The sequence below is a fragment of the Ferdinandcohnia sp. GQ5 genome, assembly GCF_059759275.1.
In genome coordinates this window covers 1-57,671 of record NZ_JCAXEW010000023.1, presented here as the reverse complement: position 1 = coordinate 57,671, position 57,671 = coordinate 1, and the positions used below count along the sequence as shown (strand labels likewise).

Genomic DNA, 57,671 nt, shown 5'->3' with positions numbered 1-57,671 from the left:
GAATCTGTGCAGGGGTGTCCGAAGTTTGTCAATCTTCAGACAACGGTTGGCATATTCACCGCGAGGGTGTCCGAAGTTTGATGATCTTCAGACAAGGGAAGGCGGAATCAGGGCGGGGGTGTCCGAAGGTCTAGTAACTTCAGACAATCGGTGGCATATTCAACGCGAGTGTGTCCGAAGTTTGGGGATCTTCAGACAGTGAAAGGCGGAATCAGTGCAGGGGTGTCCGAAGGTGAAGTAGCTTCGGACATAAGTCGGCAAAATCTGCACAAGTGTGTCTCTGAAACCAAATAATTCCTCTAATATTAGGCGTTAATTTATCGAAAAAAATTAAAGCGTGAATTCATAGGTGAATTCACGCTAAAAAATATATTGTGTTTTATGTTCTGCTCCCTGAATTGGAACCTATTAAAGTATTCCCTGTCTTCGTTAATCATCAAGTTGTTGTACTTGGAAAAGGTTGAAATAATGTCCTTTTTGGCTCATTAATTCGGCATGCGTTCCGACTTCTACGATTTCACCATGCTCAATTAAGACAATTTTATCGGCATGTGTAATCGTGGATAACCGATGAGCAACGATAAAAGTAGTACGATTTTTTGCTAATTCTTCTAGTGATTCCTGAATGAGGTGTTCACTTTCCAGATCCAATGCTGAAGTTGCTTCATCCCAGATTAGTAATGGCGGATTTTTTAAGAATACGCGAGCAATTGCAATTCGTTGTTTTTGTCCACCAGACAGCTTTACGCCTCGTTCCCCTACTTTTGTATCATACCCTTGAGGGAGATTTTCGATAAATTCATGGGCATTAGCTGCTTTAGCTGCTTCAATAACTTCTTTGTCAGTTGCTCCTGGTTTACCAAGCAGAATATTATGCTTGACGGATTCACTAAATAAAAAGGTGTCCTGATGGACCATCCCAATTTTATCACGAAGACTTCTTACCTTAAAAGAACGAATATCCGTCCCATCTAATAAGATTCTTCCTCCAGTTACATCGTAGAATCTTGGTACTAAGCTGACCAGTGTCGACTTTCCTCCACCACTCATTCCGACTAGAGCAACTGTTTCTCCACTTTGAATGTTAAGATTAATATCCTTTAGAACGACTTGATCGTCGTCATCATCGCCATAAGAAAATGTTACATTTTCAAAACTCATGTTTCCGGCTACATTTTTACATTCAATCGCATTCGGCAAGTCGACGATATCATACTTTTCATCTATAAATTCAAATACACGATCCATCGAAGCAAGGGCTTGTGTTAATGTTGTTGATGAGTTTACAAGTCGTCTTAACGGGTTGTAGAGTCGATCAATATAAGCGACAAACGCAACCAAAGTTCCGACTGTTAAATCACCTTGAATCACTTGAAAGCCTGCATACCCGATGACAAGCAATGGAGCGATATCTGTTATCGTATTAACGACAGCAAAGGTTTTTGCATTCCAGCTTGTATGGTCTAATGCCTTTTGTAGAAAATTGCTGTTTTGTTTATCAAATAGCCTTTGTTCATGATCTTCAATTGCAAAACTTCGGATAACAGGAATCCCTTGCACACGTTCATGAAGATACCCTTGTACCTCAGCCAATGCCTGTGATCTTGATCTTGTAAGATGGCGAAGTCTGCCATAAAAATACTTAATCGAAAAGCCATAAAGTGGAAACAAAATAATAGAAACGATTGTTAATGGAATATCGAGTGTTAGCATAATCGCAATTGCAATAAAAATTGTAAACAGATCAAGCCATAAGTTCATTAATCCAGTAATGACAAATGTTTTCGTTTGCTCCACATCATGAATAACCCTAGATATTACTTCACCCGCTCGTGTATTGGCATAATACCTTAGACTTAGCTTTTGTATATGATCAAAAAGCTGGTCACGGATATCATAGAGGATTTTACTACCGACCCACTGTGCATAATATTGACGATAATATTCAACGGGTGGCCGCAGTACAAGAAAAATAAATAACATGATTCCCATCGCTAAGAAAAGTTTCGATAGTTTTTCATCTTGTGTAAGATCTGCAGCGATGACATCATCCAATACATATTTCAGTAATAGTGGAGTGAGCATTGGAATCGAGAATTTTATGATACCAATGATAATTGTGATAAAGATTTGAAACCGGTACGGCTTCACAAATTTCATATAACGTCTAGTACTCCCCAATCCCCTGACCTTCCTTCTAGTTGTTGTACAATCAATTACCCGAAAAACAATCGGGTTAAAATTTGAAAACCTGTTGTTATTTTCAACAGGTTTTAGAGGTTATTCAATTGCGCCTTTACATATTTGCGCGCAGATTTTTAGGCCCACACGATGTCGGTCACAAAGATGTTGCCACAGGAAGTGGCGGTTTTAGTCTTTGATTTATTGCTCGAAAAAAATTCATAAAAATCTGTGGCATCAGCCGGAGGCTTAACATTATTCAATAGAAGTTGGGACTTCTACTGAATAATGTTAACTTCGATAGGTTAGATAGCGCTCGTACCAGATATCAATAAAATCCGGTGCAAATGGACCTTTACGCCCACGAATCCATTGGATAAGCTTGTCCACATTATTTTTTAATATCTTATCGATGACATCAGGATAATTCATTTCACGACGATGCTTTTCATACTCATCCTCGTCTAATAAGATAAATGTCATATCTGGAAAAACCTTTATATCCAAATCATAATCGATATATTTCAATGCTTCATCATCGGAAATAAACGGGGAACTGATATTACAATAATAATAAACCCCATCCTCACGTATCATTCCGATAATATTAAACCAATGGCGCGCATGAAAATAACATATAGCCGGTTCACGTGTAATCCAAGTCCGGCCGTCGGACTCTGTCACAGTTGTGCGGTCATTCCCGCCTATGACTATGCTTTGTGTACCCTTAAGCACTCTAGTTTCTTCCCAAACACGGTGAATATGGCCATTATGTTTATAACTATGGATTTGTATTTTATCTCCTTCCATGGGAATACCCATTCTCTCTCCCTACTTTCACTTTGGGCAGCTTTGTCTTATACATTTCTAAATCTTCCAAAATTTGATATAGATTTTGTATATTATTCGATAGGTTTAATGCCGAACTCCCATATCGAACGTATTAAAACAAAGAAAAACCTTTTTCTATTATTATAACGGTTAGTCACATTTTTTAAAACAAAAGAGCCATCGTTATTTTTCGATGACTCTTTTACGCAACATATTTAGACAGTTTGATGGATTTTGCCTTGATAGGATCGAATAACTTCTTCCGTTTGTTGCTGGAATAAGTCATGGATCTGCGTTAGCTCATCTTGCATACGTTTTATCTCTTCTTGGATCGGCTGGAGTTCAGTTTCTTTTTGAAGTTCTAAAATTTGCTTCTCTAGTTCTTGGCATCTTTCAATTTCAGATTGAATGAAAAGTAGCTTATCCATTGTTTTTAACTGTTCACCAACAAGGGCATTAAAATCGCTCATCATGTGATCCTCCTAATTGTCTATGAACTATTATTATTGTTATAACCTATTATTTCTGGAAATAGACTCAATTTCCTTTGTCTATGTATGTAGTTATATAGGAGGTTTTGTCAAACTATCAAGGAAGGGCGTTGGCTAGCGGGTCATTATTTGAATTTTAGGATATCATCGATTTTATGAAAGACTCTACGATGGCGACTTTCCTCCATTCGGGACTTCATCCTCCTTATGAAAGACTTTACGATGGTGACTTCCCCCCGTTCGGGAATTCATCAGCCTCCTCATCCAACTCAAAAAAGAAAAAGGAAAACACTTCCCGACGAATACGGGAAGTGTTTTAGGTAAAGCAGTAAGTATTTTGATTATATTAGCCTTGGCCTTTGTTAGACTGAGACTGTTGGTTTTGACGTCTTACTTCTTGAGCGTTTGTTTCGCTAGCAAACTCAGTACCGAATTGACCACCAGCACCTTGAGATTGAGCGTTTTGTTGTCTAACTTGTTGTACGTTAGTTCCAGCTGAAGTTTTGTTTGGTTGTTTAGCCATTGTAATCACCTCCACGACAATTAATTTGTCCTAGAAAGGAATTTAATATCCATAAAAAATATTATTTAAAAATAGGATATTTTTACATACTTTGGATAATCTTATTAATTGAACATAGTGAAACTAATATGATGTTCAAAAAGGAGGGTAATTGAAGATGTATGCTGGTCGAGACATGACTCATTTATCAATGATCCCAAAAAATGAATGGAAGGAAAGCGAGCTTGCTTTTTTCCACCATTCCTTTCAACAAATTGTCCCTTATTTAAATGCTGAGGGCCAATCCCTGCACCGTGAAATCGTCCAGGAAATTGAAGCTAGGGGCGGTTTCCACCGTAACAATGAATATACAAGTGATATTAAATTGTCGTATGATTGATTTTAGGTAGAGATAAAGTGGGTCAAGGGACCTGTCCCCTTGACCCATTTATTTAGTGAGGTAGCTTTTTAATATTTTTTGATGGGAAACTGGGAAGGTGTATTGTTCCATTTCCTTTAGGCTAACCAGCTTCAAGTTGTCGGTTTCCTTTATAGTACCCTCTATTTTCCCTTCAAACACAGTTATGTTCCAAATCAAATGAGAAAACACATGCTGAATTGTCGTGAATGCTTGGCCAATTTTTGCATTTACTTGATACTCGTTAGTCAAGAAATCACCGAGCTGTTCTTTTGGTGCCTGGACATCTAGAATGGTTTCATTGTTTGGAAATTCCCACAGATTTGCTAAAAGTCCTTTTTCAGGTCGTTTATGGATTAAAAGTTTGCCATCCTCGTTTTGAAGGACAACTGCCGCCATAGATACAGCCGTTGGTGCCTTTTTCTTACTCTTTACTGGTAGTTCTTTTTGAACACCCTCTGCAAAAGCTCTACAATGTTCTTGAACGGGACATAATAGGCATGCAGGATTTCCTGGAACGCAAATCAGTGCACCTAATTCCATTAAAGCTTGATTAAAAGCAGATGGATTATCTTTTGAGATAATTTCTCTGACAATATCTTCAAACAATTTGCGCGTTTTGGGCTTAGCAATGTCATCCCATACTGATAAAATTCTTGAAAGTACTCGCATCACATTTCCATCCACTGCAGGCTCAGGTATTCCATAAGCAATACTAAGGATTGCCCCAGTAGTATATGGGCCTACACCTTTTAGACTCGAAATTTCTTCAACTGTATTTGGAACCTTACCATCATATTCTTGCGCAACTTCCTTAACAGCAGCATGAAGGTTTCGAACACGTGAATAATACCCTAGGCCTTCCCATGCTTTAAGTACTTTCTCTTCATCTGCCTCAGCAAGATCTTCGATTGTCGGAAACTTAGAAACGAAATTCTCAAAATACGGAATCACTGTATCGACTCTTGTTTGTTGGAGCATAATTTCCGAAACCCATACTTTATAAGGATCTTGATCCTGCCTCCAAGGAAGGTCTCTTTGTTCTTTTTCAAACCAATCAATTAAATCATTTTGAAATTCATTTATCGAAAAACTTTTTAAAAGTTTCATTTGTCCATACCATTCCCTCTCCCAAGGTGATAAAATTAAAATAATTTACCTACATGAAGAAAAAGCTTGTCCTTCTTCATGAAATCCTATCTTAAAACCCCAAAAAATTAGTGTTCCATTCAATTTTTTTCAAACATCTTTTTAAATTGAGATTGTTGGTTACATTAAACTTAGGAACAACTAAAAGCACAAGCGCCTTGTTCAGCTCTGACAAGCACAAGACGATTCGGCTAGAAGGTTGCTTTTTAACCTTCTTGCCGAATCGAATTGTGACCTCGAGGGGCTAGGCGATGCAGCTAGACAAGTTCGAAAAAGGAGGTCCCATTTTGGATACAGGAACACATATCGTTATGGGTTTTGCTTTAGGTGGCATTGCCACACTTGACCCACATGTTACGGTTAACCCCGCTACTACTCATGCCGTGATCCTAGGAACGTTAATTGGTTCGCAAGCACCAGACCTTGATACGATACTTAAATTACGAAACAATGCTCATTATATAAAAAATCACAGAGGAATTACACATTCCATACCGGCGGTTTTACTTTGGCCGATATTGATTACTGGAGCCCTTTTATTCTTTTACCCAGAAGCGAATCTATTATCTTTATGGATGTGGACCTTTATTGGTGTCATTCTCCATGTATTTGTCGATATTTTTAATGCATATGGAACGCAAGCGTTACGGCCTTTTTCTCACAAGTGGGTAGCATTAGGTGTTATTAATACATTTGACCCCTTTATCTTCCTCATGCATTTAGTAGGTATTATCGTGTGGAAGTTTGGGCTGCACCCAGGAGTAACATTCTTTTCCGTATATGCAATCCTTCTGGTTTATTATATCATTCGATTTCGAATGCGAAATAAGGTTGAAGCAGCCGTTCGTGCCAAAATCGATGAAAAAATCACAGAGGTTATTATTTCTCCAACCTATCGTTTCAGTCAATGGCATATTGCCGTCATAACAGAGAAATATTTTTATGTTGCTCGCTCTGTAAACAACGAACTTATTTTACATGATCAATTTGTTAAACGCCCAATTCCTGATACACCTGTTATAAATGCTGCAATAAAGGACAAGAACCTTGCTGCATTCCTCCACTTCTCACCCGTTTATCGATGGGAAGTTGATGAGTATGATGATTATTATGAAGTTCGCTTTATTGACTTAAGATATCGAAGCAAGGGACATTATCCATTTGTTGCGGTTGTACAGCTGGATCTTGATTTAAATATTATAACATCCTATACTGGCTGGATTTTCAGCGAAGAAAAACTCCGTAAAAAACTAGAGCTCATCCCGAGTTAAACCATTCCCCCCATAACAATGTTGTTATGGGGCTTATTTACTTCCAATTACTTGATAAGGATTACCATTAATTCACGTTCTCCATTTTACATCATAAGAGGTCAAGAACTCCATACTAGTAATACGTGTTTAAAGGAGAGAACTCCCTTTTTGCACGATATCCAATTTTGCTTCTATAGGAGGTATTCGCATGCGGAACAAAAAACGAGGATTCCCAAACCAGAATCGTAATAAGTTTCAGGGTGAGCCTAGAGCAAAGGCAGAATACGCTTCAACAAGAGCAGATGGTTCCATTAACACACATCCACAAGAACGAATGAAGGCTTCAAGTGAGCGACACGATTTTTAACTTAGGGATCAGACCAAAGACTAAGAACGCCACATCATGTTGGCCTAAATCGATTCGAGTATAACTTGGAGGTGCGTATAATGGGTAAAAAAGGCTATAAACGAAATGAATACAACAATCCTTTCCAACAAGCATGGGCAAATCCAAAACATGCATGGGCACAGGTAAATGGTGAAACAAGACGGACACAAAATCTCATTATATTGGAGCATCAAACAAGAAAACAATCATAATTAGAAAAGTGAAGCGGCTTGTCAGCCCCGACAAGCACAAGACGGGCCGGCTTGTTCTTTAACCTTCTTGATGGAATGGCTTGTGACCTCGAGGGGCTAGGCGATGCAGCTAGACAATAATAAAAACCAGAGAGATCGTTTCTCTCTGGTTTTTATTATTCTTTAATAAGCAATGAAATCGGTAATGCTTCTTCCTTGCCCTCTTGGCTCATTCGATGTCCCCAAGCAAACACACCGTTGATGTAGTCGATTTTAAAATAACTGCCAGGGTCGCCATCTATTTCATATGTTTCTCCAGGTTTGTAATCCGCTGGATTAAGGAGATATGCTTTTGCCATAGAAGCTTTTCGTTCGAGCACAGCAAGTTCATTTACAATGCCAAGCTGTTCTGCTTTTCGGGCTTGTTCCTTTAAGCCAGCAATTTCCTGCCTTAATTCAAATTCTGTCATTTTGCTGTATCGTTTTTCTTGCATGTTAGTTCTCTCCATCCTTTATGTGAGTGATGAATTTTTCAATCATATCTAAGTCAAAGCCTTTGCGAAAAAGGGCTTGTTTCATTTTTTGTTCGTATTCCCATCCATCTAATTTATCAAATTTTCTATGAGCCTTCATTCCATGATGCTCGAGGGCTCCCCACTCTTCATCTGTGTCCTTCTCAATCGACGCTTCTTCCATGGCGATTTGAATGACGTCCCACGAATAACCTTTTCTTTGAAGGGTTTGCTCGATTTTTTGTTTTGTTTGACGCTCTGAAGCTTTATTGTTTTTTGGGATCGTTTTTGAAATTAACTTTATGGCTTTTTCGACTTGCTCGTCCATCGTAAAAAGGGCAAGACTTTTCAATAAAATGTCCTGTTCAATTCCTTTTTCAAATAGTTCTTGTTTAATTACCTCAGGGCCCTTTGTGGTTGTATTAATTTGTGTTTGGACATACGCTCTCGCAAATTCCTCATCATTAATGTATTTATATTCAGCAAGTTTATGAATCACGTCTGGAATAATTGGTTCATCGACTTCTTTTTTCTTAAGGTAATCAATGACTTCCTTCGTCGAACGCATTCTATAGGATAAAAAATTCAATGCCAAATTAAAGGCTTTTTTCACTTCATCCTCAAACTGTATTTCCGAAATGTCTAACTCATCAAGCTCCATCCCTTTTTTTAGCTGAAAAGAAATAAGAATATCCTGATCAACACTAAAAGCATATTCTTCGCCCTTCCCGTGATCAAGAAAAATATTAAATCGCTCTGTATTTTTCTTTTGAGTTGTGATTTTCGCTATAATGGCCATATCAATTACACCTCCCCTTTATAGTAGCACAGAAATTTAGAGGATAAATGGAAAACTTATTGAATTATGTAGGAAAAGGCATGGAAAGGAAGAAACTAATGAAGATTGCGATTGCTGGTGGAACTGGCTTTGTCGGAAAAAAGCTTACCGATTTTCTTTTGGATCAAAATCATGAAGTATATATTTTAACGAGAAATACTACCTATACAAGTCACCACCCTAACCTTCATTATGTTGAATGGCTAACAGCAACAAGTTCCCCAGAAAACCAACTACAAGGTCTAGATGCTATGATTAATCTCGCTGGTGAATCGTTGAATAGTGGTAGATGGACAGAGATTCGTAAAAAAAGAATAACAGAAAGTCGGATAACGGCAACAAAGGAAGTTCTTCGTATACTCTCTTCCTTGCCTAAAAAGCCGGAAGTCTTGTTGAATGCAAGTGCAATTGGAATTTATGGGACTTCAGAGACCGACACTTTTACAGAAGATTCTACGCAAGATGGCAGTGATTTTCTAGCAAAGACTGTTATTGCTTGGGAAGACGAAGCAAAGAAAGCAACTGACCTAGGTGTCCGAACTTGTTTCTTACGGTTTGGCGTTGTTCTTGGTGAGGACGGTGGTGCTCTTACACGAATGGTTTTACCTTATCATTTATTCATCGGAGGCACGATCGGCTCTGGAAAACAGTGGTTATCATGGATTCATATTGATGATGTTGTAAAAGGAATTGATTTTCTTTTACACAATACATCCGTCCACGGATCAGTTAATTTCACTGCACCACAACCCATGCAAATGAAACACTTTGGTCAAACCATCGGAGCTGTTATACATCGACCACATTGGCTTCCAGTACCCGGGTTTGTCTTAGAGGTTTTACTCGGTGAGATGAGCATCTTGGTATTAAAGGGACAAAAAGTGTTACCAAAAAAACTTGAAGAGCATGGGTTCTCTTTTACTTTTAAAACAGTAGAACAGGCATTGAGTCAAATTTTAAAAGGTTGATTCGACATGATTCAGCAAGGTCTTTACAAAACCGTCGAAATTACCAAAAATTTGATACAAAATTTTCACAAAAAACCTATTTATTTTTACAAAAGTTTCGAGTATGATACCTAGAGTGAAGTAAAAAAAGTATTACACAACAATAAAATACAAACTTAAAATTGGCTAATTCAAGTTGGCTAACTTTAGGGAAGGCAAATGGTGCGCCACCAGTTTCACTGGTTCTAGTGGGTTCGATTCCCACCCCGAAATTTTTTATCAATACAAAAAATTTCGAGGGTGGATCCTGCCACAGGTCTGGTCTGTCCTCATCTGGAGGGGAAACTGATGCTAAAAAAACGTGAACTTCAGGATTGTCTCGCGCTTTATGAATTACTGGTGCACCCAGATGTCTTCCCATTTGTGCGTCAAAAGGCTTATTCCTATGAAGAGTTTTTATTTGTAACAAAGCAAACGATTGAAGCAGAAGAGCGTGGTGAATTGATTTCACGTACTATTTTAGACGAGTGGGGCTCTCCGATCGGAACGATTAATTTATATGACATTGAAGACAATGCAGGTTTCCTTGGTACTTGGCTTGGCAAACCATTCCATGGAAAAGGCTACAATCAAGCAGCAAAGGATGCATTTTTTGCAGAACTCTTTTTTGAGCTTGGTATTGAAACAATCTTTATGAGAGTTAAGAAAGTAAACCATCGCTCAACAAAAGCTGTTCAAAAGCTACCTTTTGTGTCATTCGCCAATGAAACGAGAAAGTCATTACTTGACCAGATCAATGCTGATGGTGATATTTTTAACCTTTTTGAGGTTTCCAAAGATTTATATACATTGCATACCTTACGTGTAGGACAGAGTACTGAAGAAGAACATTTAAGAGAAGCTTAAACCCGTTATTTTCAACGGGTTTTTTGTTTGGATTTTTTTGGAATGGATAAACTAATACTATATTACTTAGAAAGCGAGGAATCTTTGATGGCAAAAGAAAAAAAGCGGGACAATAAGTCAAAAAGCACTTTAAGCAGCATGCAAGAGGTTTCATATTCTAGGGATTTTAAAATGGCTGACCAAGCCGGTGGGTATACCAAAAAGCAGGCTAGACATTAACATAATCAAATACGCCTTGGCGTATCTGATCACAGATTTTTTTCAAACTTGCTCGAAAATCTTCCATCGAAAAATCTGTGGCATCCGCCGGAGGCGAACATTATTCAGGCAGGCTAATTTTATCTAGTTCTTTTAGCCTTCATATATACAGACATTGTTTTTATACGGAAACCTTAAGTTGAATAATGTTCAGTATCTTCCACTTATGAAGTAAGTTTTCAAGGTCATCCTATAATTGAGCAGGTTGCGTTTGTAACCTCTCCACTATTATCTAGGATGGTGTTGAGAATGGGCAGATCAAGAGGACAAAAATCACGAGATAAAAACAAAGGGAACTTACCACAAGTTCCACAAAACATGAAATCAGATGGTCGTGATGTCGAGTTCTCACGTGAACTTGCTGACCAAGACGATTTAGAAGCGCAAGCACGCTCAAATGCAGCAGATGCGAGAGCGAAAAAACGAAAAAAGAAATAGGTAATGTGTCCATAACCGAAGGAAAACGTCCTTCGGTTTTTTTTTTTGCTAAATACAGTCCCCCTTTTCCCTCTTATACATATTTTTAGCACAGTACAAACTCGTAGCGCATAAAATAAATCGATTGCCAATACTCACAATTCATGGAGGTGAATGAAATGGAGTATTCAATTACAAGAGATTATATTCGTTTGGGAAATTCACGATCCGGGCAAAAGATTTCAAAGGTGCGATTTATCGTTAGTCATGACACAGGGAATCCTGGGTCTACTGCTTATGGAAATCGAAATTATTTTGACCGTTCACAGCCAAGTGCTTCTGCCCACACTTTCATTGATGATAAATACGTTTTAGAAATAATCCCCCTCAACGAAAAAGCATGGCATGTTCGTTACAATATTACGGCTGACAATCAGCGTTTTGGTGATAATGCAAATGACGCAGCAATTGGTGTAGAGCTTTGCCATGGAGGGAAAATTAATTTCCAAGAGGCATATAATCGATATGTGTGGTACCATGCTTATTTGTGTGACAAATTTAATTTAGATCCGAAAAAACATATTGTGGCACATAGCACATTAGACCCTTCTAGAAGATCAGATCCACAAAATGCATTGCGCCCACATGGCGTTTCTTGGGAAGAATTTATCCATGATGTACAAGAGTCATTTAATCGTGATTTTAAGGGTGTACCTACTAGCAATCCGAAGCCTGTCGTTGCAGGAGTATCAACGCGGTTGCCAATTCGAAGAGGAAATACAGGTCCATTCGTAAAGGAAATTCAAGAAGACTTAATTAAAGCTGGTTATTCAATGTCTCCATATGGTGCTGATGGAAGCTTCGGCCCTGCAACCGAAAATGCAGTCATGCGCTTCCAAAAACGATATGGGCTAGCTGTGGATGGGCTAGTTGGGCCAGCCACATTAAGAAAGCTTGAAGAAGTCATTAAACAGAACAATTCTACCGACGACGAGTTTCCACTCCCTAATGGAGTTTGGAAACGTGGTGACAAAGGTGAAGAAGTTCGTATGATCCAACGTGCTTTAAAGCATATTAACTTTGATCCTAAAATGATTGATGGCAGTTATGGTCCATTAACGGAAGATGCAGTTAGAAGATTTCAATCGATGTATGCTGCTTTAAAAGACGATGGGATATATGGACCAAATACTAAGAAATATATTCAGATGGAATTAAATGATATGTAACCCACTGGCTTCAGTGGGTTTTTATTTGTTGGATATCGTTATTTTTTCGTAAATTGAGCTATTAGCCATAAGCGATAGGCTAACGGCCAAAAAAACAAATTAACAGCCATAAAATCTAATTAACAGCCATAAAACAGTTTGCCATCAGCCATAAACCAAGAGATTTTACCGTTGATTGATCTCTTTCCAAACCTCTTCATATACTTTTTTCAATGGAATGCCATTTTCTTCTGCAATCCGGCGGCAATCTTCATATTCTGGAGACTTTTGAACGGATTCCCCTTCGAAAACCCCTTCTTTCACGGTAATTTTGCCCCATTTTGTGATAACTTCCGTAAAAGTTCGTTCAAGTCGATGAACGGATAGTGGGTAATACCGTAATCCAAGCGTCGTTGTTTCCGAAAACAAAATAGCTTTCATTTTGTCTAATTTGCCTTTGGCGCAAAGAAGCTGTAGAAGGACAGCTGGTCTGTTTTTCTTCATATAAATAGGAGTATAATAAACGTCATTTGCTCCAGCATCAAATAATAAATCCATGACATAGCCTAACCATTCACCAGACATATTATCGAGGTTTACCTCGAGCTTGATCATCTCGCTGTCGATATGCTCATGATTTGGAGGAAGTTTTTTTTCCATAATTCCCTACCCTTTCCTGCAAAAATAGACTATCGCTAGTATAACATTAGGCGATAAAAATAGCCCGCCAATTGGCGAGCTATCCATTCGTGTTTTTTAAAACTCAAAGTAGTCTTTTGCGTTTTGGTAGCAGATTCCTTTTACGACATCTCCTAGTAAATCCATGTCGTTTGGAACTTCTCCGTCTTCAACCCATTCTCCAATTAAGTTACACACTAAACGACGGAAATACTCGTGTCTAGTGTAAGATAGGAAGCTTCTAGAGTCAGTAAGCATACCGATGAAACGGCTGAATAAGCCAAGGTTCGCTAATGCTTTCATTTGCTCGAGCATTCCTTCTTTTTGATCATTGAACCACCAAGCAGTTCCGAATTGCATTTTACCTGGTTTTCCTCCGCCTTGGAAGTTACCAATTGTTGTACCAAGGATGTAGTTATCGTTTGGATTTAAAGAGTAAAGAATGGTTTTTGGTAGAGCATCTTCTGTATCTAGTGCATCTAGTAATTGGTTTAATGGACGTGCTAGTTCACCATCATTGATGCTATCATAACCAGTGTCTGCTCCTAATTTTCCAAACATTCTTGTGTTGTTGTTACGTAACGCATGAATATGTAATTGCATCGCCCAGTCGCGTTTTGCATATTCTTTCCCTAAGAAAACGAGTGTGTAGGATTTATACTTAATTTCATCCTCAATTGAAACTTTTTCACCTTTGATTGCTTTTTCAAATGACGCTGCAGCTTCTTCTTTTGTTGTATGCTCATACATCATTGTGTTAATAGCATGGTCAGATACTCGGCCACCAAGTGAATGGAAGAATTCAATTCTGTTCTCTAGCGCAGTTAAGAAATCATCATAATTTGAAATCCCAACACCAGATACTTCACTTAGTTTTTTCACCCAACTAACAAAAGTGTCTTGGTTGATTTCTAAACCTTTGTCTGGTCGGAAGCTTGGTAATACTTTTACATCAAAGCTTGAATCTTCAGCAATAAGCTTGTGATATTCTAATGAGTCTGTTGGATCGTCAGTCGTACAAACGACTTCTACATTTGATTTTTTAATAAGGTCTCTTGCACCGAATCCTTCTCCGGTTAACTTGCTATTTACATTTTCCCAAATAGCAGGAGCAGATTTTTCGTTTAAGATTTCATGTACATCAAAGAAACGTTGAAGTTCTAAATGAGTCCAGTTGAACAATGGGTTTCCAATTGTCATTGGAACTGTTTTTGCCCAAGCAACAAATTTATCATAATCAGAAGCATTTCCTGTTACGTACTCTTCTTCAATACCATTTGCTCTCATTGCTCTCCACTTATAGTGGTCGCCATATAGCCATGCTTCAGTAATATTTTTGAAAGTTTTGTTTTCATAAATTTCTTGTGGGCTTAAGTGGCAGTGATAATCAATGATTGGCATGTCCTTTGCAAAGTTATTGTACAAAGCTACCGCAGTGTCATTTGACAACAAGAATGTTTCATCCATAAATTTTTTCATTTTTGTCCACCTGCTTTTTTAAATTTTACTTACTTATAGTAACCCAATAGTGGGGAGATAATCAATTAATGCCTTTGCGTTTTTACCTTAATATTAAAGTTCCAACGGCAAAGGGGTATCTAAAAAGACACCCCATTTTTTTATTCTATTAGTAGATCTGGTAAGAATAGTGAAAACTGTGGAACGAATGTAACTAAAAGTAAGGTTACAATCATCGCTAAATAGAATGGTGCCATTCCCTTGAGTGTTTTCTCTATTGGTATTTGTCCAATTGCACAACCTACAAAGAGACAGGTTCCTACTGGTGGTGTAATTAAGCCAATTGCTAGGTTTAAAATGAGCACTACACCAAACTGTACTGGATCCATGCCAGCTGCAGTAGCAACAGGTAATAAAATAGGAGTCGCAATTAAGATAAGTGGAGCCATGTCCATAAACATACCAAGAACTAGTAAAATTAAGTTGATAAGCAATAATGTTACAATGTCATTAGGCGAGAACGCAAGAAGTCCCTCTGTAACCATTGCTGGAACTTTTAATAATGCTAAAAGCCATCCAAACGCTGATGATGAAGCGATTAAGAATAGTACCATTGCTAAAGTTTTAGATGTTCTTACTAAGATAATACGCATTCTTGAAAGCGGAATATCACGATAAACGAAGAATGTAATAATAAATGCATATACTACACCAATCGCAGCTGACTCAGTAGCTGTGAAGATACCACTTACAATACCACCGATGATGATAACAGCCGTTAAAAGACCTAATAAACCTTCACGAATAATTTTTGGAATCTCTTCTCTTTTAACAGGTTCACCTTTTGGATAGTTACGTTTTACCGCAATAATATATGTTACAACCATTAGAATTAATCCTAATAAGATACCTGGTACAATTCCACCCATAAATAAAGCGCCTACAGAAACTCCACCTGCAGCAGTAGAATAAATAATCATGTTATGACTTGGTGGGATCATAACCCCTTGTGCTGCACTGGAAATTGTTACGTTTACAGCATAATCTGAATCATATTTTGCCTTTTTCATCATTGGAATTAAAACAGATCCGATTGAAGATACGTCTGCAACTGCAGACCCTGAAATTCCGCCGAAGAATGTACTTGCCAATACGTTAACCATGGCTAGTCCACCACGAACCTTACCAATCATAACGTTAGCTAAGTTAATTAAGCGTCTAGAAATACCGCCTTCATTCATTATTTCTCCTGCTAAAATAAAGAAAGGAATCGCAAGGAGTGAGAATGAATTAAGTCCGCCTACCATACGTTGTACTAATGCTGCTAAATCTATATCCATATAAATTCCTGTTAAAAATGATGACACTATTAAACTTAGTGCAACAGGAACGCGTATAAGTAGTAGAAGAACAAAGCTTCCTAATAATACTAATACTTCCATTTATAACTCACTCCTCTATCTGTTCATCCCATTCTTGGTGCATACCCTTTTTAAACAATAGCTCGATGCCGTAAATTAGCATTAAAATTCCTGAAACAGGGATTGCTGCGTATAAAACACTTTGCGGTAACCCAGTTCCTGCCATTGTGGATTCGCCCATCAATGTTGTAAACCTAATTCCGTAAACAATAAATATAATGGCAACAATAATTACTAAAATTTTTGCGATAATATCACATAATGTTTGGACCTTTTTTGGAAATAACGCAACTAATGCACCTACACCAATATGGAGTTTATCTCTGAAACCAACAGCGATTCCGATGAAACTTACCCACACTAGTAGTAGCATTGACACCTCCGAGGACCAACGGGGAGTATAGCTGAAAAAATATCTTGTAAAAACTGTTGCAGCAACAATAACGGTCATTAATGCTATGAAAATAACATTTATATTGTCAATCCCGTTATCAAACATACTTTTGATTTTTTTAAACCGTTCCATTTAACTAGCCTCCTTAAAGCAAACCCGATGATTGTCGAGCCTCAGATGAAAGCAAAGCAGTAGTTGCATAATACTTTCTGTATTCGTTAAAAAACTAACGAAGCTTTTCATTACCTTTTTAACTAACCCAAACACATCATTTTCCGTGTTAGAAAATTTATATTCTTTGCTTTCAACACATGAAGTCATACTAAACTATATGAGGGGCACCCCTCCCTCAAGACCATCATCTTAAGGGAGAATTTGCCACCAAAAGCTTGATAGATAATTATTCTACCGCTTCGATTTTTTCAATATTTTCTTTGTATGCGCCACCATGTTTGTCATAAACAGGTTGTACAGCTTCACGCCATGGAGTAGTATCTGTAATTTCAACTACTTCATTACCTGCAGCTTCTACTTTTTCTTTTGCTTCATTTTCTAGATCTGCCCAAGCAGTTTTTTGAGCTTCTTGTGATTCCATTGCAGCTTCTTTGATTGCTTTTTGATGTTCTTCACTTAAATCATTCCATACCTTAGAAGAAATCATTAAAATTTCAGGAACGCGTGAGTGAGCATCTAAAGTAAAGTATTTTGCAACTTCATAGTGATTTACTGAATAGTAACTTGGATAGTTGTTTTCAGCACCATCGATAACACCTGTTTGAAGACCAGAATATACCTCTTCGTACGCCATTGGAGTTGCAGATGCACCAAGTGATTCTACCATGTCTACTACTAGAGCAGATTGTTGAACACGAATCTTAAGACCCTTTAAATCTTCTGGCTTTTCAACTGGGTGTTTTGAGTTATAGAAGTTACGGCTACCAGAATCATAGAATACTAGACCTCTCATATTCGCTTCTTCCATACCAGCTAATAAATCCTCACCGATTTCACCATTTAATACACTCCACATATGGTCTGCATCTCTAAATAGGTAAGGCATTGAAAGAACACCTAAATCTTTAGAGAATTCAGCAAGTGGACTTGCATTAACACGTGCAAAGTCGATTGTACCTAATTGAACTTGCTCGATAACGCTCTTCTCGTCTCCAAGCTGACCACCCGCGTACACTTCAACTTTAACTTGTCCATCAGTTTTCTCTTCTACTAATTTCGCAAACTCTTTATCCCCTACAACTGTTGGATAATCCTCAGGTTGGTTGTCTGCTAATTTTAAAACGATAGGATCTTTTGCATCGCCATCTCCACCGCCACTAGTTTTAGTAGCTGAATCATCTCCTCCGCCACAAGCTGCTAATAAGCCTGCAAGCATAAAGGACATAGATAGAACTGCTAAGCCTTTTTTCTTCATAAAAAGCTTCCCCCTCTGGTGTGTTTTATTTTTGGTTTCAAAGTCTATAATACTTAACTTCCCATATGAAACGCTTTCATATGTTATGAAAAAAAATCGAAAGCAACTGGCAATCGCTTTCATTTGTGTTATAGACTTCAGCAAAATAACAACGTTGTTATTTCTACTACATCATAAATTAAATTATTGTAGTTTTCAAGTCTTTTTTTGTCGAATTCTAAATATACAGTTTTGTAAACGTTGACAATATAGTGGAAACCTGTGAAAATATTAGATAAATAAGCTATAAATTTATTAAAAAAATAATAACGTTGTTAAATGAATTTTACATGACACAACATATTAAAATAAAAAAATAATCTATAGGTGACTTCTATGAATATTACGATTAAGGATATTGCACGGGTAGCTGGTGTTAGTTACTCTACTGTTTCAAAAGCGTTGAACGATAGCCCACTAGTTAAACCGGATACAAAGACAAAGATTATGAAAATTGCCAAGGAGTTAGGATATAAACCTAATTTTGCTGCACAAAGCCTTGTTTCTAAACAAACAAAAGTAATTGGATTGATTTGGCCGACTCTAGAACGGATTGCTCCGTCTACATTGGTTACTAGAATCAATGAGGAAATTAAATCAAACTCCTATTCTATGATATTATCAATTGATTGTATTGAGGATTCGCTTGAGTTGTTCAAACGGTATCAAGTAGATGGGGTTCTTGTGTTTGATGAACATAACCATAGTATTTTAGATACGGTTTCAATTCCAATAGTGACTTACGGTGTTGGAAGAAACAAAAAACATACTGTGATTGATGTCAGCTATCAAAGGGCTATGAAAATGTCTGTTGAATATTTATATAATCTTGGGCATAGAAACATCGCTTATCTTGGCGATTTCTCACCTATCGATGATCGACAATTAGAAAAATACTACGGCATAAAAAAAGCAATGAATAGCCTAAATCTCCCGATTACAAATGAAAATTTAGTAAACACGGCAGGACTTAATTGGTATGATGGATATTTAGCAACTAAGCGTTTGTTGAACTCTCCTAATAGACCTACTGCAATTATTGGTTCAAGTTATGATATTAGCGCAGGAATTGTTCGCGCACTTCGTGAGGCGAACTTAATTATCCCAAAGGATATTTCCGTTATGAGTTACGATAATATCTCACAAATGGGAAATCTGGAAATTCCATTAACGAGTATCGGGGTCCCCGTGGATGAAATTGCTTGTAATATGGTTGAAACTCTAATAACTCAAATAAAAACGAAGGATACAACACCTATTCTTAAACAATTAAACCCGAAAATAAATGAACGGGTCTCGTGTGCTCAGGCTGGAATACTACTATGAGATGGCTAGGATGATTGCCTAGCCATTGTTTATTTTTACAACAAGGAGAAAATCATGATTGTTCTATATAGTCTATTGTTTTTGTTTTATTTTTTAAGTTTAATAGTTGATTCTTTATGGGTTACGACAGGAATGGGAATGCTATCCATTCTTGCGTGGCTTTTTTCTATTAAAGGATCTTCTCTATTATTCAGGGTTATTAGTATTCTTTTTGTAGGGATTGGTATTCTAGTATTTTTCCTTGAAGGTAGGGAAATTACAGAGTTACCATTGTATGCTACATCCATGGTTCCCTTATTAGCTATCTTTTATGTTCTGCCTTTTATCAACTCGATAATTATCGTGGGACGATACGATCAGCAAGTTAGTAAACTTTTAAAAGTCCGTATTCAAAATATGGGGCAGTTATTTGGTCGAACATCAATGGTTACCTTTTTATTGGGAGGTTTTCTTAACCTTGCAACCCTTCCACTCGTTAAGGCAGTTATACAGAAAAATATTTCTCATATGGCAGAAAATCTTCGAAATAAATTTATTTCACGTGCAATGCTAAGGGGATATGTTTTTAGTATTATCATTTCGCCCATGGAGTTGTTAGTTATTTTAACTGTCGAATCGACTCATCTTCCATACTTAACGGTCTTACCATGGTTATTACTTTTTACATTTATTTTAATTCTATTAAATTGGTTGATAGGCTATTTGTCCTTTAAAAAATATGAACTTACAGAAGAAGGTCAGGAGATTGAGGATGAGGCCGCAAAAAGACAAATGAAACGAAAGGTCATATCACTTGTCTTCTACCTTGCCTTGTTTATGGTTGCGATTTTGAGTGTGAATCGCATTTTGGATATGGGGTTTCTACAAACGATTGCAATTGTAATTGTCCCCTTCTCATTTTTTTGGGCCATTTCGATTAAACGCTTGAAGTCATATATAACATTTGCTATTCCGTTATGGAAAAGGCGCACGATTAGTTTAAAAGATAATTTGGTCCTCTTTTTAGGGGTTGGTTTTTTCACAGGAAATTTAGGTGATTCGGGCTTTATCGATTATTTACAGGAGTCTTTTACACATTTAAGCCAGTATCCAGTATTCTTGTTTCTGTTCATACAAGTGTTATTTCTTGGGCTTGCTTTAACTGGGTTTCATCCGCTAGTGACATTGACTATTCTTATTGCAATTGTTGATCCTGTTTTGGAGATGGTTAATCCGTTAAGTTTGAGTTTAGTCATGATTACTTCTGCGCTTTCGACTACGATTGCCGGTCCTTTTAATGTGTCTGTTTCGATTACGGGTGATTTATTGCATGTCAATTCATATAAGGTATCTCTTTGGAATTCAGGATTTGCCTTTCTGTTTAGTGGTGTCGGTACAATCATGGCATTATGTTTGTTATAAACAAAGGCTGTTTTCGCAAACTTTGTTGTTTTTACCAATGATTTCCGCTTCAGGTGGACGCTTTCCGCGGGCGTGGCTTGAGCCTCCTCAACGAAATGTGGAGGCGGCTTTCACAGAAACGAGAAAATTGTCCGTCAACAACGCCACGTCCTGTGGCATTGTCGGCACTAGCACATCCTGTGCGTCGGAGACTCCGATAAAGAGGCGTATTTTGCCTCTGAAGGAGGAGTTGAAATTTCTCGAGTTTCTAGCCGCTACAACTGAACAGGTCCCTACTGCTTCTGCGGGGTCTCAATTCTCACGCTTTTCCCGCTGGACATTGAATTTGCTTCTTTGAAATAACCCACGCACGAAGAAAATGTGAATACATTTTCGAGGAGTCGCCACCTTACGCTCCAATCTACTAGGTTTACACATTATATCTAAAAACAACAAACTTATAGAAAAGAGCCTAAACAAACAACCCTACCTTTGGTTAGAATCAAACTGAGGTAGGGCTGTTTGTTGATTATTCTACCGCTTCAATTCTATCAATCCATTCTTTGTATGCTCCACCATGCTTATCATAGACAGGCTGTACCGCTTCACGCCAAGGTGCAGTATCTGTAATTTCAGTAACCTCATTTCCTGCTGCTTCAACCTTTTCTCTCGCTTTTTCAACCAAAGCAGCCCAAGAATCGATTTGAACCTTTTGAGATTCCATCGCAGCTTCTTTCAATGCTTTTTGGTCTTCTGCGCTTAACTCACCCCATACTTTCTTTGAAATCATAAGAATCTCTGGTACACGGGAATGTCCATCCAATGTAAAGTATTTTGCAACTTCATAGTGATTTACTGAGTAGTAGCTTGGATAGTTATTCTCCGCACCATCAATAACGCCTGTTTGAAGAGCTGAATATACTTCTTCATAAGCCATTGGTGTTGCTGATGCACCTAATGCTTCAACCATATCTACTACAAGGGCTGATTGTTGAACACGAATCTTGAGTCCTTTTAAATCTTCTGGCTTTTCGACTGGATGTTTAGAGTTATAAAAATTACGGCTACCAGAATCGTAGAATACTAGTCCTCTCATATTTGCTTCTTCCATCCCAACTAGAAGCTCCTCACCAATTTCTCCATTAAGGACATTCCACATATGGTCAGCACCCCTAAATAAATAAGGCATAGATAGAACACCTAAATCTTTAGAGAACTCAGCAAGTGGACTTGCATTTACACGTGCAAAATCAATTGTTCCTAATTGAACCTGCTCAATTACGCTTTTTTCATCACCCAGCTGTCCACCTGAATATACTTCAACTTTAATTCTGCCACCTGTTTTTTCTTCTACTAGTTTCGCAAACTCCTTATCTCCAACGACTGTTGGGTAATCATCTGGTTGATTGTCTGCTAAACGTAACACAATCGGATCTTTCTCTTTTTCATCGCTGCCATTGTTCCCCGGAGCACTAGTCTGCTCCTTATCTGTTCCTCCGCCACTACAAGCAGCTAATACTCCTGCAAGTACGAAGGAAATGGACAGAAATGCTAACCATTTTTTCCTCATCGAAATGTTCCCCCTCTATTAATTATTTTCTCGGCCCACAGTTGTTGACAACGCTTACATTTTGTAGACCTTCAAACAACTTCATCTTATGATAAAGCCAACTGGTTTTCAAGTATTTTATTGAATATTCAAAATTATAAAATTAAAATATAAAGTGCCTCAGAAAATGAGACACTTTGATCATACGATATGGGTCACAAAGACGTAGCCACAGGAAGAGGCATTCTTAGTCTTTAATCTATAAAAGATTATAGTTTTACAGGTCTTCCTTCTCTTGCTGATTGGTAAATAGCCATTATCAATTCAAGTGATCTTTTGGCCTCTTCGCCGGTTACTAATGGTTTACGATTTTCTAATATCGCTTGTACAATATCTGTGTATTGTTTAACAAAAGATTTGTTTGTTTTTACAATATTAGATGACACGTCATTTTCTATATTGTTTTGTTTGTTCTCGTATTCCAAACCACTCTTGAATTTCCACTCTTTAACATGGTCATTCTCAATGATAACACTTCCGTCTGTGCCGAAAATATCAAGTGTTGTTGAAAAACCAGGATAGGCAGTCGTATTCCCTTCAATTAGCCCAAGTGCACCTGATTTAAATTTAACCGTTGCTACACCGATGTCTTCAACTTCAATGCGCTCATGAGCACGTGTAGCTGTATAGGCATAAACCTCATCAACTGGACCCATTATGTAAAGAAGGAGGTCAATATAATGGATTGACTGATTGATTAATGCGCCACCACCATCTAATTCCCACGTCCCACGCCATGCACCACTATCATAGTATTCCTGTGAACGATAGATGGTTGTACGAGCAGCTCCAAAATTTAATTGACCAAACTCGCCTTCGTTTAAGACTTTTTTAACATCTAAAACGGCTTCATCAAAACGATGTTGAAAAATACAACTTAGTGTAACATTTGCTTCTTTACATGCTTCAATGAGTTGATTCGTTTTTTCTATTGTAGTATCAATTGGTTTTTCTACAACGACATGCTTTCCTGCTTTTGCAGCATCAATTCCTAATTGAGCATGAGTACCACTCGGTGTAACGATGACAACCATATCAATTCCTGCATTTGTTAAGAATTCCTGGTAGTCTGTGTAGGCCTTTAAATTGTATGTATCTGCTAGTTTTTGAACCGTTTCTTTATTGCGCGAGTATATGGCAACAAGTTCAGCACTGTTTACTTCTTGAATGCTTTTAATATGTGTATTGGCTATGCTACCGGATCCGACTACTCCAATTTTTATGGTATTTGACATGTAAATTCCCCCATCTCCGTAAACGTTATCATCTTTATTATAAAAGTACTTTTTCTTTTTTACCAATTTAAAAAAGGACGAACTGGTGCTGTTCGTCCGATTATCGTTTCGTTTTCTTGTTTGAAATTGGTTTTCTTTTTTGGGGAGCAGAGGTTTTCTTTTCTTGCGCGTCTACAATTTCTCCCTTGTAAAAGTCCTTCTTGGTGAATGAAATTCCTAGCTCGTGTCCCATTTTTTTCAAGAAGCTTTCTTCACGAGCATTTACGATCGAAATGACAACACCCTTTTTCCCCATTCGTCCGGTACGTCCCGAACGGTGGACATATTGACTGTTTGTTTTCGGAAAGTCAAAATGAATGACATAGGTGACATCTTGAATATCAAGCCCTCTTGCCGCAACGTCTGTTGTTAATAATAGAGGAATTTTTCCTGCCCGGAAGTTTTTCAACGATTGCTGTCGTTCTTGTTTTTTTGCTTCTCCGGCAAGAACGGCGACATCAATATGGTTATAGGTTAACTTCGCTTCAATTTCCTCAACTTTATCAAGACTTTTTATAAAAGCAATGGCCTTGTCTGGCTCTGTGTACATAATTTTTCGTAACACATCTATTTTATCCCGCTGCTCACAAAGAAAATAAATGTGGGTGGTGTTTTCCTGATTAATTGTTTGCTGAACTCGAATGATTTCAGCATTGTTCATCAAGGACTTCGCAGTTTTTTCCGTTTGCTCGGAAATAGTTGCTGAGAAAAAGAGAATTTGTCGATCCCGTAAAGTTGATTTGATAATGCTTTGGATATTAGAAAGATGTTCATTTGAAACGAGTTGGTCTGCTTCATCGACAATTACTGTCGTAACCTCATGCATTTTCATTTTTTTCATTTTGATGAGTTCCATAATACGGCCTGTCGTTCCTATCACTATCTGCGGGCGTTCCTTTATTTTCTCAACCTGCTTTTTAATGTTTGCACCGCCAATGAAAGACGCACTTACGATATTTGTGCCTTGCGTCCACTTTTTTACTTCATCCGATATCTGCATGACAAGCTCCCGTGATGGAGCAAGTACGACAATTTGGATTCCGTTCTTTGTTTCGTCGAGCTTTTGTATCGCTGGAAGCAAGTAAGAAAGTGTTTTTCCCGTTCCAGTCGGGGATTCGCAAATCACATCTTTCCCCTCTACTATTGCAGGGATTGCCTTTTCTTGTATGGCTGTTGGTGCTTCAAAACCTGACTCTTGCCAGTTTTTTTGTATAAAAGGTTTCATTTCTTCTAATTGAGACCATTTTGACATATTTATGTACCTTCCTTATCAAGTTCACTTTATTTGACTATTGTTTATTCTAACTATCTTTTGGGTAAAGTGCAAAAACAACTTGGTTAGGAAAGTTGTGTTTGGGTGGATTAGTTCTTTGAGGACTATCTTTTAAAGGATTTCCATATTTACCAATGTTATGTTTGGGACGATTGGCCTGGCTTTCGCCCCTAACACAACATTGTTCTATCAAATCTTTATGACTTCTTTTACTTTAGCAGATGGGTCTTGTGTGAATGTTCCTGTGTATTCAACAATGTCAATCTCGCAGTCAGGGCCGATGTTGATATTTTTCCCTCTAACCATTTTTGCCTTTGTATATTCAATTTCAATTTCATCTGCCTCGATTATTTCTGTCTTCAAGGATACTGGGTAAACCGATTTAAACAGATTATTTAGGAAGCGAAAAATGCCTTTCTTAACCTTGATGCTTTGACCACCAATTTCTTTTGCGCTGCATTCACCAGCAATCGAGATATCGATTACATCTGCATTTAATAATCCTCCGATTTTAAAACCACCTTCTCCCTTGAATTCTTCAGCCTCACAATCCTCTCCTATTGTTGCATTTCCTCTAATTTTTATTTCTTCCCCTTTTAAGCTGCCACCGATTCTTCCTTTACCGGATATTGCAATTTTATTCACTTTTACATTGCCACGTATGCCACCAGTACCATCTATTGTAAAACGATCAAAGTCAATGGATCCTTCAATGTCTCCACTTCCATTAATTTTCCCGTGTTCCCCTTTAACGTTCCCAACCACTCTGCCAGTACCATTTATCGAAAAATCATAACAATCCACATCACCATGTACAGTACCTTTTCCGTTAATTAATACTTTTTTAAAAGTGCCACCGCCAGATGAACCCATACCGTTAATCACTAAATTCCCTTTATTTTCAATGTTTACCATACTTTAACCTCCGTCTATAGTAATTTTGTTCGTAGTTCTTCGATTTCATCTGCATATGCCAGATTCACAATTAGCTTCGTTCCTTGTTCAATAACCAAATTTGTAGTATTTGGTACAATTAAACATGTTGAAACACCGAGTTTACGAGCGATAATTAATTCACCATAGCTTTGCTTTTCTTTTGCAAAGTAATCGTTTGAAACTTGGATCACCATTTTTGCTTCATCAAGACTAATGTCACCAGATTGCAGAAGCTTTTCAACGATGTAAACGACTAATATTCCTTCAAAATGAAACTGTTCAGGACTTTCCTTACTGTGTTCTAGGTATAGATTAATTGTTGTTTCAGAAGCGAGACCTCTATTGACCACTTCCTTTTTACTGAGGTTTAATTCGCCAACACTCGGTGAGAACATTTCTGCTAATTCATCGAGAGATAGGTTTTCCTTCATTTTTTGAATCTTATCAATACGCTCAAGGATCCTTTCTTTCGGAAAAAAGGTTTCTTGTCCTGTAAAGGTTGATTTTCGGATAAACCAGTCTTCAGGTATTAAATCTTTCCGCTTCCATCTATAGAGCTGCCCATAAGAAATGCCCGTTACTTCAAGTAATTCCTTCTTCGATAATAATTCTTCACTCATTTCTAAACGGCTCCTTTCTACAAAAACAGTGTAACATAACACTGTTACGTTAATCAAGAAAAAATTCAAAAAAATCCCATTTGGGACGAAGGGACCTGTCCCCCTGACCCAGCACCACAAAAAAAGCTGAATCGCGTGATTGCGATTCAGCTTAGGTTTGTTTTTTATCGTGCTAGCCAGCCACCGTCAACTGCTAGTGTGTGGCCGTTTACGTAATTAGATGCATTGCTTGCTAGGAAGACGACTGTTCCCATTAGGTCAGCAGGAGTTGCCCAGCGTGCTGCAGGAATACGTGATAAGATTTCTGCATTCCGTTTCTCATCTGCACGGATTTGTGTCGTGTTGTTAGTTGCTACATATCCAGGTGCAATGGCATTTGTTTGAATTCCGTATTCAGCAAGTTCATTTGCAAATGACTTTGTAAGTCCATGAACAGCGTGTTTACTTGCTGTATAAGGAGGAACAAATTTTCCACCTTGGTATGAAAGCATTGAAGCGACGTTAATGATTTTTCCGCTCTTTTGCTCTACCATTACTTTTGCAGCTTCTTGACTCAAGAAGTATAGAGAGTTTAAGTTCAGATCAATAACAGCATCCCAGTCCTCTTCTTTATATTCAAGGATTGGAGAACGACGAATTGTACCAGCATTGTTTACTAAAATATCAACTTTTCCAAATGCTTTTACACATTCCGCAACTACTGCTTTTGCATTTTCACGTTTGGATAAATCCGTTTGGAAAAATTCGACACGACGACCTTCTTTTTCAATTAATTCTCTCGTTTCGTCCCAGCTAGTGCCATGTGTAGTAATGAACAGGTCTGCTCCAGCTTTTGCTAATGCAACTGCAAAGCCTTGACCTAGTCCAGTAGCACCACCAGTTACGATTGCAACCTTTCCTGTCAATGAGAAAAAGTCTAGTGAGAAATCAGACAATTGTGTTGTCATTTTAAAAGTCCTCCAATTCCTTATCGTAAGTCTTCCATTGCTACAACATCCATGTCAGTGTACGTGATGTTTTCTCCACACATACCCCAGATGAATGTATAGTTGCTTGTTGCAGTTCCAGTATGAATAGACCAGCTTGGTGAAATTGCACACTGTTCGTTTTTCATTACAAGATGTCTTGTTTCATTTGGTTGACCCATGAAGTGGAATACACGAGTTTCCGGTTCCATATCAAAGTATAGGTAAACTTCCATTCTACGCTCATGTGTATGACATGGCATTGTGTTCCAAACGCTTCCTGGAGCAAGCATGGTTAGACCCATTTGAAGTTGGTTACTTTCACATACATTTGGATGTACATATTGATAGATTTTACGTTCGTTCAGTGTTCCAGGCTCGCCTGTTTCGAATGGTTTAATTTCATTAATATCGATTTTTACAGTTGGATACTTGTGGTGTGCTGGCGCTGAATTGATATAAAACTTCGCTGGATTGTTAGGATCCTTAGAAGTGAATAACACTTCCTTCGTTCCTTTGCCTACGTATAATCCATCTTGACGAACCATGTTGTATTCTTCACCATCAAGAATAACCATTCCCTCGCCACCGATGTTAATAATTCCTAGTTCACGGCGCTCTAAGAAATACTCTACTCCAAGCTCTTTATTAAGCGTTATTGTTAATTCTTTGTCAGTAGGAGTAACTCCACCAAAGATCATTCGGTCATTATGTGTATATGTTAACTTTACTTGTCCAGGCTCGAAAATGGTTTCCACCAAAAATTGTTTTCTTAACTCATCTGTATTAAATCTTTTGATTTCCTCCGGATGATTTGCATAACGTGTTTCCATTTTTGTTTCCATTTCATATTCCTCCTAAAAGTAATATTTATATATTTGAATATCTTATCGGACAATTTTTCCTGACGCATTTTCAGCAAATGCTGTGATATCCTCTTCCGAAAAGACATTACAATCTCCATGTACAGTGTGCTTCAGTGCTGAAGCTGCAGTTCCAAAATTGACAATTTGCTGTGGGTCATTTCCTTCTAGAATTCCAAATATTACACCCGAAGCAAAGGCATCTCCGCCTCCAACTCGGTCTACAATTTGGTCGATGTTATGCACCCTTGATTGGTACAACTCCCCGTTATTAAAGAAATTCCCTTGTAATGTATTATGTGAAGCAGAAAGTACTTCTCTAAAAGTAGAAAATAAGTATTTTATATTTGGATACTTTTCAGTTATCTTTTTATAATAAAATGATAGTTTTTCAGAATGATCCAAACTTGGGTCTGCTTCTTCAATGCCTAATAAGTTAAGCGCATCCAATTCTCCACAAGAACATATATCTACATATGGTAAAAATGGTTGGATTCCACGTGAAGCTTCTTCAAGACTCCATAACTTCGCACGGTAATTAAAATCAAAGCTTGTTGTGACTCCTAATTCTTTTGCAGTTTTTAATCCCCGTAAAGTTAGTTCCTGTAAGTCTGGCGAAAGGGCTGGTGTGATACCAGATACATGGAAAAGGTCTGCATCTTTTAAAATTTCTTCAAAATTTATTTCATCCGTTGAAAGCTGTGCAAAGCTAGAAGCTTTTCGGTCATACGTGACTTGTGCACTTCGTTCGCCTACTCCAGTTTCCAAGTAATATGTACCTAGGCGTTCTCCACCTTTTAAAAGGTAATCGGTATGAACACCAAATGAATGTAAATGTCGCTCATATGCTTGACCAAGTGGATTGTTTGGTACTTTACCAACAAAATAGACATCATAGCCAAAACGTGAAAGGGACGCACTTACATTTGCTTCCGCCCCACCATAATGCATTGTCAACTGATCGGCTTGGAAAAGACGTTCACCTAAGTTAGTTGATAAGCGAAGCAAGGGTTCACCAAATGTAACAATCTTCTTTTTCATAGTTTATTCCCCTCTTGCTTCTCTAACTTTCGCAACATACTGCGCTGCGTATTCTGTTATTTTTGCGTAATCACCTGTTTTTGCAGGGGCAACCAAATTCCCACCTACACCGACAGCCACACATCCATTTTTAATCCATTGATCAATGTTATCTAGGCTAACGCCACCTGTAGGCATGATATTCACCTGTGGTAATGGAGCCTTAACCGCTTTCACAAAATCCGGACCAAAAGCATTTCCTGGAAAGAGTTTAATAATGTCAGCACCGGATTCAAGTGCACGCTTCATTTCAGTAATGGTCATACAACCTGGCATATACGGAATTTGATACAAGTTACATAGTTTAGCAGTTTCTTCATCGAAACTTGGGCTTACAACGAATTCTGCTCCTGCTAAGATTGCAATTCGTGCAGTTGTTGCATCAAGTACTGTTCCAGCACCAATCACAACTTCACTATTTTTGTAGATGGAAGCTAGTTCTTTAATAACCTCATCAGCACCGTCAACTGTGAATGTCACCTCGATTCCGATGATCCCACCCTCTACACAGCTTTTTGAGATTTTAACCGCTTCTTCTTTTGTGTCTGCTCGTACAACTGCGACCACGCCGCAATCTGCGATTTTTGAGAGTACATTTATTTTTTTCATAGTTGCCTCCAAAATCTCTTAGACTATTTCCTATTTGGAAATTCGTTTTATTATATGGAAACTTACAAAGCAATTATATATAATAGTGAAAGGGATTTCAACCAATAGATTGAATGTTTTTAGAAATTTAACAATAATTGAGATTCAAAAAGGAGGATGAAGAGGATCACGTCGACTAAGACACCACTTCCTGTGGCATTGTCGACACTAGCACGTCCTGTGCGTCGAAATTTCGAGGTGGCGAGCCCGAGTACTGGAGCAGGGAATCTGTTTGAGTTCCCCCCCTTTCAGCATTGCGCTGATGTATTGACTTCGTGTATAAACTAAGAGACAAGAACCGCATAACCTAGTTGTTCATGATGTTGACCCGGAGCAATGATTGCAGAAATTCGATTCCTCATATTCACCGCAATTTTTGAACAATCTTTAAAAAGTGAGTGATTACCTTGACAGCTGAAAAGAAGCAACCATATGGTACCGTGTTGTTAAAAGCCGATAATATACTTAAATACCTGTCTTCTGTCGATAAACCACAAAGTCTCCAACAAATAGCAAAAGAAACTGAATTAACAAGTTCGACCGCCTTAAAAATCTTAGATACACTCCAATTAATTGGATATGTACAAAAGGACGAAGAAACGAAAAAATTCCGTCTTGGGATGGCCATCATCAAATACGCCAACAGGGCATTAAATTCAAATGAAATCAAAGATATCGCCCAACCTTATTTAGAAAAACTTAGAAACCAAACAACCGAGACTGTGCACCTCGGTATCCTTGACCGTTCTAGCATCGTCTATATTACAAAACTAGAGAGTTTCAACCCGGTCTCTTTATACTCACGTGTCGGTAAAGCAATCCCACTCTATTGTTCGGCAATGGGAAAATCAATCTTAGCGGACCAACCCGACCATCTAATAGAACATTATTTAAACAACCATACCTTAGAAAAGAAAACCCAAAATACGATTACATCGAAAGAAGACTTTATGAAGGAAATCAATGAAATTCGTAAAAGAGGATACTCCTTTGATAATGAAGAACATGAGGCAGATATCTTTTGTGTCGGGGCAAGTATTACAGTTGATGGAAAAAACCATGGTGCCTTTAGCGTCAGTGTCCCAAAATACCGAATCACCGATGAATTTATCTCACAAATCATCCAAAACGTCCTTGCCTGCAAACAAGGCATCGAAAGTGAACTACTCTAGTGGGTCATGGGGACAGGTACCTTGTCTCACCAATTTTTTACAGGAATGAGGGACCTGTCCCTCCGTCCCAAAAAAACATTCAATAATAAAAACTGTCAAAAAACTTGTTGACCTTCTATCCCCTCTTCTGATAATATACCAATATATTAAAAATCGATGAAGAGAAAGAGTACGATTGGAATCCTGTTCCCCAGAGAGTCGACAGTTGCTGAAAGTCGATGTTCAGAGCCATCCGAAAATCATCTCTGAGATGCAAAGCTGAAACAAGTAAGCTTTGACGGGTAGTCCGCCGTTACGAAGGAACACGTATGATTGTACGTTAGTGAGTGTCGTAGTCTATTTACTTTAAGATTGCGGAATCAGGGTGGTATCGCGAGTTAACCTCGTCCCTATTTTTAGGGGCGAGGTTTTTTGTTTTTTCTGGGACAGGGGACCTGTCCCTCTGTCCCTATTTTAGAATAATTTTCAAGGAGATGTTTTTGGTGAAGAGGTTGGATATTTTGTTTGTTGGGTTTATGTTATTTTCGATGTTTTTTGGTGCTGGTAATCTGATTTTCCCACCTTTTTTAGGTGCTGGTGCAGGTACTAATTTTTGGATGGGTATGCTTGGCTTTATTGTAACGGGAGTAGGTTTACCAGTTCTAGTTATCTTTGCAGTTTCACTAGTAAAAGGTGGCGCACAGGCAATGGGTGATCGTGTACATCCTGTTTTTAGCACAGCCTTCATGGTTGCAGTCTACCTTTGTATTGGACCTTTTCTTGCAATTCCAAGAAATGCTAACGTTGCGTTTGAAATGGGTATCTCACCATTTTTACCTGAAACAACAAATACAGCCCTAATCTTATTGCTTTTCTCGTTTCTTTTCTTTGGTCTTGTGTATTTTATCAGCTTAAATCCTAGTAAAATGGAGAAATATATGGGGCGCCTAATTGCTCCAACTTTATTAATTGCAATTATAACTTTAATTATTGTTGGATTATTTAAAATCGAAACACCTTTCCTAAGTCCTACAGAAGGTTACCAAACTGGAGCATTCTTTACTGGTTTCCTAGAAGGATATAATACGATGGACGCTCTTGCTTCATTAGCATTCGGAATTGTTATCTTAAACTCGATTCAAAAAAAGGGCATTGAAAATCGGTCGCAGCTAACAAAATATACATTTAAAGCTGGGGTCATTGCAGGTATCCTCCTTTCTGCAATTTATGTTGGAATTGGATTAATTGGTGCAAAAATGGCTGGCCAAGGAACATTCGATGATGGTACAGATATCTTATCTACTGCAGCGACTCTTTTATTTGGACAAAGTGGAACTGTACTGCTCGGCTTAATTTTCACATTAGCTTGTTTCACAACCGTTGTTGGATTAACAACTGCATGTGGCCAGTATTTTTCAAATTTACTTCCAAAGGCAAGCTATAAATCTGTTGTACTACTTGTAACATTAGTTGGTTTTACTCTATCAAATTTAGGATTAGCACAGATTTTAAAAGTCTCTGTTCCGTTCCTAGTAATGACTTACCCACTATTAATTGTGTTAGTCGTATTAACCTTCTTTAGTCGTTATTTTAAAAATACGAAAGCCGTATATGGCACCGCGATGTTATTTACAGGCGTGTTCGCACTCATCAGTGGATTAAATGCATTCGGTCTTGACCTTGGACCAATTCATGATTTAAAAAATAGGCTGCCATTAGCATCTGTTGGCTTAGAATGGATCGTTCCGGCACTCGTAGGAACAGCATTAGGACTCTTGTTGAGCCTATTCAGTAAAAATGCAGAATTTGTCGAAGATGCAAAAATAAAAACATTTTAATGATTGATTTTAAAAGGGTACTTATGGTACTCTTTTAAAAGTTCTAATTTGTTTGTTTTCTAAACAAATCAATTATTGTTTATTCCATTTTTAGGATAAGTTTTATAATCAAACACAAAATAACAAAAATGGAACCGCTTATTATTATCTTAGGAGGTAGCAGCATGAGAATGATAGCCCAATTTCTATTTGTTTTCGTAACCGCTTTATTACTTGTGGGGTGTAACAATGATGCTGGTGTTAAAGAAATAAAGCTTGCCCACAACCAAACTTTAGATCACCCCGTTCATCTATCACTTGTCGAATTTGGCAGATTAGTTGAAGAAAAATCAAATAATAAAATCCAGGTGGAAATCTATCCAAATGGGCAACTAGGAAGTGAACGTGAAGTACTTGAACTAACGCAATCAGGTGCTGTAGATGTCGCAAAAGTGAGTGCAAGCGCCTTAGAAGGATTTGAATCCGATTACTCCATCTTCAGTTTGCCATATGTCTTTGAGGATTACGAAGAGTTCGAGAAAAAAATGAATGATAAAACGATTACCGATCAGCTTTATTACAAAACTGAGGATATTGGTATTATTGCATTAACCTACTACAACGCAGGTTCTCGTAACTTATATACGAAGGATCGTGAAGTACACACTGTAGAGGATGTAGCAGGATTAAAAACAAGGGTTCAACCAAGTCAAACGAGTGTAAATATGATTGAGGCATTTGGTGGACTCCCTACTCCGATGGCGTATGGAGAAGTTTACACGGCTCTACAATCAGGAGTTATTGATGCTGCTGAGAATAATGAAACCGCTCTAGTGGGTAATAACCACGGTGAGGTTGCTAAATATTATATGTATACTGGCCACCAAATCGTACCAGATATGCTCATCATAAATGCAAAACGATTCAACAATTTAACAGACGATGAAAAAGCTATTATTCAGGAGGCAGCCAAGGAATCTACCCTTTATCACGAGACCGTTTGGGGAAAAACGATTAAAGAACAAACTGAAACCGCTAAAAACAAAATGGGCGTACATTTCATTGAGGTTGACAAAACCTCCTTTATAAATGCCGTTCAGCCACTCCACGAGGCTTATGCAAAAGATGAAAAAACAAAAGATATTTACCAATTAATAAAGGGGAATTCGTCTAATGAATAAGGTTAAACAAGTTCTCGACAAAGTATTGATCATATTCTCAAGTTTATTACTTGTTTCTATGGTTGTAATGTCAACCTGGCAAGTGTTATCACGGTATGTGTTTAACATCTCCTCTCCAGGAACAGAGGAATTAATTAGATATATGTTAATTTGGTTTGGACTCATGTCAGCTGCCTATGTATTCGGTGCAAAAAAGCATATTGGGATCCTTTTTATTAGAGAAAAGTTTAGCCCAAAGGTGCAGCTTCAAATTGAATTTATTACTGATGTTATTGTTCTTTTAACTGCTGCAATTTTAATGGTTTACGGTGGAATACGAATTGTAATGCTTACTTCTGCTCAAACGGCGGCAGCAACTGGTCTTTCTATGGGAGTTGTTTATTCTGCTATACTTGTTAGTGGGATTTGCATTATTATCTATCAAATTCACAGTTTGACGTCTTATAAGGAACGAAAAAGAGAGGTGATTCTATAATGGAAACTATTGCTGGAATCATCCTATTTGTCACCTTTTTCTTTCTCTTATTGTTTGGGGCACCGATTGCGATTGCAATCATCTTAAGCTCTGTTTTTACCTTTCTGTTCGTATTGCCGTTTGATGTAGCTATTTTAACATCCGCTCAAAGAATGGTAACGGGAATTGATAATTTTACAATGTTGGCGATTCCTTTATTTGTTCTATCAGGAATTATCATGAATAATGGTGGAATTGCTTTCCGATTAGTGAATTTTGCGAAGGTCTTGGTTGGAAAACTCCCAGGATCATTGGCACATACGAATGCTGTTGGGAATATGCTGTTTGGTTCAATATCTGGCTCAAGTGTTGCCTCTGCTGCAGCGATGGGACGGATCATGACTCCTATGCAAACGAACCAAGGTTATAAACTAACGTATTCAGCAGCAGTTAATATTGCTTCTGCACCTACAGGACTAATCATACCGCCAAGCTCAGTACTGATTGTGTACTCATTGGTGAGTGGAGGTACTTCTGTTGCTGCATTATTTATGGCCGGATATATACCGGGAATCTTATGGGGCTTAGCGGTAATGGTTGTTGCCTATTTTATGGCGAAAAAAGAAAACTACCCTGTTTCGAAATTACCTAGTGCAAAAGATACTTTCTATATTATCGTTAGTGCAATCCCAAGTTTATTGTTAATTGTTATTGTTATTGGAGGAATTGTTGCTGGTATTTTCACAGCTACTGAAGGTGCAGCTGTCGCAGTTATATATTCAGTCATTCTTTCGATTATTTATAAAAACTTTAAGCTGAAGGATTTGCCAGCCATTTTTATCGAAACGATCGAAATTACTGGAATGATCCTCTTCTTGATTACGGCTTCTGCTCTATTTTCACTTGTAATGTCGTATATGAAATTACCGGAGGCAATAAGTAGTGCCCTTTTATCGATCACCGATAATCAATACGGGATTATTCTCATTATCATTTTTATCTTATTACTAGTTGGTACCTTTATGGATATCACACCGGCTGTACTAATTTTCACTCCAATCTTTTTACCTGTCGCGCAAAGCTTTGGTATGGATCCGATTCATTTCGGAATGCTGATCTGCTTCGGATTATGTATTGGAAATATGACACCGCCTGTGGGAAGTGCTCTATTTGTTGGATGTAGTGTCGCGAAAGTTAAAATTGAAGAAGTGGTACCAACGTTATTGCCTTATTTCGGGGTTGTTATTCTAGTGCTATTACTCGTAGCATTTGTCCCTCAAATCTCGTTGTTCTTACCACAATTATTTGGATTGTAAATTAAAAAGTGTAAAGCTCGAATGCTTGTATCTCGAGCCGTTTGAGCCTAGGGCTAGACAAAATAAAAAGGATAGATACCACATTTGGTATCTATCCTTTTCATATATTAGTCAGTCTTGATATCTAATAGTTTTTGGCGAAGTTCAGTTTCCATCGAAGCTAACTCAAGCTCGGCTTGACGACGTTTGTTTCGACCTTCCTCTTGAATACGTAATGTTTCTTCTAATGTAGAAATGAGGTTTTCCTTCGTTTTTTTCAATGTTTCTACATCGACTAAACCACGCTCATTTTCTCTTGCTGTTTCTAAAGTATTGCTTTTTAGCATTTCTGCATTCTTCAATAAAAGTTCATTCGTCGTTTTGGAAACTTGTTTTTGTGCTTCTACCGCATGACGCTGTCTAATTAAAGTTAGCGCAATGGCGACTTGGTTTTTCCATAATGGAATTGCCGTCATGATGGAAGATTGAATTTTTTCCACAAGCGCTTGGTTTGTGTTTTGGATCAAACGGATTTGTGGTGCGCTTTGAATCGTAATTTCCCTACTTAACTTCAGGTCATGTACACGTTTTTCAAGGCGGTCTGCAAATTGAACCATGTCATTTACTTCTTGCACCTTCATTTGGTCATTAGAGGCTTCTGCTTGTTTCTTTAAATCTGGGATAATCTTTTGATGCATTTCCTCAAGCTTTAATTCGCCAGCTGCAATGTAGACATTTAACGCATCAAAATAGTCCTTATTGTTGTCATAAAGCTTTTCAAGGATTGCAATGTCTGATAAAAGGACATTTTTACTTCTTTCAAGCTTCACACTAATTCTGTCAATTTGTGCTCCTGTTTTTTGGTATTTTGATAATACCTCTTGAACGGAATTTGAAATCTTACCAAACATCCGTGCAATTACAGAACGTTTTTCAGGATTTAACTCCTCAGGCTTCATCTCATCAAGACGATGCATGAGGTCTGAGATGATTTTTCCAACTTCACCCACATCATTTTTTTGAACATGCTCAAGCATTGTATTTGAAAATGAAAGGAGCTTGTTTTGTGCAGGTGTTCCGTATGAAATCATCGTTTGATGATTGGTTGGGTCAATTTGTTTCGCTAACTGAAGTGCTTTTTCCTTATTTTCTTCGGGTAACACATCCACTAGACGTACAGGCTTTTTCTCTTCTTCTTGTGTTAAGATAATTGGATTTTCCTGTTCTTCTTTCTTCTCATCAAATGGATTTGCAAGTAATTCATCCATTAAATTCGCAGGTTCTTTGTACTTTGGAGAAAACTGTTCACTCATACTCATTTACCTCCTATTTTGATCAATGAAATGAGAATCATTTGCTTGTTTATTCGAATTTTTTGCTACATCAATTTCGAAATGCAAATCATCTATATCATTCGAGAGCATTTTGTGTAAATCCTTTTCAATCGTTTCCGTCAATTCTTCGAGTACTCTTCGTGTTTCATGCAGTGATCTCTCTAGCTCACTATTTTTCTTCGGTTGGGAAGAAAGAAACGCATACTTCTCTGTTAATTCCACAACTGAATCCAAATGTGAAAAATAAAAACGTTCCGCTAGATAGAAGCGTCTCGGTTCGCTCTTCGATAACCGGTAGATCTTCTTTGTAACACGATGCAAATCTACTCTTTGTTTCAATGACGGGATGTGACGAACGGTAAAAAGGGATTTATTTAGTCTAGCAAGTTTTTTCTTTGCTTCCTTTAAATTTCTCTCAATATATTGATATTCCTTCCTCGTTAACCGATGTTTTCGTAAAAAGGCTTGTTTCATTATGACAGACGTTCCAAAATAGGCAATCCCGCCACCTAATAATGCATACCCAGACGAAAGTAGGAAGGTTTGGTCAAACGCAAACATACTTACTAACCAGACAGTAGCCATTGTCGGCACTGAAATGAACGATTTAACAATAAAAGCAAGCAATTGATTCATACAATCGACTCCTAACATTCTGTCTTACTATTATATACGAACCAACTCAAAAGTTGGTTTCAAAAATTTTCAAGGGAAAATCTGGTGTGAACTTATAGTTTTGCGAACTTTGTGGATGTAGGACTTTACAACGGTGCTGGCGCTGCGTTCAGGTCTTCATCAGCTCGATGAAGGACTTTACTGCGGTACTTGCGCTCTGTTCCGGGTCTTCATTAGGTTGATGATGGACTTTACATCGGTGCTGGCGCTTAGTCCGGGTCTACATTAGGTTGATGAAGAGAATTTTCACACAATTCATCCAGCGTTGCCCCCTTCATCAACTCCATGAAGTGGGTTCACACGCAATTCATCCAGCCTTTTCCCCTTCATACACTCCATGAAGAGGATTCACGAGCAATTCATCCAGCCTTTTCCTCTTCATACACTCCATGAAGAGGATTCACATTCAATTCATCCAGCCTTTTCCTCTTCATACACTCCATGATGAGGGTTCACGCGCAATTTATCCAGCCTTTTCCTCTTCATACACTCCATGAAGAGGATTCACACCCAATTCATCCAGCCTTTTCCTCTTCATACACTCCATGAAGAGGATTCACACGCAATTTATCCAGCGTTTTCCCCTTCATCAACTCTATGAAGAGGTTTTCCACGACAATAACGCATATTTTCCTATTCATCTCCTCTACCAAGAGGATTTCCACGACAATAATGCATATTTTCCCATTCATCAACTCTATGAAGAGGTTTTCCACGACAATAACGCATATTTTCCTATTCATCTACTCTACCAAGAGGATTTCCACGACAATAACGTATATTTCCCCCTTCATCAACTCTATGAAGAGGATTTCCATGACACTAACACATATTTTCCCATTCAGATCCTCTACCAAGAGGATTTCCACGACAATAACGCAATTTTTCCTATTCATCTCCTCTACCAAGAGGATTCATATGACACTATTTCAATTTTTCCCATTCATCTCCTCTATCAAGATGATTTCCACAACAATAATTCAATTTTTTCCTCTTCATCTCCTCCATGAAGAGGATTCCCAGCCAACAATTCATCCTTCTCCTCTTCATCAATCAGTACTTCCTCAAGTTAACTATACTATAAGATATGTATTCGAACTATGGACCTAGAAATTACAAGAATCTAAGACTAGAGGCGTATTTTTACGGTTTTTCTCAAGGATGAATTAACTTCTTTTTCCTTTACTAGCCTAATTATGGTCATTTTTAAAAAATTATAGTAAATAATCTGGAAATTTTACATAGTATATAGTATAGTACATTATATCACTAATGCACTAAGGCACATATTCACCTAAGGAGGTGTTTAGATGAAGTTTAAGCAGGATGGCACGAAGCCAATCTATGTACAAATTTCAGAATGGATTGAAACAGAAATCTTAAGTGGAGCAATACCAGAGGATCACAAGGTATTTTCTCAATATCAGCTTGCAGAAATGTTCAATATTAATCCTGCAACCGCTGCCAAGGGACTGAATCTCCTTGCAGATGAAAACATTCTTTATAAAAAGCGAGGCTTAGGCATGTTTGTAACACCGAACGCCAAACAATTTATTTTAGAGAAAAGGAAAAGTCAAACAATGAAAAATCTCATTTTCGAACTTGTAATGGAGTCAGAACGATTAGGGGTTAATGAAGAAGAATTAGTCAATTTGATTAAGGATGAAAAAGAAAGGCAAAGGGGGAATCGTGATGAACGCAATTGAGTTTCATAATGTATCTAAACTCTATAGTGGGTTTAAAGCATTAGATAATCTGACTTTTACAATTGAGCCAAATACGATAACGGGGGTTATTGGTAGAAACGGAGCAGGAAAAACAACCCTTTTAAAGATTATCGCTGGTTTTTACCCAGTTTCTTCAGGAGAGGTTCGTGTTTTTTCGGAGAACCCGTTTAATAATTTAAAGATCTCTTCCAATCTTATTTTTATTGATGATAATATGGCCTTCCCTCCTTGGCTGAATCTAGCAGAACTAATAGACGCAAGTGCAAAATTCTATCCTAATTGGGACGGCGAGTTGGCAAAACGGCTATTCGATTATTTCGATTTTAATCCAAAGCAACTTCACCATCATCTTTCAAAAGGTATGAAAAGTACATTTAATATGATCATCGGTCTCTCATCCCGCTGCCCAATTACAATCTTTGATGAACCTACAACTGGAATGGACGCCGCCATACGTAAGGATTTTTACAAGGCATTATTGAAAGATTACATTGCGCACCCTAGAACAATCCTCTTTTCAAGCCACCTGCTAAACGAAATTGATAGTATTTTGGAAAATGTTCTCCTCATACGAGATGGTAATGTTGCACTTCATGAATCGATCGATGATTTGAAGGAGTTTGCAGTTGGACTGCGTGGTAAAGCAAACGTCATTGAAAAGGTCACAAAAGAGATGGAGGTCATTTATGTAGAAGACTTCGGTAATGATTACACGTATTCCGTTGTAAAGGATGCTTATCCAGAAGCAACATGGTTAGAAGCGAAGAAACTCGGAATTGATCTTACCCCGGTTGCAACTGAAGACCTTTGTGTATATCTCACCGCAAAGAATAAAGGGGGTATAAATGATGTATTTAACTAATGCTTGTATACTTGATATTGTAAAAAAACAGCTATTTTTTAAAGTAAGGGCTTATTATGGTACGTTTACAAGCCTCGCAACTGTCCAGGCGATTGCGCTTTTGTTTTCTTTTAATGGAGTTGGCCAGATGGGGCTTGGTGGGAGTGTTTCGATAACCAGTTACTCCGGAAGTGTTATTTTTGTTTTTACCGCCTTTTGGGCTGTTATTACGGCAATCACTCTATCAACAAAACCCTATCATTATATCGATTTTTCATTTGTAACAAACAGAATGAGTAGTCACCTTTCAACAATTGGAATGTTGATAATCTATTCATTTATTGCCAGTATCACTTCAACTTTTGCTGGAATTCTTTTAAGGGTAATCTTGTATTTCAATGGGAGTAATAAGATTATAGCGAACCATTTTTTCCTCCCATTTTCTGATATGCTTGTTGGCATTTATGTCGGTACTTTATATCTGCTTTTGTTTGCAACACTAGGTTATCTCATCGGAATGTTTACGCAAATAAACAAACTTTTTGGATTTGCGATTCCTGCATTTGTAATTGGTTGGGCTATATATGAAATACGATCATTTGATACATTTACAGGGTTTACGTTTTTTGCACATGAATCATCTATCCTTGTATTTACACTCAAAATCATTGTTACAGTCGCAGTTATGACGTGGATTGTAATAGCTGCAACCAATCGATTGGAGGTTCGAAAATAATGTCAGTAATCGGTACTTTGATACTTCCTATCATTATCTTGTTCATCCTTGCGATTATTTTAGTTTCTGTATTCTTTGGTAAAAAGTTCAAGGGTGTAAAGGGTACAAAAATTTTACTAGGAACATATTTAATCATCTTAACAGTCTCTGTGATTGTTTATTATTGCATCCCTAGTTTTAAAACATCTGAAAACACAACTCAGGATTTGAGCTACGAACAAATAAATCAAGCGATTCAACAGGGGAACACTGAAAATTTTGAAGCTATAAAGGAAAAAGAAAAGTGGGAAATTCCATTCGATCAAGACCAACTTAATATTAAAACATTGGACAATTTAAACATGCAAACCGTTTTTGACCGTAACGAAACTGACGATAACATCATTGAAGTAATCTATTATGTAGCAAATACAAATTTCAATGGTTATGATTTTTATGAGGAAATCCCATCGCCAACCGTTTCAATCGAAAATAACAATATGCTAGTCATTTCTCCACTAGATTATTCAATTAGACTATATAGCTTTCATAATGACTTTGTAATCTCGCAGTTTAAAGGTGGCGGAATTATGGATGAATTTGATAATAGGTTCAACGATGATAAGCCGCTTAATTATGATTTTCTTTTAATTAGAGTTCCGAAAAACCTAGAGTTAACTGGGAGCGAGTTTGTTAACTTTATCGGAGAATAAGCAACAAAAAAAGGAAGGGGGAGTCCCCTTCCTTTTAAGTTTAGCCAACCATTTTTTCCTCCGCATAACGTGTGCGTTGGATGTGGATGAGTCTTGCTGATAAACCGACTCCTGCAGCAAGTAAACCAAATGTCAAGCCAAGCCAGTAACCGGCAGCTCCTAAATCCGTGAAGTGCGCAAGCCCCCAGCCGGCAGGTAAGCAAATGAGCCAATAGGCGACCAAAGTCATTACGAATGCGATATTAACATCCTTGTATCCCCTTAGAGCAGCCTGTGCTGTTGCTTGAATAGCATCCGAAACCTGGAAGAATAAAGCGTAAATTAGGAATTGAGCTGTTAATGTGATGACCGCCGTTTCCGTTGAATAAAGACCAGCCACTTTAAAGCGGAAGACAATCACAAAGAGCCCCGTAACAAGCGCAATGATCATTGAAAGTGAGATCCCTAACCAACTATAAATTTTCGCATCCTTAAAGCGCTTTGCTCCTACTTCAAACCCCACTAGAACGGTTAACGCCATTGAAATGCTCACTGGAATCATATAGAGGAACGAAACAATATTCAGCGCTGATTGATAAGCTGCAACGGTTGTAACAGAAAATTTACTAATTAAAATCGTTACAGCGGCAAACATACTCGTTTCAAAAAAAGTTGATAACCCCATCGGGATACCTATTTTTAAAATCTCCTTGCTTTCTCTCAATGTAAAACCGCTAAATCCAGCAAAAACTTTATAGGAAGAAAATGGTTCTTTTGTAATGACGATAAAAGCTGTTATCCCAACTATAACCCAATACGTAATGGAAGTCGCTAAACCGGCTCCCCCACCACCGAGTGCAGGAAAGCCCAAAGCACCAAATATTAATACATAATTTAAGAATAGATTAATAGGTACAGATACCAATAATACAAACATGACTACTCTTGTAATACCTAATGCATAAATAAATGATCGCAGTACATTAAATATGAACAACGGAATGATCCCAAAGCTCAACCCAACTAGGTAATTATGTGCTGTCTTGTGTACACTTTCTTGCAAATTCATCATGGATAACAATGGATTTAAAAAGAGAACCCCTGCTAAAATAACCACGAATCCAATAATGAAGCTTAAATATATCCCACTTGAAACAACTGTTGATACTTCATTACTTTTCTTTTCCCCAAATTTTTGAGCAGCTATAGGTGAGACTGCAAGCAAAATGGCACTTATTCCTGTAAAAATCGGATTCCAGATGGATGACCCAATCGCAACCCCGGCTAAATCAGAAGAGTTAAATCTTCCAGTCATGATTGTATTGAAAAATACCATGGAAAACATACTTAACTGTGTGATTAAAATGGGAATCAACATAATAATAATCAATTTTATTTTTTCTCGAATGGTTTTTGTTTCGTACATGAACGTTCTCCTTCAAATCAAATACGCCTCGGCGTATTTGCGCCGATTTTTTAGGCCCGCACGAGGTGGGTTACAAAGACGTTGCCACAGGAAGTGGCGTTCTTAGTCAAAATACCTTTGAATAATCGCGGCATCCACCGGAGGCTTACTTTACTCAGGCTGTGAATAAACGCCAGACAGTTAAATTGAACACATAACCATAATTATATTCGATCTCACATTTAAATGAATACTTTTTTACTTTGTCTTTACATTGTTTTCATATTTTAATTGCCAATTTTCTGTTATATTGTAAGTAGATTACAAGACTTTCGTAGGATGGAGGTCCATATGTCACGACTCACTGATTATTTACTGGTCATCTCATTTGACTGCTTATCATCACTTGATTTTCCAATTATTAATGAGCTTCCCAATTTTAAGAAACTCTTAGAGCATGCATCTTTTTGCAAGAATGTTGAAACAATATATCCTTCTGTAACCTATCCATGCCATGCAACGATAGTGACTGGGAGATATCCAAAAAATCATGGAATCGTGAATAACACTTTTCTCCAGCCTGGTCGCCAATCGCCGGATTGGTATTGGCACAGACAGCATGTAAAAGGAACGACTCTTTACGATGAAGCTAAAAAGGCTGGGATGAAGACTGCAGCCCTTTTATGGCCCGTAACTGCAAAGGCAAATATCGATTACAATATGCCAGAGATTTTTGCAAATCGCCCATGGCATAATCAAATCTTTGTTTCTTTATTTAATGGCAGTCCGCTATATCAATTGGAAATGAATCGAAAGTTTGGACATCTTCGGAATGGGCTTAATCAGCCTGAACTCGATGATTTCGTACTTGAGTCAACCGTTGAAACCATTAAAACGAGAAAGCCTAATCTTATGCTTGTCCATTTTGTCGACTTAGATTCACAACGCCATTATCATGGATTTTCATCTGATGAAGCAATGGCAGCCCTTCGTCGTCATGATGAAAGACTGGGTAGGATCATGAATGCTTTAAAAGAAAGTGGAATCTATGAAAAAACAACAATCATTGCATTAGGTGACCATAGTGCATTGGATGAATCCAAGGCAGTTAAGCTGAATGTTTTATTTAGGAAGTCAGGTCTTATTACCGTAAATACGGATGGTAACGTAATAGATTGGAAGGCATACTGCAAAAGCTGTGATGGCTCTGCATATATTTATCTTAAAGAGAAAAACGACACTAAAACTAAAGAACAGGTTAGAACCCTTCTTACAGAGCTAATGGAAGTTGAAAACAACGGTATCGAACGAATTCTTTCAAGTAGTGAAGCGCAGGAAAAGGGGGCAGATGACAATGCTGCGTTCATGATTGAAGCACGGCTTGGCTACTATTTTAAGGAGCAGCTGGATGGTGAGTATATCGATGAAATTCAAGCTGAGGATGTTCGTGAAAAACGCTATACCTTTGCAAGCCATGGCTACTCACCGGAAAAGGAGAACTACACAACCGTTCTTATCGCTTCCGGAAAAGGAATTCGTCCAAACATTGAAATACCTGCTATGCATCTCGTAGATGAAGGGCCAACATTTGCGAGACTATTAGACTTAGATCTAGGAAAAACAGATGGTCATGTGATTGAGGAACTTCTAAACATTTGATTAAATTTAAGGGGGGTTTTGGGATGAGGTCGTTTACGAAAGAGGAATCGAGTTGGATGTATTATGATTGGGCCAATTCAGCCTATTCAATTATTATTACTACGGCTGTTTTTCCGATTTTTTATAAGGCTGCCGCAACAAATGCAGGTGTGGATGCTTCAGATTCAACAGCATATCTTGGCTATACAATCGCCATTTTCACCTTTATCTTAGCGATGATTGGACCGATACTGGGAACAATTGCTGATTATCAAGGCTACAAAAAGAAGTTTTTCACTTTCTTCTTTGCATTAGGAGTTTCCGCAACAGCCTTATTAGCTTTTGTACCAAGTGATAATTGGTTGCTCTTATTAATTGTTTATACGTTTGCTGCTTTAGGTTCAACAGGGGCAAATGTTTTCTATGATGCGTTTCTAATTGACGTCACAACTGAAGATAAAATGGACCGTGTTTCTGCACGTGGATATGGATTAGGCTATATCGGTAGTACTATTCCTTTTTTACTTGCTATCGCCATTATCCTTCTTGCACAACAAGAAATTTTACCGATTTCGGCAACTGTTGCTAGTAAAATAGCATTTATCATTACAGCCGTTTGGTGGGGTCTTTTTTCCATCCCATTATTCAAAAATGTACATCAACGTTACTATATCGAACGGGAACCTAATCCGATCGCAAGTAGCTTTAAACGCCTTGGAACAACCTTTAAGGAAATCAAAAAATACCGTGCTGTGTTTTTATTCTTAGTGGCCTACTTCTTTTATATCGACGGAGTTGGTACGGTTATTTCCATGTCAACCGCATATGGAACAGACCTTGGAATCAATGCAACAAATTTATTAATTGTATTATTTGTAACACAAGTTGTGGCTGCACCATTCGCGATACTTTATGGTCGGTTGGCACAGAAATTCACTGGTAAGAAAATGTTGTATGTCGGCATTTTCGTTTATATCATTGTCTGCGTGTATGCTTTTTTCCTAAAAACGACTCTTGATTTTTGGATCCTCGCCATGCTTGTCGCTACTTCTCAGGGTGGGATTCAGGCATTAAGCCGCTCTTATTTTGCGAAGCTTGTCCCTAAACAAAAGGCAAATGAGTTTTTTGGGTTTTATAATATCTTTGGAAAGTTCGCTTCCATTATGGGTCCGTTACTAGTCGGGGTAACCGCTCAAATCACAGGTCATTCCAATATGGGTGTTTTCAGCTTAGTTATCCTCTTCATCATTGGTTTTATCGTGTTAACCCGCGTTCCAGAACCTAGTGAGGTTAAATAGAGCAAATCCTCTTTCTCAATGTTATAATGAAAAAAACTTGAGAAATGGGGACAATTAATGGATAAGAAAGAACTTGAATACAAAATTCGCGAGCTAAAATTAGACTATGTACGTCTTCAAAATGATTTGGAAAAGTTAGATTCTGTGAATGGCAATATCTCACCATTGGAACGGCAAATCGCAGAAATCGAGGATGAGATTAGCACCCTATCAAGAAAATTACGCCAATTGTAAAAGGAGCTGCAACCAAGTGTTGCAGCTTTTTTTTATATAAACGAAATGGTTCTTGCAATCGAATTCAGATGAGCTTCATCCGCCCATGAAATGAAGTAATTATAGGTTGAACCTTCAATTTGAACTGGGGTAGGATATCTGACTATTGCAGCTGCCTGGCGGTTCATTTCAGGTGGTTGGTCTGAAGATGGATAGATCAGACAAGCCTCTTGCCCACGAATTCTAGTCTGGAAAATGCGAGGTGACGAGCCATATGGCATCAACTTGTGAAAGGCTTCTCCCCTACACACTTCATGAATATCATCCCCACCACCAATTGCTGAAATTTGAAAGAAACCATCCGCTCCCTCATATCTCTCCGTATTTACCTGGTACCAGTGCGATGGATATTGGAACCGCACTCTATACGTTTCATTTGTATAAACCCCGCCTGTAGGAGGAACATTCCCTGAAGACCAGCTTAGATTTACAATTTGAGGTTCCCTCGTAAGGATGATAGGATTTGGACTTTGTATACCTACCAACCACATTTCAGTTGCAAATTCTTGTTCTGAGCAACCAGATAAATAGGCAATAGTTCGGGAATCTTGGGACCATGTAACAGGTGTTGAAAAGCAAGAAGATGTTGAAAGAATTCGTTCATTGTCACCACGTTTTCCTACTACGCGAATTTGATTATAATATCCTGTTCCTTCCCTATAAGCAGTCGCACTGAATGCTATCATCTGAGAGTTCGGGGACCATGTTGGATAAAAATTTTTTGCTTGTTCTCCACCTTGAATTTCGTACACCTGACCTGATGTCAACTCCACTGTACGGATAAGTGATATACTAGCTCCTGGTGTTGTATAAAGGACAAATGTTCCGTCTGGTGAAAGTGAAACCTCATTTAATGGCCCTTCTGTATTATTTGTAATTTGTCTCCTCCCAGATCCATTTGCCGCTATACGGTATAATTGCTGGTTTCCTGAAGGATCTACTCCTTGAAACAATAGCTCTTGCCCACTTGGGAACCACTGAGCATCTGATGCACTAGGCTCTGAAATACTTGTTGCTCGATGAGTCAATACATCATACATCATAATGTGATTTCGCGTTGTATAGGCTAATATCCTATGATTTGGAGACCAATCAAGTGTAATGTCCTCATTTGGACCGATTTGGTCAATAGCCGCGATTCCGCCAGTAGAAAGGTCAATGACATATACGATCCGATTTTTCCCTACAAAAGCAATTCTTCGATTATCACCTGACCATATAGGCTTTGAAAAGGAATCAGCTAATCCGTTTGTTAGTTTAACCCGATTTCCATTTTGAAGATAAAAAAGCCATATATCATAGCTCCCGCCACGGCTTGAAGTATAAGCAATTATTCCAGTTGGTCGTACTCTGTAATTTACAGACAAAAGACAAACCTCCTATCTATAGATGTCTTTTGCCTATTTTATTCATATAGCTTAAATAGGTTCATCTTTACTACTTTTCGTCTATATATTATTTATGCCCTTTCCTTGAGAATAGTTTGTCCTCTCCAACCATAGAGTTATAGAAAAGGAGGGAGAAAAATGAACCAAACATTTTCTACTATGAAACTAATACGCTATGTAGTAGCATTTGTATTTATTACATCTGGGACAATGAAACTTCTTAGCAGTGAACTAAGCTCTGTCTTTCTAAATCTACCATTACCTGCACCCGAACTCATCATGTATATTGTCGCTATTCTTGAAATTGTTTGTGGGATCCTTCTTGCTATTAATAAGGAAGTTAAAAAAGCATCGATTCCATTACTTATCATTATCCTTGCAGCAATCCTTTTAGTAAAAATTCCCGTTCTGCATACAGGCTTTCTACAATTTGCCTTTGCTGTAAGACTTGATATTGTATTATTGGCATTATTATACATTCTTTATAAATCACACCATAAATAATAGTGAATTTATCCTTCAATGGAAACATTAAACAGATTGCAAACGCAATCTGTTTATTTTTATCAATATAATGATTCCAAAAAGCTTTTTATTTAACCTAAGATTTAAAACCTTATAAAATATTGGACCAACTCAGAATTTTCTTATGTTTGACATAGTGTAACAATTTCAATTATTATACCAATATACTATCTTGGAGGTTATGTTATGTCAGACTATAATAGACAGAAAATTGTGGACAGTGTTCCTCAAAAGGGATTCTTCGGACATCCTAAAGGACTATTCACACTTTTCTTCACGGAATTCTGGGAGCGATTCTCATATTATGGTATGAGAGCCATCCTATTATTCTATATGTATTATGAAGTATCTGATGGAGGACTTGGACTTGATCAACATACAGCTATGGCGATTATGTCGATTTATGGGTCACTTGTTTATATGTCAGGGGTTATCGGTGGATGGTTAGCAGACCGTATCTTCGGTACTTCTAAAGCGGTATTTTATGGTGGTATTTTAATCATGCTAGGTCATATTGCACTTGCAATTCCTGGTAACATCTCACTATTCTTTGTGTCAATGGTTCTGATTGTCCTTGGTACAGGTTTACTAAAACCAAACGTTTCTAGTGTTGTTGGGGAAATTTATAGTGAAAAAGATACACGTCGTGATGCAGGATTTAGTATCTTCTATATGAGTATTAACCTCGGTGGATTCCTTTCTCCTCTTATCGTAGGTGAAATTGGATTAAAGCATAATTTCCATTGGGGCTTCGCAATTGCTGCGATCGGTATGTTCTTTGGATTACTATTCTTTGTTTTCACAAAGAAAAAGAATCTTGGTCTTGCAGGTACAATTGTTCCAAATCCACTTGCACCAAATGAAAAGAAAAAAGTGTATACACAGATTGCTGTTGGTATAGTTATAGTTGCAATTTTAATAGCAGTTGGAATTCCAGCCGGTTTCCTAACATTTGATTCATTTATCGCACTTATTGGTATTCTTGGTTTCTTAATTCCTACTATTTATTTTGTTACGATGTATCGTAGCTCAAAAACATCAGATGTTGAGCGTTCAAGAGTATTAGCGTATATTCCTTTATTCTTAGCTGCCGTTATGTTCTGGTCCATTCAAGAACAAGGAGCAACAATTCTTGCCAATTATGCTGATACACGAACACAATTACAATTTGCTGGCTTTGATATTTCTCCAGCTTGGTTCCAATCATTAAACCCATTATTTATTATTATTTTTGCGCCTGTATTTGCATGGCTATGGGTAAAGCTTGGAGATCGTCAACCTTCTGTTCCGAAAAAGTTTTCATTAGGTTTGCTTTTTGCCGGTCTTTCTTTCCTTGTAATTTTATTACCAGCATATTTTGGTGGAACAGATTCATTAGTTAATCCACTTTGGTTAGTGCTAAGTTATTTCATTGTTGTTATTGGGGAATTATTAATTTCACCTGTCGGACTTTCCGCTACAACAAAATTAGCACCTGCAGCGTTCACAGCTCAAATGATGAGTTTATGGATGCTTTCAAATGCTGCTGCACAAGCACTTAACGCACAACTTGTTAAATTCTATACACCTGAAACAGAAATGACTTACTTTGGAGTAATTGGTGGGGCATCTATTGTATTAGGTATTATCCTATTATTCGTATCACCAAAGATTCATAAGTTCATGAAGGGTGTCAACTAATAATTAGTTCTGATTTTTCAAAAAATAATGCAACATATCAAGTAGCGTGAGACTATCTCACGCTACTTTTCTTATATTTTGTGGAATAATATATTTTAGAGGATAACTCGAGTAAGATAGTACGAATTGGAATTGCCTTATTGGACTCTCTTTCTACTTTTTCTAGCTCGTGCTGTCAGAATCACCACTGATTTCTGACTCACTCTCTCTTTCTTCCTCTCGTTCTGTCAGAATCAGCTCTCGTTTCTGACTTACTCCCTCCTTTTTCAGCTCATGCTGTCAGAATCACCACTAGTTTCTGACTCACTCCCTGCTGATTCACCTCGTTCTGTCAGAATCATACTGATTTCCGACTCACTCTCTCCTTTTTAAGCTCATGCTGTCAGAATCACCACTGATTTCCGACTCACTCTCTCTTTCTTCCTCTCGTTCTGTCAGAATTAGCCCTCGTTTCTGACTCACTCCCTCCTTTTTCAGCTCATGCTGTCAGAATCACCACTCGTTTCTGACTCACTCTCTCCTTTTTCCGCTCATGTTGTCAGAATCAACCTTGGTTTCTGACTCACTCTCTCCTTTTTCCGCTCATTGTGTCAGAATCTACCCTCGTTTCTGACTCACTCTCTCCTTTTCCTAACTCATGCTGTCAGAATCACCACTGATTTCTGACTCACTCTCTCCTTTTTCCGCTCATGCTGTCAGAATCAACCCTCGTTTCTGACTCACTCTCTCCTTTTTCCGCTCATGTTGTCAGAATCAACCTTGGTTTCCGACTCACTCTCTCCTTTTCCTAACCCATGCTGTCAGAATCGACCCTCGTTTCTGACTCACTTTCTCCTTTTTCCGCTCATGCTCTCAGAATCACCTATGCTTTTTATGATTCACTTCACGCCATTCTTAGTTGATTTATTCGCATACTAAAAAGACCTGTTCGGGATTGAACAGGTCTTTTTGTGTATTATAAATTTTTAATAAATAATCTCACAACATCTGCGCCACCAATAAATAAGCCGAGAGATGTTCCAAGGTTACACAAAACAATAATTAATAAAATCCGTGTTACTTTGTTATGCCAGAAGCCTTTTACACTATAAACATCTGTTGAAAGTGTTTCAAAGTCCTTCACGCTAGGACGGCGTAGGAAAGCTTGTACAAAACCTGCTATCCAACCCGCTGCAATTAAGGGATGCATGACTCCAATTGGTGCTGCAAAAAATGCAGTCACAATTGTAAGTGGATGACCTAGAGCAATCACTGCTCCGATAGCGGAAAATGAACCCGTCCATAAGACTAAACTTAGGGTTTGTTGCAAGCCCGCTTCTGGGTTGGCAATAAAGGTATAGGCAATAATGGCCACGATTAAAATCGGAATTGCCCAACCGATAATTTTAGGGGCTTTTGATTTAGGCGGCAACTGTGTAAGCTTCTTCAAATCGTGTTCTTTTTTAATTTCTTCCTTTATTCCAGGAACATGTGCTGCCCCAAGTACGGCTACTACTTTTTCTCCTGGAGCATGTTTGATCTTCTGTGCCAAATACTGATCACGCTCATCAATTAGTGGCGTTTTTAATTTTGGAAAGCTCGTTGAAAATTCAGTTAGCATTGAATTCAGCATATCCTTGGATTTCATTTTTTCCAGTTCTTCTTCAGTAATCGTCTCGTTGCTGAAAATACTATAAATAATAGACATTAATAATTTCATTTTTCCTGTGAACCCGACTGCATTCCAAATGCGTGAGAATGTAATTTGAATGTTTCGGTCTGCCAAAACTAATTCGGCATCTACTTCTTTCGCTGACTCGATTCCCTGCATCATTTCTTGCCCAGCATTGATTCCAAATTGACTAGCCATTCGCTTTTGGAATGAGGAAATTGCTAGGTTCATGAGAAGCAAGGTAGCCTTCTTCTCTTTGATGACCTTAAAGATGTCCATTTCCTTCCATTTGTTGCCTTCCATCATGGATTGATATCTTTGTTCATCTAGCTCAATACAAACCGAATCAGGTTTTTCCGCTTCAATAACTTCCTTAACCTGTTCAGCACTATGTTTTGAAACGTGAGCAGTTCCAATTAATATGTATTCCTTACCATCTAATTCGATCCTCGTGATATTTTCTTCAGACATAATAGACCATCCTTATACATGCTCAAATTGTGTATATGTCTAATTCTAAACTAGAATGGCATAGATTTGAATTCTTTTATTTTATAAAACAGCTCGAAGTGTTGAAAACGTAGAATTTTATTTGGAAATGATATACTTAAAATAAGAGTTAATTATTATTGTGAGGGATTTATGGTGATAAAAATTGTAACTGATAGCTCAGCGGATCTTCCAAATGAGTTGCTAGAAAAATATAAAATAACAGTTGTTCCCATGAACGTTTCGATTGAAGGTGTTGACTATAGAGAAGGTGTTGATATAACACCAAAAGAATTCTTTAAAAAAATGTTTGCGTCTGCCGAACTACCAAGGACTTCTCAGCCATCTCCAGCTGTTTTTGGAGAAGCGTATTCCAAGTTCCCAGTTAATTCAGAGATTCTATGTTTGACAATTTCATCTGGATTAAGTGGCACCTATCAATCGGCAATCATAGCAAAGGGACTTACTAAAAATAAAGTGACTGTCTTTGATACTTTAGCTGGCTCTTTAGGGCATGGTATACAAATTATAAAAGCTGCTGAACTAGCTGAAAGTGGACATTCAATGGAGGAAATCGTCGCAATCCTTACCAAATACCGAGAAAACATGAATATCTTCATTTTGCTTGATACACTCGAGAATATAGTGAAAGGCGGTCGATTAAGCAAATTTCAAGGCTCTCTTGCAAAGCTATTAAATATAAAGGTTTTATTACAAAGAGGAGATGGCGGCACCGTAGAAACTCTTGAAAAAATCCGAGGGAAAAAGAAAAGCCAAAAACGATTAATGGAAATAATCAAAGACTCAAAAAAGGATTTCTCTGAAACCATTTTTGGAATCACCCACACAGGTAACCTTGAGGAAGCTGAGGCGTTAAAAAATGAAATTATTGCCCTGTTTCATCCAAAAGAAGTCATTCTAAATTATATGGGTGCAACAATGGGTACTTACGCGGGTAGGAGAGGCATGATTATTTCTTATGCATAATAAAAAAGGGACCAAGCATAAACATGTTTTGGTCCCTTTCACCTTTTATCCTGGGAATGACTTATCGTTTTCTGCTAACGAGCCTGAAGGATTATCTTCATGCTTATAATCATTCACCCAATAGTCAGCATTTTTAATTCCAAGTTTTTCTGGATTAAAGACTGGATCAAGTCCCGCCTTGCGTTGCTTCTCGTAGTCCTTTAATGTTACTAATGCTGGTTTTGCTAGGATCAGAATGGCAATTACATTCAACCAAACCATTAAACCTAAGCCAATATCACCAAAAGCCCAAGCAAGCTTCGCCTCATTCACAGTTCCGTATGTCATTGATCCTAATAAAACAATTTTTAAGACAAACATGGCTACCCTGCTATCTCTACCTCTTATTAAATATGCGATATTTGTTTCTGCCATATAGTAATACGCCATAATCGTTGTAAAGGCGAAGAAGAATAAAGCAATCGCTGTAAAGCCTGCACCAAATCCAGGAAGTGCAGTTTCAACGGCTGCCTGTGTGAACGCCGGCCCCGCTTCAACTGTTTCTCCTAAATTATTTACAATAAATGCACCATCATCCGCTTGTACATTATACATTCCTGTAAACAAAATCATAAACGCAGTTGCTGAACAAACCAATAAAGTATCAATGTAGACAGCAGAGGCTTGAACTAAACCTTGTTTAGCAGGATGGGATACTTCCGCAGCCGCAGCCGCATGTGGTCCTGTACCTTGACCAGCTTCATTTGAGTAAATACCACGTTTTACTCCCCAAGAGATTGCCATCCCGATTATTCCGCCAAATGCCTGCTCTGCTCCAAAAGCACTTTTAAAAATTAAAGCAATTACAGCTGGCAATTGACCGATATTCATAAGCATGATAATAATTGCCATGATAATATAACCTATAGCCATAAATGGTACCACATACTGTGCAACGTTCGCTATTCTCTTAATACCACCAAAAATAATGGCACCGATTAATACAACCAAAATAGCTGCAGTTACCCATTTATTAATCCCAAATGCGTTGTCCAATCCAGCTGCAATCGAATTTGATTGGATTCCTGGCATTAGAAATGCCATTGCTAGAAGGGCTGCAAGAGCAAAGATAACTCCATACCATTTCCAGCCGATTCCTTTTTCTATGTAATACGCTGGTCCACCACGATATTGACCGTCTTGCTTTTCTTTGTAAATCTGCGCTAATGTCGATTCAATGAATGAAGTTGCTGCCCCAATAAAGGCAATTGCCCACATCCAGAACACGGCACCTGGTCCACCAAATGCAATAGCGGTAGCCGTTCCAGCAATGTTACCTGTTCCAACACGACCTGATAGTGAGACAGCCAATGCTTGGAAAGATGAAACCCCTGCATCAGAGCTTTTCCCTTTGAACATTAGGGATGTCATATCTTTGATGTGCCTTACCTGTAAAAAACGAGTTAAAATTGAAAATAAAAGTCCCACACCAAGCATTCCATAAATCATTACCGGGCTCCAAAGGATACCATTCAACCAATCTGCAAAAGCCTGCACATACATTCCCCCTTCTTCATTTAGAAAATTCTCTATATTAAGAATTATAATTCAAGTGTATAGACAACTCAATATTATTGTTGTATAACAGTTTAAACCCTCTCATTTATAGACCATGATATTTATCACAGTCTACCTTTTATTCCTACATTATAATGGATATATAAAGTAGAAAAATTCAAAAGGGGCGATTCGAATGAAGAAAGAAATACTCGATCAGTTTATTGAATATAACGAGGAAAGACTTACAAAGCGCATCATCTCCAAAGGAGGCGGTAGTACTGTCTTTTTGTTAAATTTCATGCCCAATCAAGCCCTACCTGCCCACAAGCACCCAGGATCAAATGTTTATCTATTAGTACTCTCAGGTGAAGGTACCTTTACAATTGATGAACAAGTAGTAAAAGTGAACAAGAACGATGTGATCGTTTGTAATGGGGACGAGAACTTAAGCTTTGTAAATGATGGTTCAGAAAATGTAAGTTTGTATGTCACACTTACAAAAATTCCTGATGAGAGATACGCACAGGACGTATAAAAAACTGCCAGCCCCTAAAGGGTTGGCAGTTTCCTTACTAGTTCATTACCCATTTATCTTTCATAAACAAGATACGACCAATAGCAAAGAAGATAATCATACAAGCGATGTTGCTGCCAAAAGCTAGTAGAATATGTTCATAGTCAATAATTCCAAACATTAATTCTTTTAATAAAGTAAATAAATTCATAATTGGCACAGCGAAGTGATAATTTGTAAGTTCATTCACTCCTACCCCTACTATAATCATTGCAGGGAACATGGCAATCATCATTACAGGGCTGCTATAGCTTCCTGCTTCCTTGATCGTCTTCGCGACTATACTTGTAGTCATAATTAATGATGCGGTAAACGCAGCGTAAATCACTGAAAGTAAAATTCCGATTCCAATAATTAAATAAGCGTCATTTCCAAATGATACAGCATTTTTAAGATTTTCAGTTAACAAACTAATCTCCAATGCAACTACAGCCAATGTGATAATGCCGATTACCGCCCCAATTGTTGCAATCGTTAACCATTTTGCAAGCAGCAAGGTAGATCTCTTAACAGGGGTCATTAACAGGGCTTCCATTGTTTTCTTTTCTTTTTCACCAGCAAATAAATCTGCTGCAGAAGGACCTGAACCAACTCCGATTGCAATTGATAAGATTAATGGAATCAAAAATGCAAGCATGTCAACATTTGGATCTTCATTTGTCATTTCTTGTTGTTTAATCGTAAATGGTTGCATAATAGAAGGATCGATTCCGCCTTCCTGAAGGTTCCCGACAACCACTGTTTTCTCAAAAACGGTTAAGGCATTTAAGATAATCGCATTTAATTGAGTAGACTTTTGACTAAATGAATCCCCAACTAGAGTGACCGTTGCCTCCTCTCCATTTTGTGTAGCCTCAACGAAATTTGGTGTTAATTCCAACCCTACTTGTGCATCACCGTCCTGAATGGATTGTTCTAGGTTAGACGATTCAATAAGCTCAACGTTCTCTACTCCTAAAAGTACCCTTTCTGCTTCAATCATGGAAGATTCCTCAACTGCAAGTTGGAACGTATCACCTTCGCCATCTGAAATCATATTTTCATAGAAAAATGTCATTCCGGACATCATGATAATTGGTAATAAGACAGTTAGTATTAATGTTCGACGATCGCGAAAGCAATCTTTTAATTCTTTCAAATATATCTTACGAAGCATATGTTTCGTTCCCCCTAACAAGTTTACTCATGAAAATATAATTCAAATCCTTGCTTCCTTCTGATTTATAAAGCTCATCTAAATCACCATGATAGACGAGTTCTCCCTTATGCATCATTGCGACTGAATCACAAAGCATGGAAACCTCCTCCATAATATGACTAGAGAAAATAATTGTCTTACCATCACGTTTTAACTGATGAACAAGTTGTCTGAACACATTTGATGACGTAATATCTAACCCGGTCGTTGGCTCATCAAAGAGGATGATGTCTGGATTATGAATGAGTGTTCTCGCAATTGCTACTTTCTGTCTCATTCCTTTTGAGAACCCACCTACTTTACGATTCAAGTAATCTCGCATACCAAACATCCGGGCTAGTTCATCAATTCTTACTTTCGTTTCATGCTTGCTTAATCCATAAAGGGCTGCAAAATATTCTAGATTTTCTCGTGCAGTGAGCCGATCATACAATCCGGTCTCACCACCGAATAATACTCCGATTCTCTTTTTTACTTCCTCTGGATTTTTTTGTGTATCATAGTCTGCCACTTTAACATTTCCCTCCGTCGGAGTTAGTAAAGTCGCAATGGTTCGCAGAAGAGTTGTTTTTCCCGCACCATTTTCTCCTAGCAATCCAACAACTTGCCCTTTTTCAACAGTAAATTTCACATGTTTTAATGCTGTTATAGAAGTCTTTTTATCTTTGAATCTTTTTGTCACTTCGTTAATTTCGATCATTTTTTCCACCTCGTCTTGTTCTTATGTCTATATCATAGCCATCCTTTTTAAGAAAATCTCTAGTTATGTCGCGAATGTTCCTTTTTTTGTCGCGAAAAGGTCAAATTTTCCTTTAAAGGTGTTAAAATAGAAAGATACTATATTTGGAAATTAATATTTTAATGTTGGTTATGAGAGGTAGATTTGAAAATGAAGGTTGGTCTTGTAGATGACCGTTTGATTGATTTGGATAAATTAAAAGCAATTGTAACTGGCATTCCAGATATTGAGGTTATCTTCTCTACATTATCCGCCGAGGAAGCCTATGAACAAATCAAAAAAGAGGAAATCGATTTGTTGATTGCTGACATTGAGATGCCGAATTTATCAGGCTATGAACTTGCCGATATTATTCACACGCATGCACTGAATATTTCAGTAATTTTTGTAACAGGAAATAGTGGCTATGCTGTTCATGCATTTGAACTAAATGTGCATGATTATATTATGAAGCCCTATCCGAGAGAACGTTTAGTACAATCAATTGAGCGATTACTCGAAAAAACAAAGTCGGCAGAAATT

The 57,671-nt window shown here is 37.8% G+C and carries 57 protein-coding genes, 1 pseudogene and 1 other annotated feature; of the genes and pseudogenes, 29 read left to right on the top strand and 29 right to left on the bottom strand.

The features are described from left to right. Positions 1-429: 429 nt before the first annotated feature. From AC6CHV_RS22550 to AC6CHV_RS22535, 4 genes are all read right to left on the bottom strand, one after another. A complete protein-coding gene (locus AC6CHV_RS22550) occupies positions 430-2,181 on the bottom strand; it encodes an ABC transporter ATP-binding protein (RefSeq protein WP_440273976.1) in 1,752 nt (583 codons plus the stop codon). A 291-nt stretch (positions 2,182-2,472) separates the two neighbouring features. Continuing rightward, positions 2,473-3,003 (bottom strand): nucleoside tri-diphosphate phosphatase, encoded by a 531-nt coding sequence (gene ntdP / locus AC6CHV_RS22545; RefSeq protein WP_099352806.1) that lies wholly within the window; start codon positions 3,001-3,003, stop codon positions 2,473-2,475. A 224-nt stretch (positions 3,004-3,227) separates the two neighbouring features. After that, complete coding sequence (locus AC6CHV_RS22540; RefSeq protein ID WP_341332695.1) at positions 3,228-3,482, bottom strand: YgaB family protein; 255 nt, start codon at positions 3,480-3,482, stop codon at positions 3,228-3,230. A gap of 367 nt (positions 3,483-3,849) precedes the next feature. Beyond that, a complete protein-coding gene (locus AC6CHV_RS22535) occupies positions 3,850-4,026 on the bottom strand; it encodes a gamma-type small acid-soluble spore protein (RefSeq protein ID WP_099352808.1) in 177 nt (58 codons plus the stop codon). A 157-nt stretch (positions 4,027-4,183) separates the two neighbouring features. Between AC6CHV_RS22535 and yfhS the strand changes: the two genes are divergently transcribed. Next, entirely contained in the window at positions 4,184-4,405 is a 222-nt protein-coding gene (yfhS, locus tag AC6CHV_RS22530; protein ID WP_099352809.1) for a mother cell protein YfhS, read from the top strand. Positions 4,406-4,453: 48 nt separating this feature from the next. Here the strand turns inward: yfhS and mutY are convergent, their stop codons facing one another. Beyond that, on the bottom strand, positions 4,454-5,533 hold the full coding sequence (gene mutY / locus AC6CHV_RS22525) for an A/G-specific adenine glycosylase (RefSeq protein ID WP_498079720.1): 1,080 nt from the start codon (positions 5,531-5,533) through the stop codon (positions 4,454-4,456). Between the two features lie 326 nt (positions 5,534-5,859). On the opposite strand from mutY, the gene AC6CHV_RS22520 reads away from it, so the two are divergent. The 3 genes from AC6CHV_RS22520 (at position 5,860) to AC6CHV_RS22510 (ending at position 7,425) form a co-directional block, all read left to right on the top strand. Then, positions 5,860-6,843: a metal-dependent hydrolase gene (locus tag AC6CHV_RS22520; protein ID WP_341332697.1), complete on the top strand. Its 984-nt coding sequence runs from the start codon at positions 5,860-5,862 to the stop codon at positions 6,841-6,843. Between the two features lie 190 nt (positions 6,844-7,033). Further along, the gene (locus AC6CHV_RS22515) at positions 7,034-7,192 is read left to right on the top strand and encodes a small, acid-soluble spore protein K (protein WP_010677476.1); all 159 of its coding nucleotides are present in this window, start codon (positions 7,034-7,036) and stop codon (positions 7,190-7,192) included. An 80-nt stretch (positions 7,193-7,272) separates the two neighbouring features. Further along, a complete protein-coding gene (locus AC6CHV_RS22510) occupies positions 7,273-7,425 on the top strand; it encodes a YpzG family protein (protein ID WP_099352812.1) in 153 nt (50 codons plus the stop codon). A gap of 155 nt (positions 7,426-7,580) precedes the next feature. On the opposite strand, the gene AC6CHV_RS22505 is transcribed toward AC6CHV_RS22510, so the two are convergent. Together AC6CHV_RS22505 and recX are read right to left on the bottom strand one after the other, a co-directional pair. After that, the gene (locus AC6CHV_RS22505) at positions 7,581-7,898 is read right to left on the bottom strand and encodes a DUF1811 family protein (RefSeq protein ID WP_498079719.1); all 318 of its coding nucleotides are present in this window, start codon (positions 7,896-7,898) and stop codon (positions 7,581-7,583) included. 1 nt (position 7,899) lies between these two features. Beyond that, on the bottom strand, positions 7,900-8,715 hold the full coding sequence (recX, locus tag AC6CHV_RS22500; protein ID WP_341332699.1) for a recombination regulator RecX: 816 nt from the start codon (positions 8,713-8,715) through the stop codon (positions 7,900-7,902). Between the two features lie 98 nt (positions 8,716-8,813). Here recX and AC6CHV_RS22495 point away from each other — a divergent pair, with 98 nt between their 5' ends. From AC6CHV_RS22495 to AC6CHV_RS22470, 6 genes and pseudogenes are all read left to right on the top strand, one after another. After that, positions 8,814-9,722 (top strand): TIGR01777 family oxidoreductase, encoded by a 909-nt coding sequence (locus AC6CHV_RS22495; protein WP_498079735.1) that lies wholly within the window; start codon positions 8,814-8,816, stop codon positions 9,720-9,722. 327 nt (positions 9,723-10,049) lie between these two features. Then, positions 10,050-10,607, top strand: coding sequence for a GNAT family N-acetyltransferase (locus AC6CHV_RS22490; protein WP_341332700.1), 558 nt, complete (start codon positions 10,050-10,052; stop codon positions 10,605-10,607). Between the two features lie 87 nt (positions 10,608-10,694). Further along, positions 10,695-10,826 (top strand): YfhE family protein, encoded by a 132-nt coding sequence (locus AC6CHV_RS22485; RefSeq protein WP_099352896.1) that lies wholly within the window; start codon positions 10,695-10,697, stop codon positions 10,824-10,826. A 288-nt stretch (positions 10,827-11,114) separates the two neighbouring features. Further along, positions 11,115-11,303 carry a YfhD family protein gene (locus AC6CHV_RS22480; RefSeq protein WP_099352817.1) on the top strand — a complete coding sequence of 63 codons (189 nt, stop codon included), beginning with the start codon at positions 11,115-11,117 and terminating at the stop codon, positions 11,301-11,303. Between the two features lie 158 nt (positions 11,304-11,461). Further along, positions 11,462-11,974, top strand: a pseudogene (locus AC6CHV_RS22475) (peptidoglycan recognition protein family protein); the annotation flags it as partial. Between the two features lie 66 nt (positions 11,975-12,040). Further along, the gene (locus tag AC6CHV_RS22470) at positions 12,041-12,511 is read left to right on the top strand and encodes a peptidoglycan-binding domain-containing protein (RefSeq protein ID WP_341333579.1); all 471 of its coding nucleotides are present in this window, start codon (positions 12,041-12,043) and stop codon (positions 12,509-12,511) included. Between the two features lie 165 nt (positions 12,512-12,676). On the opposite strand, the gene larC2 is transcribed toward AC6CHV_RS22470, so the two are convergent. The 5 genes from larC2 to AC6CHV_RS22445 form a co-directional block, all read right to left on the bottom strand. Next, positions 12,677-13,150 (bottom strand): nickel pincer cofactor biosynthesis protein LarC2, encoded by a 474-nt coding sequence (larC2, locus tag AC6CHV_RS22465; RefSeq protein ID WP_341332701.1) that lies wholly within the window; start codon positions 13,148-13,150, stop codon positions 12,677-12,679. Between the two features lie 96 nt (positions 13,151-13,246). Then, positions 13,247-14,647, bottom strand: coding sequence for a glucuronate isomerase (gene uxaC / locus AC6CHV_RS22460; protein WP_341332702.1), 1,401 nt, complete (start codon positions 14,645-14,647; stop codon positions 13,247-13,249). 140 nt (positions 14,648-14,787) lie between these two features. Further along, complete coding sequence (locus AC6CHV_RS22455) at positions 14,788-16,068, bottom strand: TRAP transporter large permease (RefSeq protein ID WP_341332703.1); 1,281 nt, start codon at positions 16,066-16,068, stop codon at positions 14,788-14,790. 7 nt (positions 16,069-16,075) lie between these two features. Next, complete coding sequence (locus AC6CHV_RS22450; protein WP_341332704.1) at positions 16,076-16,573, bottom strand: TRAP transporter small permease; 498 nt, start codon at positions 16,571-16,573, stop codon at positions 16,076-16,078. Positions 16,574-16,841: 268 nt separating this feature from the next. Further along, positions 16,842-17,870, bottom strand: a complete 1,029-nt coding sequence (locus AC6CHV_RS22445) for a TRAP transporter substrate-binding protein DctP (RefSeq protein WP_498079718.1) — start codon at positions 17,868-17,870, stop codon at positions 16,842-16,844. Between the two features lie 375 nt (positions 17,871-18,245). Here AC6CHV_RS22445 and AC6CHV_RS22440 point away from each other — a divergent pair, with 375 nt between their 5' ends. Both AC6CHV_RS22440 and AC6CHV_RS22435 read left to right on the top strand, forming a co-directional pair. Beyond that, positions 18,246-19,235: a substrate-binding domain-containing protein gene (locus AC6CHV_RS22440; protein WP_498079717.1), complete on the top strand. Its 990-nt coding sequence runs from the start codon at positions 18,246-18,248 to the stop codon at positions 19,233-19,235. Positions 19,236-19,289: 54 nt separating this feature from the next. Then, positions 19,290-20,636 carry a hypothetical protein gene (locus AC6CHV_RS22435; RefSeq protein ID WP_498079716.1) on the top strand — a complete coding sequence of 449 codons (1,347 nt, stop codon included), beginning with the start codon at positions 19,290-19,292 and terminating at the stop codon, positions 20,634-20,636. Between the two features lie 508 nt (positions 20,637-21,144). Here AC6CHV_RS22435 and AC6CHV_RS22430 read toward each other — a convergent pair. From AC6CHV_RS22430 to AC6CHV_RS22390, 9 genes are all read right to left on the bottom strand, one after another. Next, positions 21,145-22,185 carry a TRAP transporter substrate-binding protein DctP gene (locus AC6CHV_RS22430; protein ID WP_498079715.1) on the bottom strand — a complete coding sequence of 347 codons (1,041 nt, stop codon included), beginning with the start codon at positions 22,183-22,185 and terminating at the stop codon, positions 21,145-21,147. Positions 22,186-22,433: 248 nt separating this feature from the next. Continuing rightward, positions 22,434-23,459 (bottom strand): Gfo/Idh/MocA family protein, encoded by a 1,026-nt coding sequence (locus AC6CHV_RS22425; RefSeq protein ID WP_341332709.1) that lies wholly within the window; start codon positions 23,457-23,459, stop codon positions 22,434-22,436. A gap of 100 nt (positions 23,460-23,559) precedes the next feature. Further along, positions 23,560-24,750 (bottom strand): DEAD/DEAH box helicase, encoded by a 1,191-nt coding sequence (locus AC6CHV_RS22420; RefSeq protein ID WP_498079714.1) that lies wholly within the window; start codon positions 24,748-24,750, stop codon positions 23,560-23,562. Between the two features lie 210 nt (positions 24,751-24,960). Further along, positions 24,961-25,686 (bottom strand): polymer-forming cytoskeletal protein, encoded by a 726-nt coding sequence (locus AC6CHV_RS22415; protein ID WP_498079713.1) that lies wholly within the window; start codon positions 25,684-25,686, stop codon positions 24,961-24,963. Positions 25,687-25,700: 14 nt separating this feature from the next. After that, positions 25,701-26,327, bottom strand: coding sequence for a DUF4004 family protein (locus tag AC6CHV_RS22410; RefSeq protein ID WP_498079712.1), 627 nt, complete (start codon positions 26,325-26,327; stop codon positions 25,701-25,703). A gap of 164 nt (positions 26,328-26,491) precedes the next feature. Further along, the gene (kduD, locus tag AC6CHV_RS22405) at positions 26,492-27,274 is read right to left on the bottom strand and encodes a 2-dehydro-3-deoxy-D-gluconate 5-dehydrogenase KduD (RefSeq protein ID WP_341332712.1); all 783 of its coding nucleotides are present in this window, start codon (positions 27,272-27,274) and stop codon (positions 26,492-26,494) included. A 20-nt stretch (positions 27,275-27,294) separates the two neighbouring features. Further along, a complete protein-coding gene (kduI, locus tag AC6CHV_RS22400; RefSeq protein WP_121448943.1) occupies positions 27,295-28,125 on the bottom strand; it encodes a 5-dehydro-4-deoxy-D-glucuronate isomerase in 831 nt (276 codons plus the stop codon). A 54-nt stretch (positions 28,126-28,179) separates the two neighbouring features. Further along, positions 28,180-29,196, bottom strand: a complete 1,017-nt coding sequence (locus tag AC6CHV_RS22395; protein ID WP_341332713.1) for a PfkB family carbohydrate kinase — start codon at positions 29,194-29,196, stop codon at positions 28,180-28,182. Between the two features lie 3 nt (positions 29,197-29,199). Continuing rightward, positions 29,200-29,844 (bottom strand): bifunctional 4-hydroxy-2-oxoglutarate aldolase/2-dehydro-3-deoxy-phosphogluconate aldolase, encoded by a 645-nt coding sequence (locus tag AC6CHV_RS22390; protein ID WP_341332714.1) that lies wholly within the window; start codon positions 29,842-29,844, stop codon positions 29,200-29,202. A 446-nt stretch (positions 29,845-30,290) separates the two neighbouring features. Here AC6CHV_RS22390 and AC6CHV_RS22385 point away from each other — a divergent pair, with 446 nt between their 5' ends. From AC6CHV_RS22385 to AC6CHV_RS22365, 5 genes are all read left to right on the top strand, one after another. Further along, positions 30,291-31,055 (top strand): IclR family transcriptional regulator, encoded by a 765-nt coding sequence (locus tag AC6CHV_RS22385; RefSeq protein WP_341332715.1) that lies wholly within the window; start codon positions 30,291-30,293, stop codon positions 31,053-31,055. Between the two features lie 147 nt (positions 31,056-31,202). Then, positions 31,203-31,449 (top strand) — a binding site (T-box leader). An 88-nt stretch (positions 31,450-31,537) separates the two neighbouring features. Continuing rightward, positions 31,538-32,872, top strand: a complete 1,335-nt coding sequence (gene brnQ, locus AC6CHV_RS22380) for a branched-chain amino acid transport system II carrier protein (RefSeq protein ID WP_498079711.1) — start codon at positions 31,538-31,540, stop codon at positions 32,870-32,872. A gap of 164 nt (positions 32,873-33,036) precedes the next feature. Continuing rightward, positions 33,037-34,032, top strand: a complete 996-nt coding sequence (locus AC6CHV_RS22375; RefSeq protein WP_341332717.1) for a TRAP transporter substrate-binding protein — start codon at positions 33,037-33,039, stop codon at positions 34,030-34,032. Beyond that, positions 34,025-34,507 (top strand): TRAP transporter small permease subunit, encoded by a 483-nt coding sequence (locus tag AC6CHV_RS22370; protein ID WP_498079710.1) that lies wholly within the window; start codon positions 34,025-34,027, stop codon positions 34,505-34,507. The genes AC6CHV_RS22375 and AC6CHV_RS22370 overlap by 8 nt, the downstream gene beginning before the upstream one ends. Next, positions 34,507-35,802 carry a TRAP transporter large permease subunit gene (locus AC6CHV_RS22365; RefSeq protein WP_121448938.1) on the top strand — a complete coding sequence of 432 codons (1,296 nt, stop codon included), beginning with the start codon at positions 34,507-34,509 and terminating at the stop codon, positions 35,800-35,802. Before AC6CHV_RS22370 ends, AC6CHV_RS22365 begins: the two co-directional genes overlap by 1 nt. Before the next feature lie 107 nt (positions 35,803-35,909). Here AC6CHV_RS22365 and AC6CHV_RS22360 read toward each other — a convergent pair whose 3' ends face one another. Next, on the bottom strand, positions 35,910-37,094 hold the full coding sequence (locus AC6CHV_RS22360) for a toxic anion resistance protein (RefSeq protein WP_341332718.1): 1,185 nt from the start codon (positions 37,092-37,094) through the stop codon (positions 35,910-35,912). A 6-nt stretch (positions 37,095-37,100) separates the two neighbouring features. Next, positions 37,101-37,751, bottom strand: a complete 651-nt coding sequence (locus tag AC6CHV_RS22355; protein ID WP_341332719.1) for a 5-bromo-4-chloroindolyl phosphate hydrolysis family protein — start codon at positions 37,749-37,751, stop codon at positions 37,101-37,103. Between the two features lie 1,349 nt (positions 37,752-39,100). Here AC6CHV_RS22355 and AC6CHV_RS22350 point away from each other — a divergent pair. From AC6CHV_RS22350 to AC6CHV_RS22335, 4 genes are read left to right on the top strand one after another with little or no spacing between them, the layout of a single operon-like run. Beyond that, entirely contained in the window at positions 39,101-39,496 is a 396-nt protein-coding gene (locus tag AC6CHV_RS22350; protein ID WP_341332720.1) for a GntR family transcriptional regulator, read from the top strand. Further along, complete coding sequence (locus tag AC6CHV_RS22345; protein WP_498079709.1) at positions 39,483-40,379, top strand: ATP-binding cassette domain-containing protein; 897 nt, start codon at positions 39,483-39,485, stop codon at positions 40,377-40,379. The genes AC6CHV_RS22350 and AC6CHV_RS22345 overlap by 14 nt, the downstream gene beginning before the upstream one ends. Continuing rightward, positions 40,366-41,094 carry a hypothetical protein gene (locus AC6CHV_RS22340; protein WP_498079708.1) on the top strand — a complete coding sequence of 243 codons (729 nt, stop codon included), beginning with the start codon at positions 40,366-40,368 and terminating at the stop codon, positions 41,092-41,094. Before AC6CHV_RS22345 ends, AC6CHV_RS22340 begins: the two co-directional genes overlap by 14 nt. Further along, positions 41,094-41,786: a hypothetical protein gene (locus AC6CHV_RS22335; RefSeq protein WP_498079707.1), complete on the top strand. Its 693-nt coding sequence runs from the start codon at positions 41,094-41,096 to the stop codon at positions 41,784-41,786. Before AC6CHV_RS22340 ends, AC6CHV_RS22335 begins: the two co-directional genes overlap by 1 nt. A gap of 40 nt (positions 41,787-41,826) precedes the next feature. Here AC6CHV_RS22335 and AC6CHV_RS22330 read toward each other — a convergent pair whose 3' ends face one another. Next, complete coding sequence (locus AC6CHV_RS22330; protein WP_498079706.1) at positions 41,827-43,191, bottom strand: MATE family efflux transporter; 1,365 nt, start codon at positions 43,189-43,191, stop codon at positions 41,827-41,829. A 330-nt stretch (positions 43,192-43,521) separates the two neighbouring features. Between AC6CHV_RS22330 and AC6CHV_RS22325 the strand changes: the two genes are divergently transcribed. Genes AC6CHV_RS22325 through AC6CHV_RS22315 form a run of 3 tightly spaced genes read left to right on the top strand, consistent with a single transcriptional unit; the run spans position 43,522 to position 46,340 of the window. Further along, positions 43,522-44,829: an alkaline phosphatase family protein gene (locus AC6CHV_RS22325; RefSeq protein ID WP_498079705.1), complete on the top strand. Its 1,308-nt coding sequence runs from the start codon at positions 43,522-43,524 to the stop codon at positions 44,827-44,829. Between the two features lie 23 nt (positions 44,830-44,852). Further along, positions 44,853-46,106 carry an MFS transporter gene (locus AC6CHV_RS22320; RefSeq protein ID WP_498079704.1) on the top strand — a complete coding sequence of 418 codons (1,254 nt, stop codon included), beginning with the start codon at positions 44,853-44,855 and terminating at the stop codon, positions 46,104-46,106. A gap of 57 nt (positions 46,107-46,163) precedes the next feature. Beyond that, on the top strand, positions 46,164-46,340 hold the full coding sequence (locus tag AC6CHV_RS22315; protein ID WP_341332727.1) for an SE1832 family protein: 177 nt from the start codon (positions 46,164-46,166) through the stop codon (positions 46,338-46,340). 32 nt (positions 46,341-46,372) lie between these two features. Here the strand turns inward: AC6CHV_RS22315 and AC6CHV_RS22310 are convergent, their stop codons facing one another. Next, a complete protein-coding gene (locus AC6CHV_RS22310) occupies positions 46,373-47,746 on the bottom strand; it encodes a TolB family protein (RefSeq protein WP_498079703.1) in 1,374 nt (457 codons plus the stop codon). Positions 47,747-47,905: 159 nt separating this feature from the next. Between AC6CHV_RS22310 and AC6CHV_RS22305 the strand changes: the two genes are divergently transcribed. Further along, a complete protein-coding gene (locus AC6CHV_RS22305) occupies positions 47,906-48,271 on the top strand; it encodes a DoxX family protein (RefSeq protein ID WP_341332729.1) in 366 nt (121 codons plus the stop codon). Between the two features lie 207 nt (positions 48,272-48,478). After that, the gene (locus tag AC6CHV_RS22300) at positions 48,479-49,972 is read left to right on the top strand and encodes a peptide MFS transporter (RefSeq protein WP_341332730.1); all 1,494 of its coding nucleotides are present in this window, start codon (positions 48,479-48,481) and stop codon (positions 49,970-49,972) included. 955 nt (positions 49,973-50,927) lie between these two features. On the opposite strand, the gene AC6CHV_RS22295 is transcribed toward AC6CHV_RS22300, so the two are convergent. Further along, positions 50,928-52,094 (bottom strand): TraB/GumN family protein, encoded by a 1,167-nt coding sequence (locus tag AC6CHV_RS22295; RefSeq protein WP_341332731.1) that lies wholly within the window; start codon positions 52,092-52,094, stop codon positions 50,928-50,930. A gap of 174 nt (positions 52,095-52,268) precedes the next feature. On the opposite strand from AC6CHV_RS22295, the gene AC6CHV_RS22290 reads away from it, so the two are divergent. After that, positions 52,269-53,099: a DegV family protein gene (locus AC6CHV_RS22290; protein WP_341332732.1), complete on the top strand. Its 831-nt coding sequence runs from the start codon at positions 52,269-52,271 to the stop codon at positions 53,097-53,099. 45 nt (positions 53,100-53,144) lie between these two features. Here the strand turns inward: AC6CHV_RS22290 and AC6CHV_RS22285 are convergent, their stop codons facing one another. Beyond that, positions 53,145-54,641: an amino acid carrier protein gene (locus tag AC6CHV_RS22285; RefSeq protein ID WP_498079702.1), complete on the bottom strand. Its 1,497-nt coding sequence runs from the start codon at positions 54,639-54,641 to the stop codon at positions 53,145-53,147. Positions 54,642-54,831: 190 nt separating this feature from the next. On the opposite strand from AC6CHV_RS22285, the gene AC6CHV_RS22280 reads away from it, so the two are divergent. Beyond that, positions 54,832-55,173, top strand: coding sequence for a cupin domain-containing protein (locus AC6CHV_RS22280; RefSeq protein ID WP_341332733.1), 342 nt, complete (start codon positions 54,832-54,834; stop codon positions 55,171-55,173). A gap of 37 nt (positions 55,174-55,210) precedes the next feature. On the opposite strand, the gene AC6CHV_RS22275 is transcribed toward AC6CHV_RS22280, so the two are convergent. Together AC6CHV_RS22275 and AC6CHV_RS22270 are read right to left on the bottom strand one after the other, a co-directional pair. Beyond that, positions 55,211-56,368, bottom strand: a complete 1,158-nt coding sequence (locus tag AC6CHV_RS22275) for an ABC transporter permease (protein WP_341332734.1) — start codon at positions 56,366-56,368, stop codon at positions 55,211-55,213. Beyond that, positions 56,358-57,110, bottom strand: a complete 753-nt coding sequence (locus AC6CHV_RS22270) for an ABC transporter ATP-binding protein (protein ID WP_341332735.1) — start codon at positions 57,108-57,110, stop codon at positions 56,358-56,360. The genes AC6CHV_RS22275 and AC6CHV_RS22270 overlap by 11 nt, the downstream gene beginning before the upstream one ends. A gap of 189 nt (positions 57,111-57,299) precedes the next feature. Here AC6CHV_RS22270 and AC6CHV_RS22265 point away from each other — a divergent pair. Further along, positions 57,300-57,671, top strand: a 372-nt coding sequence (locus tag AC6CHV_RS22265) for a response regulator (RefSeq protein WP_498079701.1), incomplete at its 3' end; no start/stop codon positions are given.

Excerpts from the sequence above, each read along its gene's own strand:
- AC6CHV_RS22510 (WP_099352812.1), top strand. The coding sequence starts at position 7,273 with ATGGGTAAAAAAGGCTATAAACGAAATGAATACAACAATCCTTTCCAA.
- kduI (WP_121448943.1), bottom strand. The coding sequence starts at position 28,125 with ATGGAAACACGTTATGCAAATCATCCGGAGGAAATCAAAAGATTTAAT.
- AC6CHV_RS22375 (WP_341332717.1), top strand. The coding sequence starts at position 33,037 with ATGAGAATGATAGCCCAATTTCTATTTGTTTTCGTAACCGCTTTATTA.
- AC6CHV_RS22335 (WP_498079707.1), top strand. The coding sequence starts at position 41,094 with ATGTCAGTAATCGGTACTTTGATACTTCCTATCATTATCTTGTTCATC.
- AC6CHV_RS22450 (WP_341332704.1), bottom strand. The coding sequence starts at position 16,573 with ATGGAACGGTTTAAAAAAATCAAAAGTATGTTTGATAACGGGATTGAC.
- yfhS (WP_099352809.1), top strand. The coding sequence starts at position 4,184 with ATGTATGCTGGTCGAGACATGACTCATTTATCAATGATCCCAAAAAAT.
- AC6CHV_RS22340 (WP_498079708.1), top strand. The coding sequence starts at position 40,366 with ATGTATTTAACTAATGCTTGTATACTTGATATTGTAAAAAAACAGCTA.
- AC6CHV_RS22325 (WP_498079705.1), top strand. The coding sequence starts at position 43,522 with ATGTCACGACTCACTGATTATTTACTGGTCATCTCATTTGACTGCTTA.
- AC6CHV_RS22355 (WP_341332719.1), bottom strand. The coding sequence starts at position 37,751 with ATGAATCAATTGCTTGCTTTTATTGTTAAATCGTTCATTTCAGTGCCG.
- AC6CHV_RS22540 (WP_341332695.1), bottom strand. The coding sequence starts at position 3,482 with ATGAGCGATTTTAATGCCCTTGTTGGTGAACAGTTAAAAACAATGGAT.
- AC6CHV_RS22435 (WP_498079716.1), top strand. The coding sequence starts at position 19,290 with ATGATTGTTCTATATAGTCTATTGTTTTTGTTTTATTTTTTAAGTTTA.
- larC2 (WP_341332701.1), bottom strand. The coding sequence starts at position 13,150 with ATGGAAAAAAAACTTCCTCCAAATCATGAGCATATCGACAGCGAGATG.
- AC6CHV_RS22485 (WP_099352896.1), top strand. The coding sequence starts at position 10,695 with ATGGCAAAAGAAAAAAAGCGGGACAATAAGTCAAAAAGCACTTTAAGC.
- AC6CHV_RS22505 (WP_498079719.1), bottom strand. The coding sequence starts at position 7,898 with ATGCAAGAAAAACGATACAGCAAAATGACAGAATTTGAATTAAGGCAG.
- kduD (WP_341332712.1), bottom strand. The coding sequence starts at position 27,274 with ATGACAACACAATTGTCTGATTTCTCACTAGACTTTTTCTCATTGACA.
- AC6CHV_RS22270 (WP_341332735.1), bottom strand. The coding sequence starts at position 57,110 with ATGATCGAAATTAACGAAGTGACAAAAAGATTCAAAGATAAAAAGACT.
- AC6CHV_RS22320 (WP_498079704.1), top strand. The coding sequence starts at position 44,853 with ATGAGGTCGTTTACGAAAGAGGAATCGAGTTGGATGTATTATGATTGG.
- AC6CHV_RS22480 (WP_099352817.1), top strand. The coding sequence starts at position 11,115 with ATGGGCAGATCAAGAGGACAAAAATCACGAGATAAAAACAAAGGGAAC.
- AC6CHV_RS22390 (WP_341332714.1), bottom strand. The coding sequence starts at position 29,844 with ATGAAAAAAATAAATGTACTCTCAAAAATCGCAGATTGCGGCGTGGTC.
- AC6CHV_RS22430 (WP_498079715.1), bottom strand. The coding sequence starts at position 22,185 with ATGAGGAAAAAATGGTTAGCATTTCTGTCCATTTCCTTCGTACTTGCA.
- AC6CHV_RS22535 (WP_099352808.1), bottom strand. The coding sequence starts at position 4,026 with ATGGCTAAACAACCAAACAAAACTTCAGCTGGAACTAACGTACAACAA.
- ntdP (WP_099352806.1), bottom strand. The coding sequence starts at position 3,003 with ATGGGTATTCCCATGGAAGGAGATAAAATACAAATCCATAGTTATAAA.
- AC6CHV_RS22360 (WP_341332718.1), bottom strand. The coding sequence starts at position 37,094 with ATGAGTGAACAGTTTTCTCCAAAGTACAAAGAACCTGCGAATTTAATG.
- AC6CHV_RS22415 (WP_498079713.1), bottom strand. The coding sequence starts at position 25,686 with ATGGTAAACATTGAAAATAAAGGGAATTTAGTGATTAACGGTATGGGT.
- AC6CHV_RS22275 (WP_341332734.1), bottom strand. The coding sequence starts at position 56,368 with ATGCTTCGTAAGATATATTTGAAAGAATTAAAAGATTGCTTTCGCGAT.
- AC6CHV_RS22425 (WP_341332709.1), bottom strand. The coding sequence starts at position 23,459 with ATGTCAAATACCATAAAAATTGGAGTAGTCGGATCCGGTAGCATAGCC.
- AC6CHV_RS22295 (WP_341332731.1), bottom strand. The coding sequence starts at position 52,094 with ATGTCTGAAGAAAATATCACGAGGATCGAATTAGATGGTAAGGAATAC.
- recX (WP_341332699.1), bottom strand. The coding sequence starts at position 8,715 with ATGGCCATTATAGCGAAAATCACAACTCAAAAGAAAAATACAGAGCGA.
- AC6CHV_RS22445 (WP_498079718.1), bottom strand. The coding sequence starts at position 17,870 with ATGAAGAAAAAAGGCTTAGCAGTTCTATCTATGTCCTTTATGCTTGCA.
- AC6CHV_RS22395 (WP_341332713.1), bottom strand. The coding sequence starts at position 29,196 with ATGAAAAAGAAGATTGTTACATTTGGTGAACCCTTGCTTCGCTTATCA.
- AC6CHV_RS22315 (WP_341332727.1), top strand. The coding sequence starts at position 46,164 with ATGGATAAGAAAGAACTTGAATACAAAATTCGCGAGCTAAAATTAGAC.
- AC6CHV_RS22410 (WP_498079712.1), bottom strand. The coding sequence starts at position 26,327 with ATGAGTGAAGAATTATTATCGAAGAAGGAATTACTTGAAGTAACGGGC.
- AC6CHV_RS22370 (WP_498079710.1), top strand. The coding sequence starts at position 34,025 with ATGAATAAGGTTAAACAAGTTCTCGACAAAGTATTGATCATATTCTCA.
- AC6CHV_RS22330 (WP_498079706.1), bottom strand. The coding sequence starts at position 43,191 with ATGTACGAAACAAAAACCATTCGAGAAAAAATAAAATTGATTATTATT.
- AC6CHV_RS22455 (WP_341332703.1), bottom strand. The coding sequence starts at position 16,068 with ATGGAAGTATTAGTATTATTAGGAAGCTTTGTTCTTCTACTACTTATA.
- AC6CHV_RS22300 (WP_341332730.1), top strand. The coding sequence starts at position 48,479 with ATGTCAGACTATAATAGACAGAAAATTGTGGACAGTGTTCCTCAAAAG.
- mutY (WP_498079720.1), bottom strand. The coding sequence starts at position 5,533 with ATGAAACTTTTAAAAAGTTTTTCGATAAATGAATTTCAAAATGATTTA.
- AC6CHV_RS22440 (WP_498079717.1), top strand. The coding sequence starts at position 18,246 with ATGAATATTACGATTAAGGATATTGCACGGGTAGCTGGTGTTAGTTAC.
- AC6CHV_RS22420 (WP_498079714.1), bottom strand. The coding sequence starts at position 24,750 with ATGTCAAAATGGTCTCAATTAGAAGAAATGAAACCTTTTATACAAAAA.
- AC6CHV_RS22305 (WP_341332729.1), top strand. The coding sequence starts at position 47,906 with ATGAACCAAACATTTTCTACTATGAAACTAATACGCTATGTAGTAGCA.
- AC6CHV_RS22495 (WP_498079735.1), top strand. The coding sequence starts at position 8,814 with ATGAAGATTGCGATTGCTGGTGGAACTGGCTTTGTCGGAAAAAAGCTT.
- AC6CHV_RS22365 (WP_121448938.1), top strand. The coding sequence starts at position 34,507 with ATGGAAACTATTGCTGGAATCATCCTATTTGTCACCTTTTTCTTTCTC.
- AC6CHV_RS22280 (WP_341332733.1), top strand. The coding sequence starts at position 54,832 with ATGAAGAAAGAAATACTCGATCAGTTTATTGAATATAACGAGGAAAGA.
- AC6CHV_RS22350 (WP_341332720.1), top strand. The coding sequence starts at position 39,101 with ATGAAGTTTAAGCAGGATGGCACGAAGCCAATCTATGTACAAATTTCA.
- AC6CHV_RS22515 (WP_010677476.1), top strand. The coding sequence starts at position 7,034 with ATGCGGAACAAAAAACGAGGATTCCCAAACCAGAATCGTAATAAGTTT.
- uxaC (WP_341332702.1), bottom strand. The coding sequence starts at position 14,647 with ATGAAAAAATTTATGGATGAAACATTCTTGTTGTCAAATGACACTGCG.
- AC6CHV_RS22345 (WP_498079709.1), top strand. The coding sequence starts at position 39,483 with ATGAACGCAATTGAGTTTCATAATGTATCTAAACTCTATAGTGGGTTT.
- AC6CHV_RS22490 (WP_341332700.1), top strand. The coding sequence starts at position 10,050 with ATGCTAAAAAAACGTGAACTTCAGGATTGTCTCGCGCTTTATGAATTA.
- AC6CHV_RS22285 (WP_498079702.1), bottom strand. The coding sequence starts at position 54,641 with ATGTATGTGCAGGCTTTTGCAGATTGGTTGAATGGTATCCTTTGGAGC.